Genomic DNA, 56,409 nt, shown 5'->3' with positions numbered 1-56,409 from the left:
AACCATTCTCGGAGTATTTCCTTCCCACGGAAAATATAACTCTTGAGAGTGTTCATTTTCAAGTTCAAATTTTCCGAAATGTCCTTATAGGACATGTTCTCGAAGTAATGTAGGGAAATCGGTTTTCTGTACAATTCAGGGAGTTTGTCCACTAGGGAGCGGATCTTTTCATTCGTTTCTTTTTCCATAAGGTTCGATTCCTGAGTCGAGCTGGAATCCGGACTGGATTCCGCGGAAACGCCTTCGAGCGAAGCCTCTATTTCCGGGTGATCCTTGCGGTATCTGCGAATGATTTCGTTTCTCGCTATGGAAAAGACCCAAGTTGAGAATTTTGCCCTTCCCTTGAACGTCGACAGACCTTCAAAGGCCTTTAAGAAAACATCCTGAGTAAAGTCCTCCGCCTCAGTCTCGTTACGGAACGCTTTTCTGGCCTGGGAATACACCAAGGTCTCGTATCGAAGGACTAGCTCTTCGAACGAATCGTAATCTCCGGCTAGGACTTTTTGAATGCAAGCCCAGTCCGCAGGATCGCAAACGATAGGCTCTGGGTGTTTCATGAAAGATCGATTCAGCTCTTACGAACCGGTAACGGAAACCGGCGGGCGCTCATGTCTGCTGCTCAAGATTTCGGCGACCATTTATAATAACAAAGTAACCCGAGGCCCGCTCCCAAAGGAACCAATCCTCCGATCATTGCGAGGGATTTTCCTAAGACGAGAATGAACGAAACGGAAAGGGCGATCCCGACGAAGGTCAGAACCAATCCGAGGAAAAAAGAATAAAGCCTGAGATCGAACGGTTCCTTTTTATACAGTCCGGCTTTAATGATCGCCATGCGTTGGCGGTACCACCAAAAGAATAGGAAAAAAAGGAGAACACAGCCGAATATGATTCCTACGATCGGAATGGAATATAGGACGATCTTATATTCGCCTCCTCCTTGGGAGGATTGCAAGGCCCGAAGGATTTGCTCCAGACTTTTAAAAAGAGTTTCCTTTTCTTCCGGTGTCATCTGCTCAGTACGGCGACTTGGATTCTATTTTCCTCTTCTTTTTTAAAGAAAGGAATTTTGGTTTCGATTCCCGGTCGGTCCGCCAAGGTAGCGTACCACTCTTCTTCTTTCCAACTCTCTTTCAGGTAACTGGTGCGTCTCGCGCGATCGAATATAGATTTAAATCTGCTCATAAGAATTCTCCGAATAGTATGACTGTCGTTTCTATTTTTCACATTTTAGAGAATCCAATGGATTCCCCGGATTTAGTTATGTCGTATTAGTTATCGTCCGGTATCGATTCGGACTAAAGACCAAAACAATCTCGGAACTACATTTTTTAGAGACGATTTGCTTAGAAGAAAAATTGAAGAAGGAGGAAAAAAAAATCCGGCCCGAACGATTCCCGTCTGCTTCCGAAAAGAAAACGATCCTATTTTTTCGGATCCAAGAACGGAGGAACTGAGAGATTCGGGTTTCGTAAGAGAGGTTCTCTCTCAAAATTGCTATGCTCTCTCAAGAAGCTTACCAAAATCCGAGCCGTCGCCCCCCATAATAGTCCTTCCTGTAAATCGAAGTAATAGATATCCAACGGGGGGCCTTCCGGGTTCCTTTTCATGCGGAGACCGTAGAACGGAACCTCATTTAAGCGGTCTAAATCCAAACGGATGATTTTTTCGACTTCTTCCCGGTTGTAGAAGAATTCGAAGTTCCCGTTGTAAAGGGATAAAAAGGGCGTAATATGGAATCCGGTGTGAGTGTAGATTCCTTTATAATTTCCGATCACTTCCAGATCTTGGGAAGGGGCTCCCATTTCTTCGGTCCATTCCCGCAGAGCGGTGGAAAGAAGATCCTTGTCTTCCGGTTCTTTTACTCCTCCAGGAAATGCAATTTGCCCGGGGTGGGCTGAAAGTTTGGAATTTCTCTTTTGTAATAGAAAACCGTAACCGTTTCCGTTGCGGAATAGAGGCATGATCACCGAGGAGATCGCGACGTTTTGCGGAGGGGTGGAATCTTCTCCATCTCGGTTGAGCGGTAGTCTTTGTCGTAGTTCTTCTAAGTCTAACTTAATCAAATTTCTTTTTGATCGGAATCAGGTTCGTAAGAGTAGTTTCGTACGGTTTTGATTGAAGTGCATTCAAAATCGACGGACCATAATTCTGAACTTTCCATTCCGAAAAAATACCCAATTCCCGTAACTCGTCGATCCCTTTCGGATTTTTCTTGGCGATCTCCGCGATATTCTTATTGGAAGGCATCAGATTGTGGCCCATTCTCCGAATGGACATAATGGTTTCCCTCCATTGTCTCAGCCTTTTGAATCTATCCGCATCCTCTCCAGCGAGGTCTTCGGTTGCGCGTTTAAACAGATCGTTTTTGGGGATCGGCGGGCCGCCCGGGTTATTGTATATAGATAGCAAATGATCCGCGTCTTTCTTGCCGACGGACTCGATCAATTTGGCTGAATCCCGTCGGGCCTTTACTAGCTCTAGGACCTTGTCGTTATTCCAAATCCGGAACGGAGCTTTGTTGAATCGTCGGGCTTTTTCATCTCGGAATACGAGAGTATCGTATAAGGCTCGCCGTTCGTCGGAACTCAATTCCAGGACGTTCGGGAATTTTTCCAGGGTGATGGAAAAACCTTCGAAAGGTTCCGATTCCTCTTCCGCCAGTTTTTTGAATTCGGACAGGGCCTCGTCCAATAATTTTCGTTTGGTCAACTCTTCCTTCATCTTTTCCCAGATCGATTCCAAATAAACGGTATCCAGAGCGGCGTATTGGAGTTGGCTCTTGTCCAAGGGACGTTTTTCCCAATTCGATTTTTGTTCCTTTTTCGATAATTTTACTTTGTGATAATGTTCGACTAAGTAGAGAAGAGAGTTCTGTTCCAAGTCTAATAATCGGGAGCTGAACATGGTATCGGCGATATTTTCGAATTTGAAAGAAAAGTCCCGTTTCAGCGCCTTGATATCGTCGGATGCGGAATGGAATATTTTTAAAATCGCAGGGTTTTCAAAGAGGGGACCGAGTCCGGATACGTCGTCCAAACGGATAGGGTCGAAAATGTAGTTTTTTCCTCTCGAAGAGATTTGGATCAGGCAGACTTTTGAATAATACGTGTAATAACCCGAGGATTCCGTGTCTACGGAAAGGCAATCCGATTGAGATAGAGTGATCAATGCCAACTGAAGACTTCGGACATTATCGATTACGATATAATCGGATTGTATTTGCATCTAAACCGTGACCTGGAAGATTAGCATAGGAAGGGGGACCATGAGCTCGATTCCCAATAAGTCCAATCTACGGACCCTAGTCCGAGATGACAAACCAAAAGAAGAATGCGCTATTTTCGGGATTTTTAATTCCCCGGAAGCCGCTAACTTCGCCTATCTGGGCCTTTATTCCATGCAGCACAGAGGCCAAGAATCCAGCGGAATCGTTACCTCCGACGGAGAGCATCTTTATCGATACGCCGGAATGGGGCTTGTGGCGAACATTTTTACCGAAGGAAAGATTCGGGAGCTCGTGGGAAATTCCGCTATCGGCCACAATCGATATTCCACTACGGGTGCCAGCTTTTTGAGGAATGCCCAACCTCTGCGTGTGGAGTCGCATCTAGGTCCTATCGCTTTGGCTCATAATGGAAATTTGGTAAATTCCTGGGAAGTTCGTTCCCAGCTCGAAAAGGAAGGCTCCATCTTCCAAACTACGATTGATTCGGAAGTCATTGTGCACCTAATGGCTAGATCCGGAGAAACGGATCTTCTATCCGCTCTTTCTTCCGCCTTGAAAAAGGTCAGAGGAGCGTATTCGTTAGTGGTGCTTACCAAGACGCAATTGATTGCAGTACGGGACCCCAACGGTTTTCGGCCCCTCGTAATGGGAAGGAGAGATGACGGTTCCTACGTGTTCGCTTCCGAAACCTGCGCGTTCGATATTACGGATACGATATATGAAAGGGACGTAGAACCGGGAGAAATGATCGTAGTAGATCGCTCAGGTCCCCGATCTTTTTATCCGTTTCCACAGGCAAGACCGGCTCTGTGTATATTCGAATATATTTATTTTGCTCGTCCGGATTCCAATATTTTCGGGGAATCCGTTTACAAAGTGCGAAAGGCTCTAGGAAGTCAATTGGCCAAGGAATTACCGGTCGACGCAGACGTAGTCATTCCGGTACCGGATTCCGCTAATATCGCTGCATTAGGCTATTCCGAGGCTTCGGGCATTCCCTTCCAATCCGGATTGATACGCTCGCATTATATAGGCAGAACCTTCATCGAACCCGATCAAAAGATCCGCGATTTCGGCGCCAAGATCAAATACAACGTAGTCAAGAACGTTGTGGAAGGAAAGCGAGTCGTAATCGTGGACGATTCCATTATGAGAGGAACCACAAGCAGAAAGATCATAAAAATGATCCGCAATGCCGGCGCGACGGAGATTCATTTACGCGTTTCCGCGCCGCCTACGATTTCGCCCTGCTATTACGGAATAGACATACCGACTCATAAGGAATTGATCGCCGCGACTCATACGATAGAAGAGATCCGGAAATACCTGAGAGTGGACTCCATCGCGTATTTATCTGTGGACTCCATGCATAAGGCGGTCCAAGAACATAGAGGCGGCGGCTTTTGCAACGCCTGCTTTACGGCGGATTATCCGGTGGAATTCCAGAGTGAAATCGGAAATCAGAAAAGTTTGTTCCGAGAATACGAGGTCGAAGAAAGGGTTTAGCGAAAGCCGAATTTTTTTCCCGAATCGTCGTCGTCCTTTCTGAGAAAAGAACTTAGTAGTTCCTTTTCCGAGGAACTTAGGTGCTTGTTTTCTTCCAGCATGGAAAGTATTTCGAGCGCTGCATCCTGGTCCAAGGTAAGCAGATAGTCCAACACGGATTGGTGGGCAAGCTTCTTGTGGGTTTTGCCGAGAATCCGTAACACTTCTTCTCCGGAATGGATTAGAATTTCCTTTCTTTCTACGAGAGCCGCCATGGTAGAGAGAATGATGGAAATTTCGGGGTCATCCGAGAATATCTCCATCAAACGAGGATACATTTCCGGAAAATGAATGGGGAATTCATAAATCGAATCCTGCAAACCTGAGTAGAGTTCTTTTTCCTCCGATACGGTTATGCCGGTTTGTTTCCGAAGTTCCAATAGAGAACGACCGGAGAGCAGATACAGAAATCGGGACGCGAATTCCGGATCTTTCCTTCCCCGTACGCAGTACATGATAAAATCGACTACCCTGGATTCCGGCAATTTCCTCCAATAACGAACCATTTTGGAGTCCAGAAAATTGGCCGCTCTACCTCCGGCTTTTCGTAGCATCATAAAGAGATCGAATTCCTCCTTTACGATTCTATAAAGTAAAGGATTGCTCATCTCTCGGACGGTTTCCTGCACTTGTTCAGGAGATGAGATCAATAAGAAATACGAAACGAGTTCGAATCCGATTTCGGATTCTTCGGAGAATTCTTCCAACAATTCGGCAGGAGCTTGGTGGAAGGCCGAAGCTCCGACACTGAGAGTATTTTGTCCGTAGAGGAGCTGTTCCAATTTATGGACCGCTTTGCAGTCCTCTTTTTCCAGCCGTTTGTCTTTTCTCAAATCCGTACGACAATTGCCCGGACAAGCTTTGGATATCGGAACTCCGACCTTGCAGGAATCGTTGGTTTGAGTCGATACGGTCACGATAGGACGATTTCCGAAAAATGAATTAAGGAACGATGTCTCCGCAATCCCGCATGTCCGGAGCGTAAGGATTTCGGATCTTGCTTCCGGAAGCCACCCAGGTTTTTTTGACCATAGGACAATAGAAGCGATTTCGACCGTTTTCCAAACCTCTTCCTTTCATGGTGGAAGCAAGTAGATCGCTGAATTTGGAATATGCGATCAGAGAACCTTCCAGGTCGGGAGCTTCTACTTCTTTTAACGCTTTTTTGAGCTCGGCGGCGGTTTCGGACAAACCCCCGTTGGCGGAAGCCAGCGAGTCCAAGGCTTTTTCCAATTCCTGCGTATCCGGAGCTCGGTTTTCGGTTTTCAGTAAACCGTCGATCACTTCCTGGTTTTTTTGTAATACGGTTTCGAAAAGAGGCTTTTCCGCATCGGTAACCGGTTTTAATTCTTTCTTTCCACAATCGAGAAATAACAAAGCGAGAGTAAATGTCGTAAGAATGCCGAGTTTCATAAATCCCTCCGAATTCGATCTATGTTTCGTTTTTTTGATCATTCTTTCAAAAAACAAATCTTTATTCTTGGAATTCGTTGGAATTCCGAACAAAAATCAAAAAGGAAAAAAAGGATTCAATCCGGACGATCCGTTTCAAATTAGGGTAAACTACCCGAATTCATCCTTCCGAGAATGTTAAGAGATTTGAACATGTACTATAAAAAACACGTATTTGTTTGCGATAATATCCGGGAAGAAGGAGAAAGGCCTTCCTGTGGCAGGGCGGGTTCCCCTCTTCTACTCGCATACATGAAAAAGCGACTCAAGGAACTCGGTTTGAAGGATCGGATCCGCATCCAGCGGTCCGGCTGTCTGGATCGATGCGAGCTGGGTCCGGTCCAAGTCAGTTATCCGGAAGGAATTTGGTTTTCGATCAAGACGGAAGAGGACGCGGAGATTTTTTTACGCAATTATATAGAGAAAGAAAATGCGGACTCGATCCGCCATCTTCTTTTGGAAGATGAAAATTAAGGAAGGAAAGGTTTATGTCAAAGAAATGGGAAATTCCGAAAACGTATTCAGCTTACGAACTAAAGGAATATAGCGAACAACCCGGAAGGGCAAAAATCGTAGAAAAAGAAACGAAACCCTTAAAGAAGGGAGACGTACTGATCAGGATCCATTCGGCTTCCATCAATCCTTCCGATCTGATGTTCATGCGCGGGCTCTACGGGATTAAAAAGAAATTACCCGTGGTTCCGGGTTTCGAAGGAAGCGGGGTCGTAGTCGCGAGCGGGGGCGGATGGCGCGCAAATTCCCTACTTGGAAAGGCCGTTGCTTGTACCGCTCCGGGGAAAGGAGACGGAACATATTCGGAATATATGATTACGGACGGTTTCTCCTGCATTCCCCTTACGAAAGAAACCACATTGGAACAAGGGGCTTGCCTATTCGTGAATCCGATCACTGCCCTAGCCATGATGGAGCGGATCGTCGGGGAGAAGCACAAGGCATTCGTCCAGACGGCGGCGGCATCCGCATTGGGAAAAATGATCCTTAGGCTTTCGATCAAAAAAGGAATTCCCGGAATACATATCGTAAGAAGAAAAGAGCAGTCGGATTTGCTGAAATCTCTAGGCGCCCAACACGTCCTGGATTCCTCCTCTCCGAATTTCGAACGAGAGCTGCGAGTTCTTTCGGGCAAACTGGAAGCTACCATTATGCTGGACGCGGTGGCGGGAGAATTGACAGGGAAGGTTTTGGCCGCGATGCCGTACGGAAGTAAATGCGTCGTTTATGGTGCTTTGTCCGAAGAGCCGATTTCCTATCATGCGGGGATGGGGATTTTCCAGGATAAGAAAATCGAGGGTTTCTGGTTGTCTTCTTGGTTGCCTGCCCAGAGCCCATGGAGACTCTGGAGAATTACTTCCGAAGTTCGATCTCTGCTTGGACAGGAATTCCAAACGGAAATCGCTTCTCGAATCCCTTTGAAAGAAGCGGATCGAGCCATAAAGGAATATGCAGAGAATATGACTAGAGGAAAGGTGTTGATCCAAACCGGATGGAATCCGTAAAGCAGACATTTCCGCGTAAAAATCCGGTTACCGCTCGATTTGGAGCAGGAATTTTCCTGCTCCTTTCGTTGTTTGCGGTATCCTGTTTTGCCTTAAGACAAAACGTGAAACGACTCGAATCCTGTAAATTTCGGGTCGCCGACGTTAAGGCGGAGAAGGTGGAATTTATCTCTTTTCCCCCGATCCCGAAAATGCTTTTACGTGTGGATTTGGAGATCGAAAATCCGAACGATACGGAAGTCACGGTCTACGGCTTCGATTTGTCTGTGACCTCGCCTTCCGGGGAAAACGGAGAGAACGAGTTGGCTCGGATCATTTCCAAACAGGAAACGGTCGTTCCCGCGTTTTCGAAGAAAAATGTCTCTTTGAGTTTGGAAACTCTTTTCGAAAAAAGGATGAACCAAAATCTTCTCTTAGTTGCCGCCGTATTGACTAGAGATATTCTTTCCGGAAAAGATCCGAATTTACGGATCAAGGGTTTTATTACCTATAAGTCCATTCTCGGAGACGTGGATCTTCCGGTAGACGAAAGGGTAAAATTGCAGTCCAAAAACAAGAGTTAGTCCGTTTGAGCAAGAAGCTGCCGATTCTATTCCTATCCTTGGTTTGGTTGGGAACTTGTGCTACACCCGACGACGATTTTTATTCGTTCGAGCAGGCGTCTTCTCTGTTGCTGGCCGCATACGGGGCTAAGGATTTACAATGTAGTTCCAGCAGAGGAATTACCCATCTTGTTCCGGGACGTTCCCGGAAAAGGGATGTCAACAACTGCGTTTTGTCGGTGGCCGCTGAAGACTGTACTTTTTGGATTCAGGCAGGGGACCCTGTGCCTTTTACTTGTAAGGCTATCGAATATAGACTTAAATAGGGTTTATGGGGTGGCTGACGAAACACTTCGAGTTGTTAATTTTTGCGGCGATTTCTCTGTCCGGAATCTTCTATCTCTATCTTCTATTCACGAGAGGAAAAAAACCGTCCCATAAGTCCTTGGTTCAGTACAATATGGATCCTAACGAATACAAGGGTCCAGAATCGAATGTTGCGTCTAAGAAGAAGGAACCCAAAGTGAACGTTTTGGAAGTCTTCGATTATAACGGCATCAAGATCATGCATGAAAACGGTCTTTATACCGTAAATCATGCGGGAGAAATCCAGGTCTACGGATCTTGGGCGGCCCTTCCCCCGCGCTATCAAGCTATGGTCAAGGAAATGGACAAATCTTCCATCGGCCAAAAAAAGCAGGGAAATTATTATATGGAAATCCTAAACGGCACCTACTACGTCGTTTTTCCCGACGGGAAAAAACACAAATATCCCAAATTTGAGGACATCCCGGAAAAGATCCGTAAAGCTCTCGGATATTAAAAACGTACGATTATTTAACCACGATCGCTTTCGGAAACGTAGGGCAGGAAGATACGCATTGTCCGCAGCCAGTACAGGAAGCCGTGAAGGTCGGTTTGTTCCCCTTGAATTTCAGCGCGCCCGGAACCGGACAAGCGGCAGCGCAAGCCTCACAAGTCTTTTCCTGCGTGCGAGAGTTGATACAATGCTGGAACCAACCTTTGGCTTTGCCGAATTTCGGGGTTTCGTTTTTCTTATACGGTAAAAGTGCTCCTTCCGGGCAGGCGGCTATGCAAGGAAAATCCTTACAAAGCATGCACGCATTCAGATTTACGTCCATGTGCGGGAGATGCTTTCCTAATTCATCATTCGGAACCGGAAATAAAACTGAGTACGGACAAGCATACATACAGTCACCGCACCCGGTGCATTTGGAAAGAAAACGCTTACCGTTTGCATCCGCGCCGGGAGGAAACTGTAGGTTACGGAAAGCTTTGAATTTTTTCGGTTTTGGGAAATTCGTTTGAGATAGGAAGGAATCTTCCTTTCGATTCGTTTCGCGTTTTTTCTTCGGCGCTTTCGGAAGCGATTCTTCCGGCGGGTCGATCGGATCCGTTTTTTTTTCTCCTGAAACTTGTTTCCAGGTCTCGGCGATTTCGTCCGCGCTCTCCTCCATAACGGCAAACGCCTTCGAGAAACTTTTCCGGAAAAAGTCTCTCCGGTTCATTCTTCCCGAATCCTCTCTATATGCGCTCCTAACGATCGGAGTCTAGTGTCGATCTCTTGGAAACCGCGATCCACTTGAACGATATTGTGGATATAGCTGGTTCCTTCCGCGCACAGGGCTGCGATGACCATCGCCATTCCCGCTCGGATATCGGGACTTGCGACCTTTTGTCCGTACAATCTAGAATGTCCGATTACGATCGCCCTGTGCGGATCGCAGAGAATGATTTGAGCTCCCATTGCGATGATATTATCCACGAAAAATAACCTGGATTCGAACATCTTTTCATGGATTAGGACGGTTCCTTTGCATTGCGTGGCGGTCACGAGAGCCACCGAAGTCATGTCTGCCGGAAATCCGGGCCAAGGAGAATCGTCTATCTTGGGTGTCGCACCGTGATAGTCGGGTATGATTTCCATCTGCTGATCGGACGGGACCAGAATTCCACCGTCCTGGGGACGAACTTCGATTCCCAACCGGGAATAAACCATTCGAATCATACGTATGTCTTCCAGATCGACATCGCGGATAAAGACTTCTCCTCCGGTCACGGCGGCAAGGCTGATAAAACTTCCGACTTCCAGATAGTCGGATCCGATTCTGTGTTTTTTTTCCGGAGATTTTAGCGAAGAAACTCCTTCGATGGTGAGAATATTCGAGCCGATCCCGGATATCTTTGCACCTGAGGAATTCAGAAAACGACAAAGCTGTTGTACGTGCGGTTCGCTTGCGGCGTGCCGTATGATCGTAGTGCCTTCCGCCAGAGTAGCGGCCATGACGGCATTTTCCGTTGCGGTCACGGAAGCTTCGTCCAACAAAATATCCGTTCCTCTCAGCCGGTCCGCTTTGATCTCGTAACCGTCGGGAAATACTTCTATCGTCGCTCCCAAGGATTGCAGGGCGAGAAGGTGAGTATCCATTCTTCTCCTGCCGATCTTATCTCCTCCGGGTCGGGGTAAAAATACCCTTCCTGTGCTGGCCAGAATCGGTCCGGCCAAAGTGACTGCGCCTCTCAGTTTCGAACATAACTCGTAGGGCAAATCGGATTTTATTTGTCCTCGGTTTCGAAATAGGAAAGTACCTTCGCCTTTATCCTCCACTTCCAATCCCAGATGACGTAATACTTCCAGAAGCATCAATACGTCGGTGATCAAAGGGATATTTTCGACGATAATTTCTCCCGGAGTCATGCAAATCGCGCCTAACACGGGAAGCGCTTCGTTCTTATTTCCTTGAGGGGTTATCGTACCGTTCAAGGGATTTTTGCCTGAAATTTTGAAATAGGAGGAACTCATTCGATCACCGACTTTTCAGATAGGCTCGCCGTAAGCCTGGATCAGGCAAGCATTTCCGTAAATTCGATCTCTCGGGGGCTTAGGGATACGAAAAGAAATCCATTCGTAATTCGGAAAGGAACGATCGGATCGAGGCAACGGTCGAAATCGATTGACGTCCTGCTATTTTCTTCCGATGAACGTTGGTACCCATGAATTCCTTTTTGAACAAATTCCGTGAATTTCAAAAAACCGTTTGGTTCGATTGGTTTTGCTACCTTTGGACTTCCGTTCTGGCTTTTTTGGCTTTTGCTCCGTTTTATTTGAGCCATTTCGTTTGGGTCGCTCCCTTCGGTCTTTTTTGGATCGCTCATAAATATTCCGGACAATACAAACGTCTGTTTTTTCACGGAATCCTGTTCGGAGTCTTCTTTTACTCGATCGCCTTTCATTGGATTTTTCATATGGCGCAGGTGTTCGGAAATTTTCCGGCACCGATTTCGGCATTGATTCTGGTTCTAGCCGGTGTGCTGTTCGGATTTAAATTTCCGATCTTCCTGCTTACATATTCTTTCCTGAGTAAAAAAATAGGCAGGCATAGCGTTTGGGTCGCCGGATTTTGCGGCTTGGTCGCGGATATGCTGGCCCCCCAACTGTTTCCTTGGTACTGGGGAAACTTGGCGGCGGGAAATATACTCCTTGCCCAGACGGTCGAAATCGCGGGCGTATACGGATTGAGTTTTTTGGTCTTCGTCGTTTCTTATACGATTTTCGAGACCAATCTCTTTCATCTGCCTGAAATCCTACGTTCTCCGGAAAAGAGGTTTCAATTCGCTAAATTTTGGTCGTTGCCATTCGCGCTTTTCCTATTATTTTGGGTTGCAGGTACTTCCCTCTATTTCAAGTGGAAGGGAGTAAAACCCGTCAAAACCTTGGAAGTGTTGGTAGTTCAACCCGATGCTCCCATGAGTATCCGCGACGAACGGGGGCGTTCCCCCTTGCAGGTGATCGAGGAACTAATGGATCGGATGGATCGCCTAGTGAGCGATGCGGTCCGGAAAGAGGGAAAAAATCCCGATTTGATCGTTTTGCCCGAGGCCGGCGTCCCGTATTTTTCCGCCAACAAAACCCCGATTACCGAGTTGAACAGAATGTATTGGTATAGATTCGAGGCCTTGATGATCATCTTTGCCAATCGATACAAAGCGAACGTTTTCTTTAACGAAATCGACGCGAAGTACAAAAAGGCGAGTTCGGGAAAGGAATATCTCAGATATTATAACAATAACGTAATCTACGATCCAAACGGAATTCGGACGAACGCTTATCAAAAACAATATCTGGTTCTTTTCGGCGAAACAATGCCTTTCGAATTCATGTACGAAATCAGCCCCCAAACGGGAAGGTTCGAACCGGGAGAGTCTTTTAAACTCCTACCTTATTTTTCCGTAGTCGGGGAAATTTCCAAACAACCGAATCCTTTATATTGGAAGGATACGGAAGAACTGAACGCGGATGCAGTCAGGAATTATTATGCCGGAACCAGGACTACATTAAAGGAATCCGGCTCCATGCTTCCTTTGATCTGTTACGAAGTGATCGTTCCGGAATTCGTACGCAAGTTCCGAAATTCTGGAAATCCAGAATTCATCGCGAATCTCACGAACGATAAATGGTACGGAACCACAACCGAAAGCGATCAGCATTTCGAATTGGGTAGGCTGAGATCCATAGAATGGAGAAGATGGTTGGTCCGTTCCACGAATTCTGGAATTTCCGGTTTTGTGGATCACTTGGGTCGCTTTGTCCCGGGCAAATCCACCGGTTTGATGAAGGCGGAAACTACTTGGGAAAAAATCGAAGTCTTCGATTCTCCTCCCGGATTTTATGTGATCTACGGAAATCTGATTCCTTGGTTGATGATGGTTCTGACTGCTTCCTATTATTTAACGATCCTTCTATCCAATCATAGGAAGAAAGAGGCTAAATAAAAGTTCGAACTTTCGGAAGCCGTTTACGGATTGATGAGATAGTACGAGAAAATTCCCGTAAAACGATTCTCCTTCGGTAATTGTCCGAAATTTTTCGGAGGAGAATCGCAATTCAATTCCGCCTCCGCTAAAAAGTACAATTGGTAAGGTTTGGCGAAGAATAATCTCACAAAAAACCGGAGCACGGAAGACAGGTTCGACAATACGTTGATTTTTCCGATTCCGGCCTTTCGCCGAATGGAAAGAGTACAACCCCCTTGTTCGTCCAGGTAGAGTTTTTCTTTCGTAGGCAATTCGTAGTTGGAAAAGGAATCCTTTTCCGATTCCAAAACTTCCGATTTATGCACCTTAGCGGAAAATAATAACCGACTATTTGCGTCGGTGGAACTTACTGTCCGGATTTCCTGTCCAGGAAAGGTTTCGTTTCCGATAAACCCTCCCGTATACAGTCGATCCCCGGAAAGGTTCTGAGTTCGAAAGAGTTCCCAACGTCGACTGTACTTGTATACCTCGTAATTCGTCAGTAGATGTTCCATTCCTCCCCGTCCATCCAAAGGGATCTTCTGTCCGTTACTGATCAAATATCCCCAGGTAGGAACGAAAGAAAAAGCGATGTCCGCCTGCACGAATCTGTCCTTTTCGGGTAAGGAGATTTTTCCTCCCGAAAGGGAGACGGCTTTGTCCCATCCTGCCTTGAAAGAAAGAAAGAGTTTCGTCTCCCCGATTTCCATTCTGATTTCCGGGCCTTCCTGGTTTTTTTGAACGGAATTGTTTGCAATTTCCAATTCCAACGCTCCCGGTTCCGCTTTCAGTTCGTTGCGGGAAAATTCCTGGGTGAGAAATCGGGTGCCATTTTCCTTATCATACAAGACCAAGCTTACCCCCGAGTTTCGAGTTCCGGGACCTAGGTTACTGACCAAGAAAGTCGCGAAGATAAAAATACGATCGTCCGTGAACGAATAATTCCAGGCCTGAAAGTACCCTTCTTGAGGATATGGATGGAAAGATATTTCGTTTTTGGTCGCTTTTCTTGCGCGAAAGGATTCCGATTCCGCGCTTACATTTGGAAAGAAAGATGCGATCACGAGAGCGGATAAAATAACGCCCGTTTTGACATATCGAACGGAAGATCCGGCAGAGAAGGAAAACATGGGCCCTTATTCCTATCCCCATCTTTTCTTCCGGCAAGTATTTCTCGCCGGATCGATTGAAAAATACTAGGATTCCAGGCATTCTGAGTTTAGGCGCCAAGGCAATCGATCGATTCCAATTCGGAGTCGGTAACTTCCGTACAGGAATCCTCGTAAATGTCGCTGAGACATCGTATGCTGAAAACCGGATGATCCGGAACGGCCCGTTCTCTCATGTCGTCCTGTTCCTGGCGGATGCCGTCTATGTGGATCCAGGAATCCGATTCGCTTTTTCCTTTGGAAAATATCCTTGCAAATACCAAGTATTCGTAAGATCCGAATTTTTTAAAAAAGATCTCCGTTTTTTCGGGGACGGTTTCTACGAGTCTTTTCCGGAAAGAAGCCGGATCGATATGCTCCGCTTGTCGGATAGAATCGTAATATCGATTCAACGTCCTCACGATCCTAAAAAAACCGAGCTTATCCTTGTTCAACTTTCTCCACTCCGAATCTTCCGTAAGTTCTCCTATTCTCTTTGTCTGCACCTAAGTTCCTCCGGTCTCTCTTGTCGAAAATCCTCAGGACCAATCGCAAAAAAATCCGGGGAAACTCCGTTCAGGACAACATGGAAAGGGAAGGCGGGAGGCACTGCACTATGGACGATGTACTGGAAATTTCATCGCGATCCTTTTGGATTATTTTTTTACCTTTTTTCTAGAATTCGGAAAAAAAATCGGGGATTCTCCTTTTGAAACAACTACGGTATTAGAGGAAAAAAGGAACCGTTGCTATCCGTGGATAAAATCTATCGAAGGGAAAGGAATAAGATCCTTGCATGGATACGATCCCGAATTTCGGATCCTGAAGAGGCAGAAGATCTTTTGCAGGAATCTTTCTTGGTTGCAGTAACCGAATTGGATTCCAGTGGGTCCATCGAATACCTTTTGGCTTACGTGTATGCAGTATTGCGCAACAAGGTGGGAGATTGGTATCGAAAGAAAAAGACGGGACGTTACCTAGGGACAAGGCTCGAAAACGAATTTCTATCCGAAAATTCCCTTTCCTACGAGGGGATCGGTCCGGAAAGACAATTTTACAGAAATTTGATGCTTGAAGAACTTTCTCTCGCAATCGAAGAACTTCCGGCGGATCAGAAAACCGCTTTCGTCGCAAATGTGATCGAAGGAAAGACATTCCGAGAGATCTCGGAAGAGACTGGAATTCCGGAAGGTACTTTGTCGGCCAGAAAGTCTTCTGCGAGGAATTTTCTCGAAAAAAGGTTGAAGGAACTGAAGTCCTTATTCCTCGAAGAATATTGATTAGGAACGAATTATGAAGGAAACTCATAGACATAGGCACAGAGTGGGAAGGATTTTTGCTGGGATTCTCTTTATCCCCCTGTTTTTTTTCGGAGCGGCTGCGATCGTTTGGCAATTGTGGAATTGGCTTTTGCCTGAATTATTTGGTTGGAAACAAATAACGTATTTACAAGCACTCGGAATTTTCGTACTTTCGCATCTTCTCTTCAAAGGCGGACACGGATTTGGTGGAGGCAGACATAGAAGACATTGGAAATACAGGATGAAGAGAAAAATGCGCAAATCGATGGGAGAGAATCCGAAACGGGAAGGTTGAAACTGCGAAAAAGGTCGCAGGTCCGGTCGGAAAAAACCGTACGGAGATTTCCACAGGCGTATAGGGATTGCCAAAAAAGGGAAACCTAAAAAATGTACCCATACCGCCATGGACACGGAACTATTGAGTCTGTTCTGGATCGAAAAGATCAAGCTCAGCCAATATACAATCCAAACCGTCAAGAACCTGAACGACATTCAGCTTGACCACCCGGACTCTCTGGGTGAAACCGTCCGTCGCTACCTGAATTCCATGGTGGCGTCGGATTTTCTCTTCCGACTTTCTTTACCGATTTCCATCGGGATTAGTTCCATTTTACCGATTCCTCGACAGCAAGAATCTGAAATCGAAAAAGACTTGGTCCGGGTTCGGGATTTGTTCGGATCTCCCCCGCTGCCTACAGGCTTAAAAGACGTAGTCGTGACTTCGGCGGAGGAATTGTATTTTGAGGAATGCAATTCGAGTCTCCAATCGGTTTTCGAAAGATGGAAACGGATCCTGTGCAAATTGGAAAAGAACATCCAAAACGTTTCCCAAAAAGATTCCCTGAGATATCGATATTTTTCCGTTTTGGGAATCGTCTCCCTTCCGGTGGCCATCAATTATTTCGGCACTCAAAACCTACATTATCTACGTAACGGAATCCTGAAAATTAAAGAGAATCCTTCTTTCCCCAAGTCGTAAGTCCTTGGAAAATGGACACACCGCGCTTTAACTTTAATTCATCGAATTCAATATAAGGAGAACCCAATGGCTAAGATCAAGGTGAAAACTCCATTAGTGGAGCTGGACGGGGACGAAATGACCCGCATCATCTGGAAGGAAATCAAGGATCGTTTCATTCATCCCTATCTGGACATAGAACTGGACTATTACGATCTCGGAGTGGAATACCGGGACAAGACGGACGATAAGGTTACGGTCGATTCCGCCAATGCGATTCTAAAATATGGAGTCGGCGTCAAGTGCGCAACCATAACTCCCAATCAGGATCGAGTAAAAGAGTACAATCTAAAGAAAGAATGGAAATCCCCGAACGGAACGATTCGGTCCATTTTGGACGGAACCGTATTCCGCAAACCGATCATCGTAAACAATATCCCTTCCGCGCTCCGGTCCTGGAAAAAACCTATCGTAGTCGGCCGTCATGCCTTCGGAGACTTGTACAAAGATACAGAGCTTTACATTCCGGAAGCCGGAAAAGTGGAGATCGTATTTACTACTAAAGACGGAAAGGAAAAAGAAAGGGTCTTGATCAACGATTTCGACGGTCCCGGAGTGATCATGGGCCAGTTCAACCTTGACAAATCGATCGAAAGTTTCGCCCAGGCCTGCTTCAATTACGCGATTTCCGAAAAGATCAATATCTGGTTCGCGACCAAAGATACGATTTCGAAAAAATACCACGCTCGTTTCAGAGCGATTTTCGACCAAGTCTCGCAAAAGAGAGCGGATGAACTCAAAAAAGTCGGAATCGAATATTCCTATTTCTTGATCGATGACGCTGTGGCGCAGATCGTCAAAAACGAAGGTGGAATGCTTTGGGCCCTGATGAATTACGACGGAGACGTGATGTCCGACATGGTCGCTTCCGGCTTCGGTTCTCTCGGTCTGATGACTTCCGTATTGGTTTCTCCCGATGGTAAATTCGAATACGAAGCCGCTCACGGTACCGTGACCCGCCACTACCGTAAGTACCAAAAAGGGGAAAGTACTTCCACGAATTCCGTAGCTTCCATCTTCGCATGGACGGGAGCGCTGGAAAAGAGAGGCGAATTGGACGGAACGCCCGAAGTCGTCAAATTCGCGCAAAAATTGGAAAAGGCCGTCATCGATACGATCCAGGACGGAGAAATGACCAAGGATTTGACCTTATTGACGACGAGCTCGAATCCGAAGGAATTGGACACCTTCCAGTTTATGGAGGCGATCCAAAAACGCCTTTAAGGACATGGATCGATCTTCCGTAAAAAACGGAAAACCGGAGAGGAGGGGCTCGCATCGGCTCCTCCTTTTTTCGATATTCCTTGCCGGGTCTTTGTTTGCCCAAAAAATTCCCTTACCCAAAGAGCCCGTATCACCTACCGAACCGGTATTCGATGTTCGGGGGGAATCCAACAAGGTGGGTGCCAGCGTGGGGCAGAGCGGCGCTTCGGAAGGGCCCAAGATCAGGGGTTTCTTCTGTGACGGGAGAACCATCGTCGGAACTTGGAAATCCGCTCCGAAGGAATTTTCCTTTAAGCATAAAAGAGAAAACGTTTTATATTCAAAAATCTTAAAATATGAAGACGTTTCCAGAATTCTGATCAAAAGCTGGAAACTGAATCAGGGAAAACCGAATCCGCAAGGTACTCCGTTTCGAGCCGAACCTTGGGAAGTGCATTACAAGACGAAAAACAACGAAACTTTCGAAAGGATCGGGGATCTGAAAAAGGATTTTTCCGAAATCAAAATCGAGAACGAACTCGGAGAAGCTAGTCTCTATTTTTATTGGATGGATCTACAATACGAGGACAAGAGTTGGTATTCCAAATTACCGAAAGTCGAAGGGGAAATCCGAAAGGAATGTTTTCCGGACGTTTTGGTAGGATTGGAATTTCTTCCTTAATCGGCGGATACAAAATCGACGATTTCGTCCGCATCGAAAGGTTTTACAAGAATCTTTACGTTAGAAGGGATTTTGTCGGTTTCGGAGTCTAGTTCATTCGAAGCGGTAATGATCGCTAATTTTAAACCGGAAAATTTCGATTCCTGCATCACTCGAGCGCAAAGGCAATCGCCGTTCATTCCGGGCATATACATGTCGGTTAAGAGCGCTTCGTATTTTTCGGGTTCTTCCAGCAGAATTCTTAGCGCGTGTTCGCCCGAAATCGCCGTTTGAACTTTCAATCCTTTGGATTCTAATAACCTCTTGGAAAGCACAAGATTCAGTTCCGAGTCGTCCACCATCAGCACGGATTTTAACCGAGAAGCATCCTTAGTATGCCGGTCTTCCGTCCCTGGAATCTCGCTCTTTAAATCTTTGATAATGAGCTGTAACGTTTCTTTTAAAGGAGTTAAATCCGGTTTTTTTTCCAGGAACCCGTCGGCACCCGCGTCGTGAGCCTTAATACGATTGGAGTCGTTGTATTCCGAAGTGATGAAAAGTATTTTTGCGTCGGAGGATGCGAACGGCTTTCCATTGATCCTGTCCTTACGGATTGAATTGCAAAGATCGAATCCGGTTCCTTCGCGGAAATAAAGCCCTACGGTGATTACTTCGAATTTTTCCATAAACGCCAAACGAGCCGCTTCCTGCAGATCGGAGGCTTCGGAGATCTGAAATCCTTGGTCCTTAAATTCGGAAATGATCCACTTACGAGCTACCTTGCCCGAATCCACAGCCAATACCTTAAGCGGTCTCCGTGCGGGATCCGAGTTCGGAAGGGTCTTTTCCCCTAATTGAGATCCGTCTGTAGCGGTCTTTTTTCCCATATATAAAATCGACGATAAAATTCAACATTCCGGACAAAAAAAGAACATGGATAATTACGTAAAGTTGATGTCGGATTCATGATGAAACGGCAAAAAATTTCCTATTATTTTATAATTTCCTTATAGGAGCGTATGGCAGAAAGGATTCCAAGGTGGATTTCTTCGGAGCTGAGAAAGGATTTACCTTCTAAATCTGTCCAAGTCCCGTTTCCCGGCTCTTTGTTCTCCAAATTGAGATAGAAGATAGGTTGTCCTTTTCTTCCCCAGGGATCCTTTGCAGGGAGCAACGTAATCGCTCCTAATCCTGAAAACACGATCCTGTATTCCTCCGATTTGTGGTGAAAAGAGAATTCCTTGGGCCAATCATTTTCGGAAGTCTCTTTCTCTTTCCAAAGAAAATAGGATGAGAGTTCCCGTACCGCATCCGAAGTAAGGTTTTGTTTCTCGGTCATGAGATCGGACGCGGTCCGTTTTTCCGGAATTTTAGCCGCGTTCCACAACTCGTCCAATTCTTCCAGTGGTGTCTCCGCAAAGATTTTACCATGTTTTGCCAATTCGGACTGTATGAAATCGATTCTACGTTTGAATTTTCGGTTGGTTCTTGTAAGCGCAGACTCCGCCGAAATCCCGAGTTTTCTGGCAAGATTTACGATACTGAAAATAAAATCCCCCAATTCCTCTTCTATCCGGACTTGGTTGGCGGAAACGTCGGGCGTAGCCTTAACTTCGGTTAGGAATTCCTCCAGTTCTTCCTTAAGTTTCTCTTCTACTCCGCGCATGTCCTTCCAATCGAAGCCGACTTTCGCGGCTTTCTTTTGGTATTTTTCGGCCTTCAACAAGGAAGGGAACGACTCAGGAACCTCTTTGAGAATGGACGAAGACTCCGTTTCTTTTTTCCCTCTGGTTTGTTTTTCTTTTTGTTTCAGAAGTTCCCAGTTTGCGACCACTTCATTCGAGGATCCGAATCCCGAGCTTTCCGGATCGAAAACATGCGGGTGTCTCAGCACTAATTTTTCGGCCACGTCTTTGGCGATGTCTTCCAACGTGTATGCGCCTCTTTCGGAAGCGATTTGCGCGTGCAGAACGATCTGAAATAACAGGTCGCCTAGTTCCTCTTTGGAATGTTCGTCGTCCTCTTTTAATAGGGCATCAACGACTTCTTGGGACTCTTCGAGAATGTAGGGAATCAAGGTCTGATGCGTCTGTTCCTTGTCCCAGGGACAGCCTTCCGGCCCTCTGAGTTTAGCGGTTATATCTCGAAGATAAGACAGAGAATCGGTATAGTCTTTGGGGTTCGGAGCCTGCATAGAGGATAGGCTCGGCGGGCCGATAAGAATTCCTACCTTTTTTCCCGAAACAAAAACGATCTTGAATTGATTGACGAGGCCGTTTGTGAATTCACTCTATGGAAACTATCATGATTCCATCTAGAAATATAGTTCTCGTCTCGCTATTGGTTTTGGCTGTTGTAAGTCGATTTCTTCCTCATCCCCCGAATTTCAGTCCGGTACTTGCCGTGTCCCTTTTTGGAGGAGTGTACTTTGCAAATCGCTGGGTCTCCCTTCTTTTACCTCTAGCGATCATGGCTCTGAGCGATGCTTTCCTCGGCTTTCATGCTTTAGTTCCCGTGGTTTATGGAATGTTCGTATTATTCGCCCTAACAGGTCGATGGTTGAAAAATCGCCTTTCCGTAGGAACATTGGCGATCACGGGACTATTAGGTTCGACCGCCTTTTTTATCGTGACCAACTTTTTCGTTTGGCTTACATCAGGGATGTACTCTCTGGATGCGGAAGGACTGGCGACTTGCTATATCGCGGCTATTCCTTTTTTCCAGAACTCTTTGTTAGGAGACGCGATTTACATTCCTACTCTATTCGGTTCTTTTTATCTAATGGAGAAGTCTGGATTCGTTCCGGAACAACAAGTCGCTTAAACGAGTTCGGGCTTGTGAAGAGGAAAGTCGTCCTTTGCGACGACTTTGTCGAGTTTTAGAGGATCAACGAAGCTCCCAGATAAAATCCGTAAAATTTATCGTGAACATCCTTTTGCAGGCCCGTATTCGTGGAGGTTTGGTCCAAAGTCTTGGACACTTGGTTTAGGTACAGAGTATCTCCCGGAGTTCCGCCGAACACGGAGGCATTGTAATTGTATCCGCTGACCCGGGAAACCATTTCCGTATATTGAAATCCGACGGTAAATTTTAACCATCTCGTCCTCAACAGGGAAATACCCACATCCACTTCGTATCCTACCCTAGAGAGTAGATTGTCTTTTACCGTGTTCGTAGATCCGGTGTTCAGCAGATACGGATTTCCGCCTAGACCTAGAATCGTGCCGGCGCTAGTTCTATCATAATGTCCTAATGTTCTGAAATAATCGAAGCGAAGGTGAGCGAGAAGATTCGCGGTCAGGTTTTTGAAAATCCGGAATCCGGCTTGGGGACCGATTCCTCCGGCTTTCTCGCTCATGGAACCGAATCCGTAATTTCCGGGAATATTTCCGTACTCTTTGGAATAGATATCGATGTTTCTGACCCCTAGGGAAGGTCCGATTCTGGCCCCGGTCCCCGTAGGAAAATACCAAGCTAGATTGAAGGAATAATCCACTCGTTTGTACTCGGGAGAATGAAACTGGATAGCGGAGAGGTTCGAAGAGGAGTGGACTCCGTCGAAGGTAGTATAAGAAGGTTTGGTCCTGAAATCCAGATAACTCAATTCCATTCCGAAATTCTTGTTTTTGCTTAGATAAGACAATCGTACCGGATACGCTGTTCTGGAATTTCCCTGCGGATTAGAATACGCGGTGAAATTATTGTTCAATAGATTCGGATTGACTCCCAAAGAATTTGCACTATTTGCAGCGGTTTGGTACAAGCCTGAATAGCTCAGCAACGCACTTGTCGTATTGGCGCCTATGTTCCGATCCCTGGCCAGCGTCTCCGAAGCCCAAGTCGATTGCATGGCGATCGATTGCAGTTCAAAGACTCCCGCCGTATAAGGTTTACTCAATTCCCGATCCTGAATCGCGTTTCTCGCTTCGACCGCTTGCCTTCTTTTATCTACGGCCGCTTGAGCCAATTTTCTGCGTTCGTCCTGGTTTTGGGAACGTCCCGCTTTGTATTCCAGATCGTCCGCTTCCCGCTCCAAAGCGTCCGGATCCGGAATTTTGTCTGCGGAACCCTGTGCTCGCAAGGAGGAGAAGGAGATCATCGATAGGAAGAAGAGCAAAACGAGACTTGTTCTTAGGATTGATTTCAAAAGATCACCTCTTCGGTTTTCGTAATTCGGAAGCCTAAGCCTCCAAATAGAAACTCCAATCCTTTTTTGGGTTGGGAAATTAAAAAAGAAAGGATATATGTACATAAAGAAAAAGTGTTGGGGCGGAAACGAAGTCATGAATCCTTCCTCGAATCAAATCAAAATTCTTGCCGGCGTATTTTCTTTGGTGACTGCCGGTTTATTGGCCGTCCTAAAGTTATGGGTCGGCGTTTCTCAAGGCTCCTTGGCACTTTTAGCTTCCGCTTTGGATTCAGGTCTCGATTTTCTAACTTCTTCCGTAAATTTATACGCGTTGCATCAGGCGGCCAGACCGGCGGACTCGGAACATCGCTACGGTTACGGCAAGGCGGAAGCGATCGCAGGGTTGTTTCAGAGTTTATTGGTCGCCGTCTCCGGCGGTTGGATCCTATTTCATGCGGCTCGGCATTTTTTGAAACCGAAGGCGGAAATTCCCGAGATTTCTTCCCTGTACGTCATGTTGGTTTCTCTTGTTCTGACCACCTTTTTGGTCTTATACCAAAGATCCGTGATCCGCAAAACAGGATCTCTTTTGGTCTCGGCGGATCATTTGCATTACGTTTCGGATTTGTTGGGAAACCTGCTGGTTCTGCTTTCGGTGGCTTTGGCAATGCAAACCGGCTGGGATTGGGTGGATCCTTTGGCGGGTGCGGTAGTGTCTCTCTATCTCTTAAAGGGTGCTTGGGAAATTTTTAAAAAAAGTACGGATATCCTAATGGACCGGGATCTCTCCCACGAATACAGGGATTCCATTTTGCGAGTGGTAAAAGGAAGATCCCCCCAGGTGCTCGGCTATCACGATCTCAGAACACGTTCCGCGGGAGAAAGGCGGTTCTTGGAATTTCATTTGGAAATGCCCAAGAATCTTACGTTGGAAGAAAGTCATAAGATTTTGGATTCTATTCTGGACGAACTCAAAGAAGAATTTCCGTATACGGAAGTTTTGATTCATCCGGATCCGGTGGAAGTGAATCGGAACGGCCGTACGCTCCTGGACCGGGAGGCGCCCCGTTTCTATTAATCAGATTGCCTTCTCTGATAGGAGAGGCAATCTGGCCCGGAAATGAGACCTGCCATTTGCGTTTTTTGCGGATCGAGACCCGGAACGGATCCGAAGTACCAGCAGGCAGCTAGATTCATAGGTCATTCGATCGCCGCCCAGGGAATCGATTTGGTTTATGGAGGAGCAACGTCCGGATTGATGGGGACTGTTGCAGACGCCGTTATGGAGAAAGGCGGGCGGGTAACCGGGGTTTTACCTGAATTTCTTTCCGGGAAGGAAATCGCACATAAGAATATTACCGAATTGATTCTAGTTCCGACCATGCACGAGAGAAAGTTGCTCATGTACGAAAAATCTCTGGCTTTCATTGCCTTACCTGGGGGCATCGGAACTTTGGAAGAACTCGTCGAGGTGAGTTCTTGGAACCAACTGGGAGTGTTCTCCAAACCTCTCGGCCTTCTGGATGTGAACGGTTTTTTCCAACCTTTGTTGAACCAATTGAATCATATGGTAGGGGAAGGATTCTTGGATTCACAAACCAGGGACGGGATCGAAATCCATCCCGACCCTGATCTTCTGCTGGAACGAATCCTGAAACGGATCAGATTAATTTAAGAATCGCCTTCCTTCGATTCTAAGAATTGCTTAAAAACTTGGTGCAGCATCGGACTTTCGGATTGCTCGGCCAATGCGAGAGGAGAGTTCCCTTCTTGGTCTTTGGAATAGGGGGAAGCTCCATTCTTTACCAGCAAATCGGCGATCTCGGCCTTTCCGGAGCGAACGGCAAGTAGGAGCGGTGTCCGGCCGACCGAGTCCCTGATTTCCGCTTGGTATCCGTTGCTCAAGATCTTTTCGACGATATCCAGCTTTCCTTCCTCCGCCGCTTTAAAAAAGAGCAGGGTCGTAGCAGTATCTATGGTTTTTAAAGTGTGATGGAACTTCATCCGATCTGCTTCTTCTTTTGCGGATTTTCCACCCAAATTTCTAACGAGAGGATCTGCTCCCCATTTTAGCAATCGGTCCAAGCATTCCACCGAATCATAAAGAGCGGAAAGCAAAAGTGGAGTATTCCCGTCCTGATCTTTGTTTTCCAAAAGGGATTTGACTTCTTGGTTTTCCGAGAACAGGTCCAGAATTTCAAAATCATTATGTAAAGCGGTGAGATGAAGAATCGTTCTTCCTTCGGAGTTTTTCTTTTTCGGATCCGCTCCTTTGTTTAATAGAAATTCCGCGATTTCGTAATTTCCCAAATCGATCGCGAGCAATAGCGGGGAGTATCCTTCTCCATTCCGATCCTCAAAATCCGGGGCAGAATCCGGTACTTCAAATAACAATTCTACCAACGCTAACTTTCCGGAGCTAACTGCCTTCGTTAAAGGAGTGTTCCCGTCCTGATCGCGAAGAGAAGGATCCGCTCCGTATTTCAAAACTAACTCGGCCAATTCGGGAAGTTCGGATTCCAGGGCGATCAAAAGCGCGGTTTCTCCCCGGGAACTCGTTTCGTTCGGATCCGCTCCGTATTCCAAAAGTAATTTTGCGGCTTCCTTATCCCCTTCTTTGATGGCCCAATAAAGCAGACCACACCCGTAGGAATCCCTTAATTCCGGAAACTCTTCGGAATACCCGTCCCGAGTCGTCGCTTCCTCCAATAGGGCGCGCAAGGTTCCGTTATTTCCGGTCTTTACGGCACGAAAGAGATCGTTCCAATCCACGCCCATTTCTCCAGGAGGTAATACAATCCTAACGTTGTAACGAAGGAAAGCGGTATTCCGATTCCGACTAAAGAAACCGACAATCTCGGATTCAATCCCCATTCCGCCGCCAGCAGACTTCCGGTGATCATCGGGGCCATTCCCGCTTCCAAGATCAGCACCTTAAAGTCGCGAAGGCGGACAGAGCCAACGTTTTGTCCAAAATCGGAACCCATCATAAAATAATAACCGCCGAATACGAGCCAAACCAAAAGAGGACCCAAGATCAGTTTATAAACCAAACCCCATGCCAACGGCGCCCGTACTGCTCCCGAGAAATTTTCGGCATCCGGAACGTCCGAATTAAGTTTTCGCATTCCGATAAGTTGGTATCCGACGGAAAAAAGAGCCAAAGGAGTCAGTGTATCTCCGATTTTGGAAATCGCCTGTTCGAATTCCGGAGGAAACGAAAAAGGTCTACTTAGCAGAGCGATGATCATTCCCCAAAAAGGCGGAAAGGAAAGGATTCGTTTTAAAAGATCCGTAAAACTTTTTCCGGAATTCGCTGCCAGCGCCGCCTTGGTTCCCAAGTAAGTTCCCGGGATCGAAAGCGTCAAAAACGTCCCCAATTGATCGATTACCACCGCAGTCGGAACCGAATCTCTTCCGTAAAAAACTTCGATGAGCGGAATACCTAGGAAAGAAGTGTTTCCCAATCCGGCAGAAAGGCAAAGGCATGCTGTGGTGGAAAAATCCCAGCGCAAACGTTTTTCCAAAAAAGAAAAGAGAAGAAAGGAAGTTCCGAAAAGGAACCAGGGCATCGCAGCAAGAACTAAAAAATGATCGTCCAACGCGGCACGCCGGAGCGGGACAAATTCCAAACAGGGAAGGGAAATCGTGATGAGGAAGGAGTTCAGAACGCGATGGGAATCCGGTGGAAACTTCCCCCAGCGGCGGGCCATCATTCCGGCCGTAAAACAGATCGTTATGACGATAAAATTGGACATGGACCGTCCCTTATTACAGTCTCTTACGGTCCGGTCAAGGAAGGATTTGAAACGTTTTCTCCCCGATCTCCTTTTCTCCGAGACGGATGCGCAGAGTGTATTTGCCTTTTATCGTTATCGGCGGGAAATTCCAGGAAACGGAAGTGACTCCTGCCGGGATCTTGTCCAAAAACTCCAGGATCGGTTTTTTTTCTCCTGAACGGAATAACTTAGCTTCGAATTCGTAAGGACCGCTTTTATAAATAGGCATGGATAAGTAGAAATCTTTTTGAACAGGTACCTTATTCAGACATTCCGAATTGGAGTCCGTTTGAGGGCGAGTGCTACTGATGCAAAGTAGACCTAAATCCGTGATCGGAAACCCGGGAAATCTTTGATCATCCGGATACCAGTAGGCGTTTTCTTCGGTTAGAAATTCCGCTTCCCCCGATTCGGTTTTGAATAAGGTCGCAAAGGATTTTTTTCTCCGGTTTTCTTCGGGAGCATAAACCTCGAAATGCAAATGAGGACCGCTTGTATAACCGGTATTTCCCGAAAAGCCGATCCTAGTTCCTGCGATCACTTTTTGCCCTACGGAGACGGAAACTCCCGATTTTTTTAGATGACCGTAAATGGCGACGGTTCCATCGGAGTGGGCGATGATGACTCGATTTGCCTTATCGATGAGAATCGGATCTATTCTGCCTTCTTCGAACTTTTCTTCCGTTTCCACCACGGTTCCGTCTCTTGCCGCTAGAATAGGAGTTCCCTCCGGCATTTGGAAATCTATGGATTGAGCTGCGTCCCCTCTATGTTCGTTTCCGGAATTGTAACCTACGGATACCCAAGTTTTTCCTTCGTACGGAAGCCTGTAAACATAGGTATCGTCGTGAATCGCATGCAATTTTCCATAATAGGAAACCATGCTGACGTGCGGAGAAAATCCGAGAGTCGGATCGATTTTAATTAGGTCTGTCGCTTTTTTGTGCTCCGGACCTTGTAGAACGACGGACAGGGGAGTCTTCGGATTCGTAACGGTGTTTTCACCCGAAACCGTAAGATAGACCGTGAAATAGGCTTCGGGTGGGAGCCATTTTGCCCGGAGAAAAATGGAACCGTCAGAATTGCCGGGCTCGATGCTGTAGCATACTTGTTTGGAATCGCAGGATTCTACGGGATCTCCGGCTACGGAATAGACGAATGTCAGAAAGAGTAGAAGCAAAATTCCGTTTCGCATAGTCTCAGGAAGATTTAGACTATCGAATCTCCCGTATTGACACAGAATGTGTAGTCAAAATATTTCCCAAGACAAGAGAATCGTTTCTTTCTTTGTCTGCTGTGGAGAAGGTGATCGTGGAAGAATAGGGTAGCCCGCTGCCGGAATTGAACCGGCGACCTTTTCATTACGAGGGAAATGCTCTACCCCTGAGCTAAGCGGGCGGTTTTCAGCGGATCGATTTTTTTTACTAGGATCCGCTTTTTATGGAGACTCCCGATCTTTTCGGGACCCTCGAAATTCTTTTACCATCATGGCCGTAATACTGTCAAGAGGTTTCACCTGCTCTTTCAGTTCCGGAGTCTCGTGTTGAGAGGAAAAGCTATGGCAGGAGTTTCGCACTCCCTTGTCTTTCATCCACCAATGACGACCGATTTCTCTTCTACTTTTCGCATCCAAAGTTCCCGCATACATCCGGTATTCGTCCAATTCCGGAGGGAAATTCCTCTCCTTCAGAAAAAAGGCGTACGCGGAACTGAAACTTTGAGCCGCATTCTGCAATAATTCGTTTATATGAAGACACCCGGCTGTTCGATCTTCTGGAAATTTCCTCATAATCTTACCATAGGACATTTCCTCTCCGATCAGATAGGAATAGGTTTTGATCGCGTTCGGACAGGTTTCGTACGGGACTCTGTCTTCCTCCACATCGATATCGATGATCTTCATATTTGAAAGGTTGATCAACATATAGAGACTCATGTCGTGGTAAGAATCCCTCTGGCTGACTTCAATCAGACAAGAAGGTGGGGATTCTTCCGGAAACCAATAGTACCTGCTCTCGTATCTTCTTTGGAAACCGCAATCCTTGAATCGGATTTTTTGTTTAAGCTGAGAAAGTGCCATGTTTTCCCCCTGTTCAGTTTTTTTCAGGCAAGCAAAGTCAGAAAGGATTTTACTCCGTTTTGATTTGCTTTTTTAGGAATCTTCCTTATCATTTTGCGGGGTTAACGATCCGGTCCGATATGAGTTCCTATTTCGAAGGAAAGGTTTTTTTGGTAACTGGCGCAAGCTCCGGGATCGGCAAATCCTTAGCGGAGGAATTGTCCGACCGCGGCGCGACAGTCGGGGTCATCGCGAGACGAAAAGAAATCCTTCGAGATTTGAAGAACTCCGTTTTGCACCCGGAAAGAATGATCGTACTTCCTGCCGACGTGACTTCCGAATCCGAATTGAAAAAAGCGATCGAGGACTTTCGCAAAAAAGTCCATAGCGTGGACGGATTCATTCATAATGCCGGAGTCACTATGAGGGCTTTGGCTGCGGAAACGGATCTCAAGGTTTTTCGGGACATTATGAACACCAATTATTATCCTTTGGTGTATCTCTATCGATCTCTGGAAAAAGATCTGAGACAAACCAACGGACACGTGGTTGCGGTCTCCTCCATCCAAGGAAAATTCGCTACCCAGTATCGTTCCGGATATGCGGCGAGTAAACACGCAGTTCAGGCGTTTATGGATAGTATTCGGTTGGAAAATTCCGAATCAGGAATTCATGTTCTGACCGTTTCTCCCGGATTCGTAAAAACGGAGATTTCGATTAAGGCTTTTTCCGCGGACGGTTCTCCTCACGGAATTCTGGATGAGGGACAGAAAAGAGGATTGGAACCTAGATTCGTTTCTCGTCAGATCCTGAAAGCGATCGAGTCCCGAAAACGGGATCTTTATCCGGCTGGGTTTAAGGAGAAATTCGGTTTGTTCTTGAGCCGATTTTCTCCGGAGATTTTGGATAAAATTTTATTAAAGAGCAGAGTGACTTGAGTAAAATCCTAATACAGGAATATTTCTTCTCTAACGTTTCGCGTCGATGATGAGCCGAAGCCCGGCCTTCCTATCGGAAGAGAGATTCGGAACTCCACCATAATCTCGAAAGTGCACTTTGGCTTCCTCCTTGTCGGAGCTATAGGAGCCTCCGCGGATCACTCTTAGGTGTTTTCCGAATCGGATCGAGGAAAGTCTATGTCCTTTATAAGGAAGATAAGGGGAGCTGGTCCACTCCGGAGCGTTTCCGCACATCCCGATGATTCCGTAAGGGCTTTGTCCTTTTGCAGGGAGATTATAAACGGAGACGGTTGCCTTTTTGCCGCTTTCTCTCGTGTTACATAACTCGGAATCGTATTCGGAACCGAACGGATACTCGCGCGGACTTGAAACGAATTCATAGCTTTCGTCCTTCATCAAGCGCCAAGTCAGTCCGGTGCCTCTAGCGGCTTTCTCCCACTGGAATTCGGTGGGTATCCGTTTTCCGGACCATTTTGCGTAGAGTTCCGCTTCTCGATAGGTCAGGTTGACCACAGGGTGGTATTCTTTTCCACTGGGAAAAGTCCCGTTTTCCCAATGCGACGGAGGAGGAGTTCCGGTTTCCTTTATGAATTTATAATATTCCTTGTTGGTAACCTCGTATTTATCCATATAATAGGAAGGGAGTTCCTCCAAACTGTCTCTTCCCGGAATTTCAAAATTCGGATTGAAACTGTCTTCCGAAGGTTCGTCTCCCTGGCCGAAAAGGAAATAACCCATTTGTTCATAGAGTATCTTTCCGTTGGATTCGTAACCGGAGTTGACTAGTACCATCTCTTTTCCGTCTTTCGGGTGCAAAATGGATTTCGGAAGACGATTCCGAACGAGATCCGTCGAATCAAAGACCACAGGATCCTGATAAAATTTTTCTTTTCCGAAATGCCCGACAAGGATTCCGGCGGATAGGAGACGATCCGGTAGGTTCGGGCTCAGGGAAAAGGATCCTCTTAATTCCACAGTGCTCGGGAAGGATTTTCTCCCTCTTTTTTCATGTTCGATTTCTACGGTCTCGATGGAAAAGGATCCGACTTCTTCCATTTTCGGTTTTCGAAGGAGGGGAAATTTTTTGCCCACATCCAACACTGCGCGGATTTCCTCCTCGTCACGATCTGCGAAGTAGGAATTCCGTTCGATTCGGATCTTTACTTTTCCCTTATTTCTATAGACACCCAAGACTTCTCCGGTCCAGAGAATGGTTTTACGCGTATCTGGATCCGAGTTTTCATTTTCCTGGGAATTTCCGACGCACGGAAGTAAGAGAATGCAGAATAGAAGTACAAGTAGAAAACGTTTCCGAATCATATTCTTTTCGTCGAGCGCGCGTTTGTCCGCGGAATTTTAGGGAAATTCCGTTTATCTATTCCATCGGCAAATTTTTCCCGCTGGCAAACCGATTTTTAAGTTTTTGCTTTCGGGAAGAGAGAGTTTCCCGCTTTTCGTAAGGAATGGATAAGCTCTTCGAACACGATCGGTTTGGAAACATAATCGTTCATTCCCGCCCGTAAACAGATCTCCCTATCTCCTTGCATGGCTGCGGCAGTCATCGCTATGATATAGGGTTGGTCTTCCTGGGACCAAGTATTCCGTATGATTTGGGTCGCCTGGATTCCGTCCATTTCGGGCATGTGAACGTCCATTAGAATCACATGGAATTTTCTTTCTCTTAGGAGATTGATGACTTCCTTACCGTTTACGGCCATGGCAGGTTCATAGCCCAGTCGTTGCAGAATCCGTTTCGCTAAGGCTTGATTGATTTCGTTGTCTTCCGCCACCAACACTTGGAACGGAAACGTATTCTGCAGGAGCTCCTTTTGCTTTTCCAGATAGGAGGAAGTCTGGTTCGCCTTCCCTTTTTCCCCTCCTCCAACGAGAATGTCCGTCACGATTTCCTCGAGTTCCCGTTTCTTGATCGGTTTACTCAATTGACCTACAAAAAGACGGAGGACTTCTTCTCTCTCCTTTGCATCCAGCGCGGAAGAAGAGAGAAGGATCATCGGAAACAGAAAATTCCGTTTTCGCAAATCCTGAGCGATCTCTATGCCGGTCGTATCGGGAAGGTCGTAATCCAAAATCGCCAATTCAGGTTGGCTTCCCATTTCGAGTAACGATAGAACCTCTTTCTTCGAGCTGGCAGAAAAAGTCATCAAACCCAAAGACTGCAATTGATGGGCGAGGATTTTCAGATTCGTAGAATTGTCGTCGAGAATGATCACTTTCCGGTTTTCCAGACTCGGATGGCTCGGCTCGGAGATCTTCTTACTGTCGGATACAATGCCGTCCACCTGGATCTCGAAGGAAAAGATCGTTCCTTTTCCCACTTCGCTTTCGAGCCAAATTTTGCCTCCCATCATCTCGATCAAGCGATAGGAGATGGACAATCCCAATCCGGTACCTCCGTATTTTCTGGTGGAACTCGTATCCACCTGGTAAAACGGATTGAACAATTCCTTCTGTTTGTCTTTCGGAATTCCTATACCGGAATCGCGAACGGAGAATAAGATCGTACAAAGATTTCCGTCCCGCTTGCAGAGTTCCGCCGATAAGAATATTTCCCCTTTTTCGGTGAACTTCAGGGCATTTCCGAATAGGTTGATCAGAACCTGTCTGAGTCTTAATTTGTCCCCCATAACCTTTTCCGGCACGTTGGGATCCAGATAGCTGATCAGGTCCAACCCTTTTTCCGCCGCGTTGGAGCGGAATAGATCCAGAGTTTCCTCCACGACGGTCTGCATCGAGAATTCGCCGATCTCCAGGCTGAGAGTTCCGGATTCTATTTTAGAATAATCTAATATGTCGTTTATGATTCCTAAAAGGCTTTCCCCGCTTTTTTGTATAATCTCTACGTATTCTCTTTGTTCATTCGGAATTCCGGAATCCAGAAGTAACTCGGTCATTCCAATGACTCCGTTCATAGGCGTACGGATCTCATGGCTCATCATCGCAAGGAATTCCGACTTGGCTTGATTGGCTCTTTCCGATTCGTCCTTCGCTTTTTTAAGATCATCCTCGTAATTTTTCCGGACAGTTATATCCGTAAACAACGCACAGATAGCATACGGTTTCTTTTCTATGTCCATCAATGGGAGATTGATGCAATGAAACGTACGGATCGTGTCTTTGATGGGCAAATCGAGTTCGTATTCGATGGGAGAAAGCTTAGACAGAGACATTTCCGACATTCTCTCTATATAAGCGGACTTTTCCCTTCCGAACAATTTGCTCAGATTCAGAAGGTTTTCATATGTAGGATCCAGGAATTTTTTCGCAAAAACCTGGTTATGATACAGGATTCTCCCTTGCGTGTCCAGCATGGTGAACGCCGACGGAAGCCCATCCAGAATCGAAAGGAGTCTGGACTCGCTTTGTATCAACCGATCGGTAATCTGTTTTTTCCCACCTATATCTTTTCGGATTAAATGTACGCTTGCCGCTATAACGAGTATGCTTCCGAATAGCATGGAAGATAGCGTTATATAACTGTTTACGATGTAGGAATGCCAAGTTTCATTCCGAATTTTTAATAAACGAAGTTCTTCTTCGTTCATTTTCGAAAGAGTTTCCTCCAATTTTTTGATCACCGTGTTATTCAGGCGGGGATCCTGGGCTTTCAAATTCCCGATTTCCTTAGCTATCGCATCGATTCTTACGGTTTGCGATTCATTGTCGCTTACCAATTTCGCGAGTCGGTTCAGTTCCGATTCCAGATCGGTCAGTTGGGTCTTCAGTTGAATCGGCGTACCCGCTTCGGAAAAAAATCGGACTTCGCGGATCGATTCCTTTACTCGATCGATTTTTCTGAGTACGTCGTAAGTATGGTGTATCCAATCTGCTGCGTTTTCTCTTTCCGTTAAAATCCAGAAAGAAAAAAGGAAGCCTCCGAGCATGAGGATGGCCACGAGAGAGAAGGCGAGTCGAACTTTCCCTTCCAACGGCATTTGGTTCTTTTTTTCGAGGAGTATCAAAACTATTCAACCGCACTCATTTTTCGGAAAAAAGGCCTAAAAGGGGAGATTGACTTTTTTACACCCGGCTCCGAACTGTCTCAACCTTTTTTTCGATTCCGTTTCCATCGGGTCTTGACTGGGAACGGAATTCGGACATTTTGGTATTCCCGAAGGATCGTTTTTTTAGTACAATCCTAAAAGATCCGGAAAACGGTTGTACGAACGAACCTCTCGCTATAAAATGAATTCCGTAATTCACGAAATCTACTTATCCGTTTCAGGAGAAGGAATCTCGACGGGACTGCCTACAATATTCGTTCGATTTGCGGGTTGTTCTCTCCGTTGCGGAATGGACGGCTCCAGAAAATTATGGTGCGATACTCCCTACGCACTTTCCCCGAATGCGGGAGAGAAGATGGACATCGAATCCGTTCTTTCCGAAATTCGGAAGCTTTCCGCCGATCCGGTACAGGTGCTTTTTACCGGAGGAGAACCGCTGGAAGGAGGCAATCGGAATTTCTCACGGGTTTTGGCTGCAAGATTGAAGGAAGAGAGAAGACGTCATGGTCGTTTTCTTAGGGTTAGAATCGAGACGAACGGTGCCGAGCCGATTTCCGATCTGGAGGATATGATCTTTACCTTAGATTATAAACTTCCCGGTTCGGGAATGGAAGAAAAAATGCTCCATGAGAATTTACATTTTTTGAATGAAAGAAGAGACCCGTTGGATGAACTTAAATTCGTGATCCGGGATGAGAGGGATTTCGTGCGTTGTTTGGAAATCGTGGAACGTTTCGAATTGCAGGGGAACCTTTTGGCGTCTCCCGTTTTCGGAGAATTGTCTCCGGAGACTTTGGTGGATTGGATTCAGAAAAGCGGTGCGTCAAAACTGAGGTTATCCCTACAGACTCATAAATACATTTGGGGGGATAAGAGAGGGGTTTGAACTTGGAATCGACATTACAGCTAAGTTTGGACTTCGATTCGGAATCTCCCTCCGCATACAGAGGAGATTTTTGTTATCTACGAAACGAGCCGGAATTCGGGATCGCTAAAATAGAAGGAGCCGAGGGGGGAAAGGTTAAGATTTTTTTTCCGAAAGCGAATGTAAGGAAAACGATCTCGGAAAATTCCCCGCATCTGAAAATCATCGGTTCCTATCCGACACCTTTTTTACAATCTCCCGGAAATCCGGAGACTTTGGATCTTTGTCGAACCGCCTTCGAACTGAAACTTACACATGCGTACGACAAACTATCGGCGCTTTCCAATTCCCGTACTAGATTGCTTCCGCATCAGATTGAATCCACGTATGTAGTGGTCAATTCTCTGAAGCCGAGATTTATCTTAGCCGACGAAGTCGGACTAGGAAAAACCATAGAAGCCGCTCTGGTCATGAAGGAGCTTATATTCAGGCGAGGTTATAAGAAGGTCTTGATCGTGGCTCCTTCTCCTTTGTTGGTCCAATGGCAACAGGAGTTGAAGAATAAATTCAACGAGGACTTCGAGATCGTGAAGAGAAGGAATTTTCTCGCCTCTGGAGAGAAGAATTGGAAGAACTTCAAACACGTAATCACTTCCGTCGATTTTATCAAGAATCCTAAATACGCCGAAGAGATCCTAAAAACAAAATGGGATATCGTGATTTTTGACGAAGCCCATCGACTCAGGCGGGATTATCACAAGGTGACCCGGGCGTATCTTTTTGCCGAAAAGATCGCCAAAAAATGCGAATGCCTTCTTTTGCTCACGGCAACTCCGTTCCGCGGTAAGCTGGAGGAACTTTTTTATCTAGTCCATCTGATCGATTCCAATCTTCTCGGTCCGTACAATACTTTCGTAAACGATTATGTGATCGGCGGCAAAACGGACTTGAAGGAAAAAATTTCCAAGGTTCTGTTGAGACGCAGAAAGGTGGAAGTCGGGGGATTTACGAAACGATTCGCTAAAACAGTAAAGATCGAACTTTCTCCTATCGAAAGGCAATTCTACGACGAGACGACGGAATACGTAAGAAGGGAATACAATTTGGCGATGCGGACCCAAAATCGGGCGGTAGGTTTCGTGATGATCGTATTCCAGAAATTATTGGATTCTTCGGTCTTTGCGTTGTTGTCCGCTCTTTCCAAAAGAAAGTTCATGCTGGAAAATCGACTCCATCACTTGAAATCCATCGAAAAGAGATTAGAGGATTGGGATTTCGACGAAACGGAAGGTGTGGAAGATTTCGTATCCGACCTGGAGGAATCCGCGCCTGCGGATCTAGCCAACCTTCGCCGGGAGTTGCTTTCTTTGAATCGGTTGATTCTGTTGGGCAAAAAAATCAAGGAAGATCGCAAGTCCCAAAAACTGAAGGAAACGATCGCGAAGTTAAAGAAGGAAGGTCATCCTAAATTCATAATATTCACGCAATTCCGCAGTACACAGGATTTTTTAGCCGCAAGTCTTTCCGATTATAAAGTCACTTTGTTTCACGGATCTCTAAGTGCGGACGCAAAAGAGGATGCGATCACGGAATTCCGAAAGTCCTCCGAAATACTGATCTGTACCGAAGCTGGGGGAGAAGGTCGGAATCTGCAGTTTGCGAACGTTCTCTTCAACTACGATCTTCCTTGGAGTCCTCTCAAAATCGAGCAACGTATCGGAAGGATTCATCGCTTCGGACAGAAGGACAACGTATTCATTTTTAATTTTGCTTCCAAGGAAACCGTGGCGGAGAGGGTGCTGGAAGTACTCTCCAATAAGATCCGTCTCTTCGAAGAGTCTATCGGAAATTCCGACGAACTTTTAGGCGCTATCGAAGACGAACTGGACTTTCATTCCAGTTTTATGAAATTCGTAACCGGAAATAAGAAGTTGGGGGAGATAGAGGAGGAGATAGATCAAAGGATTCGAATCGCAAAGAAAGGGTTCGAAAAGCTAGGATCCTTAGTTACTCCGAAGCTCATCGATTTCAATTTAGAGGATTATTATAAAACTACATTGCAGGAGAGGGCATATACGAATTCCCATCTCGAGGATTTCTTTGTGCGCTATACCGAATCCTTCGGAAAAGAAATAGGCCTGGCGATACGGAGCGATGCCCCGCACTTGTATACTTTGGAGGGGCCGAAATATAAAGGGAAGAAGGCGACGTTCGATTCCGAGCGGGCCTTGTCCGACGATAGTCTCGAGTTTTTAGCGTTCGGGCATCCCCTGATCGACGAGGCGGTTCTAAGCTTCTTAAAGGATAAGAAGGGGTGGAGATCCGGTTTTTATCGTTCTGCCGGTGATGTCGTATATTTCGTTTTTATGGTGGAGTTTCGTTTTTCCCTGGACCGCAAGGAAATTTTTACCGTAGCGGTGGATCGTAAGACTGGAAAAGTCTCCGTTTCGGAAGATCTACCCGATTCCGTACGGCAATCTTTGATATCCGGACCGGAAGATTTTCCTTTTTCCGATTTCGAAGTCCAATTTGTCGCCGCCTGCGAGGCTTTGGACGAAGCACTACAGGATCGCAAAAGGGAGCTGCATGAACAGACCAAAGATCTGTTTCTTAAAGAGGAATATAAGATCCGGACCAGCAACCAAAATACCCTAAGACAGTTGGAAGAAAAACTGATGAGGCAGGAAGCCGCGTTCAAATGGGAAGGTAAGCCGGAGAAAAAATCCGCCATGAATCGGACTAAAAACGAAATCCAGAAAGTGAAAGAAGACTTCGAAATCGAACTTAGAAAAGTGAAAATAGGAAAAGAGATCCAACACAGATTCGAATTGTTTCAGGTCTACTTTCCGTTATCCAAATCGAGTTTTCCTGCTGGACATCCCTAACCGACCCGGGCTTTTGTAAATGTACTGAGTCGAAATCGTCGACATCGGGAGATTCGGAACGTGAAATTATCCCTGGATTGGATGAACGAATATGTACCTTTGAGCGAGGTACCGTTGGAAGAGATTCTCAAAAAAATTGCCGCTTCGATCTGCGAGATCGACGGAGTGGAGGATTTCTTTGCGCACTTGGAAAAGGTCGTTTTGGTGCGCATCGATTCTTTGGAAAAACATCCCCAAGCGGATAAGTTACAAGTCGCTCAGGTAAATGACGGGAAAAATAAAATCCAGATCGTTTCGGGTGCGCCTAACCTGCGTGTGGGGGATTTGGTTCCGCTCGCCGTTCCCGGAGCCGTACTGGATGGAAAGGAAATCAGGGATTCTGAGCTCAGAGGAGTCCGGAGTTCCGGCATGCTCTGCTCCGAAAAGGAGCTAGGTCTTTCCGACGAGGATTCGGGAGTTTTTGTAGTAACGGATCCGCAAGCCAAACCGGGAGATGTTTTGCGGGATTTCCTGGGTTTTCGAGATAAAATTCTAGATGTGGATAATAAGTCTATCACGCATCGACCGGACCTTTGGAGTCATTTCGGTTTCGCTCGCGAGCTCGCTGCCCAACTCGGACTTCCGATTCGCTTCCATCCTCTCGAACAGAATTGGGAATTCGACAACAGCGTTCCTCAGCCAAAGGTTTCGGATACCGAATTTGCCCATTCTTACTTTTCCGTAGGAATCGAAGGCGTCAAAATTTCCCCTTCGAATCGAACCGTTCGTTCTCGTCTGAAGAAGTGCGGGGTTCGCGTAATCAATAACATCGTGGACGTATCGAACTATCTGCTGTTGGAAACGGGGCAGCCGACGCATTTTTTCGATCGTGAAAAATTGGGAGCGATGGGAGCAGTTTCTCTCGAAGTCGATCCGGCAAAGAAAGGAGAATCTTTTTCGCTTCTGGACGGCACTTCTCCCGAGTTGGATCCGGAGATTCTAATTATCCGGAATTCCGGTAAGGGAGTCGCGATTGCGGGAGTCATGGGCGGAGCGGAAACCGCAGTCTCGGATGCGACGAAAAGCGTCGTTTTGGAATCCGCCGTTTTTCCCAGGGAATCGGTCCGTAAATCCATCCGTAAAACCGGAATCCGATCCGAATCGTCCGTTCGTTATGAGAAGGGCTTGGAAGCCACGACTGCGCTTCCCGTCCTCAAGAGAGCATTACAACTTTTGAAAGAGAACGGCTGCCCCGAAGTAAAGGCGAGTCATCCCGTGGGATACATTCATACTGCGGATAAGAAAGTCGTCATAGAATTGAGTCTCGATTTTTTAAATAGAAAATTAGGAACCGATATAAACCGAGCGACTGCGGAAAAAGTGCTGAGTAGCCTCTCTTTCGTTTCGGATTGGAAGGGAGATCTCGCGACGGTAACGGTTCCGAAATACAGACAGAATTATGACATCACCATTCCGGAAGACCTGGTGGAAGAGATAGGTAGATCTCTCGGGTATGCGAGCATACCGGTCCGACCGTTGGAAGCGGAAGTCAAGCCTCCGGCACAGAATAAGGCCCGCGAGTTGGAAAGATTATTAAAAAAGCAATTTTCGCAAGTATTAGGATATAACGAAGTCTTTAATTACTCCTACGCGTCCGAGTCAGATAATCTCGTGGAAGGAAAACTCGAGGAATTCGTTAAAATCAAGAACGCGATGCCCGAAGAGCAGGCTTTTCTGCGGACTTCCATTTTCCCTTCCCTGATGAAAAACGTACGTCTGAATGCGGATCGATTCGAACGGGTGAGAATTTTCGAATTCGGGCGGACTTACAGAAAGGCCGAGGAGCCGGGAAACGAATCCAAATCCTTCGCTTGGGCGGTTTGCGACGGAAGAAAATGGAACGAAAAGGATATCGCCCTTTTAGAAGAGGATTTTTTTCAGGTTCGTTCCGGCGTCGAGCAGGTTCTTCGCAATCTGAACATCAGATCCTTTGTTTGGAAGTCCGAGAATCGATCCTATTTTCATCCTAAGGCGAGCCTTTCCCTTTATTCGGAGGGAGCAAAGATCGGAGAATTGGGCTATGCCCATCCCACTCTTGCAGACCGGATGGACCTAAAGAAACGAACCTTACTCGGCAAATTCGATTTTGCCGCTTTGTTGACGGTTTGGGAATCCTTGAGAAAGGCGAATCACTTTAAGATCCCGTCCCATTTCCCTCAGACAGAGATCGATTTGTCCATCGTGATGAATTCGGAAGAGTCTAGCGCCAACTTTGCGGAACTTGTCCGAAACAAATCGATTCCGGAGCTGGAAGACCTGAGAGTGACCGTCGTTTTTCGCGGCGGAAATCTGCCTGCGAATAAAAAATCCGTTTCTTATCGGTTCCGCCTTGTAAGTCAGGATAAAAATTTAACGCAGGAAAGGATTAAGGAAATCACGGATACTTTCATCGGAATTGCCCAATCCGCAGGATATCCTCTACGTTAAGACCGGTATGAAGATTCACGAGTCTGCGTACGTTCATCCTGCCGCCACTTTGATCGGGCTTGTGGAATTAGGAGCCAATTCTTCCATTTGGCCGGGAGCCGTACTGCGTGCGGATATGAATTCGATTCGACTAGGGGAAGCGGTCAATATCCAAGACAACTCCACCTTGCACACCGATTCCACTCGCGGAATCTTTATCGACGACTATACTTTGGTAGGTCATAATACCATGCTTCACGGCTGTAAAATCGGGAAAGGTTGTCTCATCGGCATCGGTTCCGTGATTCTGGACGGCGCGGAGATCGGTTCTGGCGCCATGGTCCTTGCAGGATGTATCGTACGCGGCGGAAAAAAAATACCGCCGAGGTCCATGGTTCTTCCCAAAAACGGGGATCTCGCTATTTATCCGAACAAGGCCAAGCCTGCGGTGACGATCGCGGGTTGCCTGGAATATGTGGAGCTTTCCAAACGCATTCTTGCGAATAAGTTCGGTCCCTTTTCCCCGGAAGAGGAAGCCGAATTTTTGAAAGAGGCGGAACGGATCGTTTCCGATTTTGGAATTTGAGTTCCTTTCTTTCATATAACCTTCTCGAAAATCGTTTCCTCGATTGACATTAATCAAGCGGTTTGTCCGATCGAATCTGCCGCTTAGGCTTTTCATTCCGTTATGCGGGTTTATTTTCGAATCGATTCTAAACCTTTCTATCTAGGAGAGTCTTGTGAAGGAAAGCACGGTCGGAAGAATAAGAACCATCTGGCAAACCTTTGATATGGCCTTGAATATTCCGGCGATCGACAAACAGCATCTTTGGTTGATCGCGATGATTGTGGAGTTGGAACAGGACCTTGAGAACGAAGATCCCGTAAAAATGGAGGATAATTTTACGAGGACCTTAACCAGGGCTCTGGATTATACGATCGAACATTTTTCCCTCGAGGAAAAGATTCTGGAAATAGTGAAGTATCCCAAGTTGGGTCAACACAGAGTGCAACACACCAGATTTGTAGCCGTTTTAAGGAGGCGGGCTAGGGAAAGGGTTACCGGCGATTATAAAAAGGCCGCTTTGAATCTTTTGAGGAACCTAAGGACTTGGCTTTTCCAACATATTCTTTCGGAAGATCGGGGCTACATGGACATCTTAACCGCTCATTACGAGGAAATCAAGGATTGGTTGGAGTTACAGCTTGGAAACTCCATGCATAGGGACGAGATAGAAGATTTGTACACAAGGGTGAATAACCCCAACGGGAAATTTCATCAAACGGAATTCCAGACGATCGGAGAGGACAACCTGAAAATCATCTCCGAGCTCTGGTTCAGATACAAACTCAAGACGGGGATAGCGATCGTGGATATGCAGCATCTTTGGCTATTGCAGTTGCTGGTAAACACGGAAAAGTTGCATCGCCAAAGATTAAAGCAGGAGATCCGTAGCGAGATACTTACGGTGAAGCTCAAAGAAGCGCTTTCTGCGACTATAGATTACATTAAGGAACATTTCGGTACCGAGGAAGCTATCATGAGGAAATTCAATTTCCATGATACGAATTCCCATATGAAACAACACCGTGATTTCAACGCGTTGATCGGGGATTTGGTTTTGAGAAGTAAGGACGACGATACGGACGCGATTTCCAAACTTTTACAGGATCTTAAGGAATGGCTGATCAGCCATATCGCGGTCGAGGACAAAAAACTATTCTATTTTTTCCGATCGAGACTGGGGGAAGTGAACGACTTCGTTCGCCAACTGAATCAGCAAGGAAAAATCCATATATGGAAGGATGCGGTAAGCATTTATAAGCTGCTGGTCGAATACCAGGAAGCGCCCTCTCTTCACGTCTAATCCGCGAAGATTACGGTTTCTCGTTTCCGCGGATCCGCATCAGGGTGCCGAGTAATTTCGATCCCTTGGTCTTAAATTCCGTTTCCGGTGTGGAAGCGGAGATGACGTAAGCGGATCCTTCTTTTAGGAATACGATTTGGTAAGTGTGAATTTCCGTTTCCCGGCCCGAGCTTTCCAGAAGAAACTTCGCTTCCAGAAGGGCCGCTTTATGATTTCCTAATGAGATCTTTTGGGGAACACTAAGCATCTGATAGTTCCTGTACACATTGGAATACAATGCTCCCATGGAGGCGACGTAGTCGTCCAGTGTCGCTTTCGAATACTTTACCGGTATCGGCTCCGAGATGAAATTGATGCTGGTTCGGATCCCGGATTTCGAATTCTCTTCGGAATCGATCAGATAGAATAGAACTTTCAAATCCTGTTTTTTTTGATCCGATCTGGATTTTTGTTTCGCCCGGTATTCATACTGTTCGGAAGCGTCTTCACCGTAGGTCCATCCTTCGTAATCGAAAATCAAACCTAATTCGGAGATCTCTATCGTTTTACCGACTTCAGGAATTCGAGGCTTGCATTGCAGAACCAAAGACAACACGAACAAAGCGGTCGAAAGTTTTCTCGGATCGAATTCCATCTTAAATCGGCGCAATAAAATACGGGCCGATAAACTGAATTCGAAATTTTTCGCTAAAGCAAGTATTTAATAGATTCGTTTTTCCGGTATTTTTGTGGATCCGCGGAAAGATCAACGGATTAGACAATAAAAAAGCCGGAGTTTTTCACACCGGCCTTTTGAGCGTTCGGAAACCGAATGTCTTACTTAGTAAGGGAAACCGAGATAAATTTTGGAACGAGTAAAGATATCGGCTACGCTGAATCCGAACAGGAGCAACAAAAACAGGAAGCCGGAGCCGAAAATGACTCGGTTCATCAGGTTGTCGTATTTGAGGTGCATGAAATATGCGAGCACCAGGGAAGCTTTGATAGTAGCAACCAGCATTGCTATGATCGTGTTTGCGGCTCCAAAATCGATTCCAGCCACCCAAACGGTCAAGATTGTGCCGATGATCAAAGCGGCGAACACCAGTGCATACGTTTGCACGGAAATCAGATGGTGTTCTCCATGAGCTTCCTCGGAAGAATGAGCCTTCGGTGCGGCTACAGGATTTAATTTCGTTTTACCGGTATCTACGGCTTGTTGAAGCGCTTTTCCGATCGCAGTATTTTTGTTTTTATCCAAAAAGGCTTTGAGTTTGTCTTCCTCTACGATCTGGGCCGCGAAATTCACGAGCGCACCTGCAACAGTTGCGTTTACGATCGCGCCTGCGCCGATCACGAATCCCGTAAAAGGAATTAAAAATCCGATGCTAACAATAATGTAAAGAGCGTAGTTGAGAAACAGTTCCATCTAGTATCCTTATCCTTCCTGAACGGATCTAAGGTCTTTTGCAGTCCTATGGGGACTGGAGCCAGTCTCCGGGGCCGGGAAAGAATCACAAGTACATTTCAGCCACCAAACTTGATACGGGCTTTTGCGGCTAGGTCGGATGCGGTTTTGCGTGGATCCGAGACTTCGTCTCTTTTGATCCGGAACCAAAGAAGTACTTTCGGCATGGGTTTTCCTTTGGGACCGTAAAATGGGGAGAGCGGGAAAATTCGCCAAGTCGGTTCTTCCCGGCTCCATTCCTCCAGCTTTCGGTAAGAATCTTCTTGGGGGATTCCTTTATGGGAAACGAATAGCAATAGGTCTCGGACGTCGGAAAGAGGAAATTTTCGGCAGAGTTCCCAAAGGATGCGCCCCATAGTCCAACGGAAATTGATTTCCGAAACCCTGCGAAGTTCCTCTTGTCCTTCGATCGTTCTGTAAACAAAGGAGTCTATGGATCCATATCCGGTATAATCCGGAGCGAAATCGGATAGGTTCCGAAGTACGGGATCCATTTTCTCCGAGTACCAGAAGCTTTCTTCCTCCGAAGCTAACCACGTCCCGGAATATTTTCCTTTTTGATTCGAAAGCAATAACGTGGACGCGACCTGTCGGAAAGATCCTTTTTCCGCGGAAAAAAGAAGACTGAAATCCTGCGTTCGATCCATCCAAGGTTCTAGCACGGATCCAACGTCCCGAATTTTGAAAAAATCCTTTTGGGACGCCTTGCCTAAATCGGAGGGAAGAAGGAACTCCTGTCTTCCGGAAAAACCGAATTCCAATTTTCTCACATATAGAGGAAAAGGAGGGTTCTGAAGACGCAGGATTTCTCCGTGCGATTTCCATTCCGAATCGTTTTTAAAAATCCAAACCGGAAATTCCTGCATGTGGAATTTCTTTTTCCATTCCGTTTGTTTGATCTTAGAGGAGAGACGAGCGGATCTTTCGAATGCCGTTGGATCTAGTTTGAATCCGATTTTTTCGGAATAGTCTGAAATCTGCCCCCATTCTTCCAGAGAAAGAGGTTCTTGGACCAAGGATTCGGGTTTTCCTTTTTGGATCCTGACAGGAGTCGGAAGAGAACTTCCGACCCGATTTTTCCAATATTCATACCACCTCTCCTCGGGGAGGGAATGAGAGAGGATCTCTCCGAATTCCTTTTCCGGACCGGTTAGAACGAGAAAGCAGGACTCGAGGATCGCGTTTTGGGCTTCGAGTCCGGATGGAAAAATCTCTCCGGCGGAAAGCTCTTCCTCAAAGTATGCATTCGGGCGAAAGATTCGAGTCATAATCCGGTTCGGAAACGGGAAAAATTCCAATTGAAGATCAAGAATGAGGTGTACTCTTTTCGATATATAGATGGAAGGCAATCTCTATGAAAACCCGAGCCCTGATTATTTTCTCCCTTTTATTTGCCGCGCTCCGACTACAAGCCGCGCCCAAGTTATTGACCATGGAGGAACGGGAAGTAGAGCGTCAGATCGAAGCGATCCGCAAAGCAGGTTTTTCCGACATAGAAATCGATAATTTACACGCCTCCATTTCGGAAAACATCTTTAAAATCAATAAGATACTTCAGATGGACACCACTAAGAAGGCTCTGAGATACATCGGGGACGAACCGCAGGAGATGATCCAATTTCTGAAGACAGATCGGGATAATAAACCTTACCTGGAAATAGATATGGGATCCGGCGAATCTTTCTGGGATTTTCCCAAGACCTATCTATATAACGCGCGAATTTTCATCTACCCCGGCGCAACTCCCGATAAATTGGAAAAGATCATCATGCAGTTCAAGAGGACGAATTCCAACGGGGAAATTTTCGTCCGTGAAATGCGTCGGGTGATCAATTCGGATCCGAAAGGACCCCAAGTAAGTGGGGAAGGAAAACGTACACCGAATAACAATAAGGAAATCCGCCTGGAGTATTACTCCAGTTATGACACGGATTTTATCTGGCCGGACACTCCTACTCAGCCCCTCCAGCCCGGGGTAGAGACGAAGCTTCACGACGAGACGAATCCGCTTCCTTACAATAAACAGAAATTGATCATTCTGACCTACAAAAAATATCTTCGAAAAGTGGATAAGAACGTACGTCACAAACTATCGGATCTTGAATTGAATCAGAAACGTCTGATCTCCAAAATGCTCGAGTTCCAATAATCGTCTTCGCTTTCTTCCGAAGTTCGATTTCCGACTAGAAACTCCGCTCGTTCGGGGCGAAAAAGAATTTGATGGATAGAATCCCGTCCGAAGCAGTGACGGTACTTGCTGTCTTGAAACGATAGGAGCCGGAGAATCGAAGCAGAAGAAATAAAATATTCGTGTTTCCCGCTTGCCTTTTCTAAAGAGGGCAAGTATCACTTTCCCCATGGCTCTCCACTCCGTATTCGGTAAACTTCAATTTAAATTGGGAGAAGGTGACGTATGCGTTCTTTCCTCCCCTTACGAATTCGAACCCGCTCTTTCGAGTTTAGGAGGACCCGTAGATCGCGCCTTGCGCTCCGGAAAGAAATACAGACTGATTTTGGCCTTTGTCCAGACCGAGGTGGAAATCCGAAACATCGCTTCCATGGTGCCCACCTGTCTTGCCGAAGACGGACTTCTCTGGTTGGCATATCCTAAAAAGACCTCCCGCAAATACAACGTTTCCATTCACAGGGATGCCGGTTGGGACCCGTTGGGAAAAGTGGGTTACGAAGGCGTTCGAATGATCGCCATCGATGACGATTGGTCCGCGCTCCGATTTCGGCACGTTTCCCTCATTAAGAACATGGAAAGAGATCCTAGTCTGACCATCAGTGAAGACGGTCTAAAACGGGCAACAATCCGGAAAAAAACCGTCGTAAAGAAAAAAGTTGCGAGTAAGAAGAAGACGACTGCGAAGAAAAAACCTTCCCCTAAGAAAAAGGCCAAAAAGAGATAGGTTTTCGTTTTTCGAAAGTTTCTCTTCCAAGAAAAGAGGGGATCATCCCCCACTGTCCCGGCGTACGATCAGATCGCTGATCACTTTCTCCTCGGTAAGGTATTTTCTGTTTAGATAGGAGATCGCGTAATTCAGAAATTTGGGGACTTCCAACCCAGCTTCCAATAGGTCGAGTTTCGTTTGGGTCAATTCGTCCATAGTGGCCAAAGCGAGACGTCTTTGGCTCTGGTGGGATTCGAATTCGTCCTCGGTTTGAAATTCGACGCTTGCCATAAAAGAAAGATAACATCTTTCCGAGTTTCTGGCAAGCAGGTACTCTAGAGTCCGACCAAATGGAGATCAGGCTTTCTTATGCCGCTTTTCGTATTCGTCGGACTGTTTGATTCCTCTCTCCTCATCCACAAGTAAATTCACCAAAAGGGAAATCAGGAAAAAAACGCAAACCGCTAAAAAAGCGTTCCGCAACGACAATAGAGTTTGTAAAACGCTAACCGCCACCAAGCCGAAAGCGGCAGCCACCTTACCCGAAAGGCCCCAAAGTCCGTAGAATTCACCGGATTTCGATTCGGGGGAAAAAATCCCGATGATCGCCCGACTGGCGGATTGAGTGGAACCTAACCCGCTTCCGGCGAGCACGGTAATTCCTACGAAAGTCCATTGGACCGAAATATCAAAACCTATGGAATGGATCAGACTTACGAGCTCCTTTACCCAATAAATCAGCAGAAGACATACGATCCATACCACCAGCGTCATATTAAAAGTTTTTAATGCTCCTATCTTATCCTGCAGAAAGCCGAACATAACCGCACCGAGGGCGGCAAAAAGCTGGATGAAAAGGAACATGGCGATTCTATGTTCCTTTTCCATCTTGATCTCCTGCGTTCCGTAAATGAATGCGAAACTGATCACTACTCCTAATGCAGCCATGGCAAAGAACAGAGATACCAGATAAACCGCCATATCGCGGAAATGTTGTATGTCCTTCAGCGTGCTTTGTACTCGATCGATGCCTATTTTCAAATAGCTGATTCCTTCGGGTTTCGGGTTACCTACGGAATATTCCTTTAGGAGAAGAAAAGTGGGAACTCCTGCCAGCAAGAAAAAGAAGGCCGTATACGGGCCGACTAACCTCATGTTATCGTAATTGGCAGGGACCGGTTCTCCCAAAGTATCCACTAGGGCGACAGCTGCGATTCCTCCGAAATACCCTACTCCCCAGGCATAACCGGAAATCTTTCCTAATTGCTCTTTCGGGCCTAGAAAAGGAAGAAAGCTGGACGCGAAATTTTCCCCGGAGGCAAAAAAGAAATTGGAAAGGATGATCAAGAGAAAGGCGAGACCGAATTGTCCAGGAGAAACAACGAACCAGAGAGCTGCAGTAGTTATTACGCAGAAAATATAACTCCAGAATAGGAACGTCTTTTTTTTTGCAGAATAGTCCGTGACCGCTCCGAAGATCGGTCCTGTAATTACTACGATCAGGTAGGAAAAAGCGAGCGCTAGGCCCCAGAGAAAATTTCCCGTTTCATAGGGATTTTGAGAATTTGCAGAAGAGGGAACGATTAACTGGCTGAAAACCACTCCGTAAGTAACGCTGATAATAACGGTCGTGTAACTTGAATTGGCAAAATCGAACATGCACCACCCAAGAATCTCCCGCAGAGGCGCGCGCTTTGTAACCTGCATATAGTATCGATTTCCCCTATAGAAATTTCAAAGGACATTACGAATCGAAAAGCCTATGTCAACGAGAAATATTCGGTAAAAAATTCTCTTGCACTCGTTTCTTTCTTTCGTACTTTTGAGGGATGTTTTCCGTTTCGGAGTCCAATAAATAGACGGACCATGAATTCCTCGGATTTTAATCAGATCGATTTGAATTCCTTGATGCGACCGCGGAAAGTCTGCGTTTGCAATCAAGTTTCCGAGGAAGAGATATTGAATTCCATCCGAAGAGGAAACGACACACTGGGAAAATTAATGCAAGATACCCGTTGTTGTACCGGATGCGGAACTTGTCGCGGTGCCGTGAGTAAGTTGCTTGCCCAAACCTTAGCCGCACGCACAGAATGAATCTGCCGCGAGTTTCCATTAATATGGCCATGACCTTGGACGGAAAGGTCGTTCGACCGGACGGGAAATGGTACGGACTTTCCTCCCGAATGGATAAAAGAAGGATGGATGAAATCCGCGCGGAAGCCGACGCCCTGATCCTCGGAAAGAACAGCCTTTTGAACGACGATCCGGTCACTCATATTCGTTATGTGCCTGACGCGATCGAACCCAGACCGATCCTACTCGTTCGAAACGGATCCCTGCCTACCGATCGCAAGGTCTTCGTTCATTCCAAGAAAAAACCCCTTTTGTTTTGTACCGAAAAAAACGAGAAAGAAGTCCGCGCAGATTTATCCGATCTTGCGGAAATTCGAACGGCTGGAAAAGAAGACATAGCGATCGAGAAAATATTAAGCGAATTATACGACCTAGGACATCGAAACGTGTTGTTGGAAGGGGGACCGAGATTGAATGATTCCTTTTTGCGGACGAACCTTGTCCATAGGCTGTACCTGACGATCGTACCTTTTTTAATCGGACAATCCGATCTCACCTCGATCACGGACGGAAAATCGGCTTTTCCGAATTTCGATTCTGCCCGCTGGAGATTGGCATCCTGCGAATCGAAAGAGGACGAAATTTTCCTAATCTACGAAAAGTATTCCTTATGAACGGACAAGATCTTTTCCCGTCGCGCCTCGAATCCTTTTTTTCGCGCCGGAATTTATTCAGAATATCGATCTTAGTTTTGACCGTATTTTTGATCTATTACCAGACCTTTCCGGAAAAAACCATTCTGTTTTCCGCGAACCATCTCAAGTATTTACCGGAAAATTTGGAATCGGTGGAATTGGAACCGGACTGGGTTAGAATCGAAGAGCTTCCTCCCGGGAGTTTGGATTATCTGGTCGAAGTAGAGGATGCGCGCTTTTATAGGCACGGAGGGTATTCGCTTTCCGATATACAGTCCTCCGTCTTGCAAGCAGTCCTGCTGTTCCGCAAGTTGAGAGGAGCCAGCACCATAGACCAGCAATTGGCTCGGACATTGTTCTTATCGCGAGACAAGACTTTTTCCAGAAAGTTACGGGAAATCAGGATCGCACAGGCGTTGGACGGAGAACTCGGAAAAAAGGGGATTCTGGAATATTACCTAAATCTGGTTTACTGGGGAAGAGGAATCAACGGTATTCAAAAATCCTCCCGGTATTATTTCGGAAAAGCTCCCGGAAATTTGGAATTGAAAGAATTCAAAGCCTTGGTGCAAATATTAAAAAAACCGGATACATACTCCCGAGAAGAAGTGCGTTCTTTGGCAGAACTACTTTAGTTCGGTAATCTTTCGATTTTCTCCACCAGGGCCCAAATCTTCTCTTCGCTCAGATCTTTTCCGAAGGCCGGCATGACTTGATTTTTTCCGTCTCGTACGGTTCTGAAAATTCCCGCCCTCATTTTATCTCCGCCGAAGAAAAATCCCATTTTCATGCCGAAGCTTCCGAATTTTCGAGGGGCCGGATTCGTTTCCGATGGGGGACTTCCGGTCAGACCGTGACAAGCGGCACATTTTTGACGCCAATATAGATCGGCAAAAACCTTCAATTCTTCGGTGGTTCGAGGGGGAGCGCCTTCCTTCCCAGGATTGGAACTGCAATCACTCAGAAAAATCGCGTAGAATAAAAGGGTAAAAAGAGAAATACGGAATTTCATATTCTTAGGCTCGTCTGCACTTTCAGGACGGAAAACTTTTTTTCGTCACTGCCGGCAATTTCGAACTTTTCTGATAAAAGTTGCTGGACGTACTGCATGAGTTTCCCATACTGACTTTAGATTCTCGGTGATTATAGAGAGAGGGTCACACCCGTTCCCATCCCGAACACGGAAGTTAAGCCTCTCATCGCTGATGGTACTGCATGGTTCGCTGTGTGGGAGAGTAGGACGTCGCCGGGTTTATGCAATTATCCTTTTTCAATACCCGGTCCTTGATCGGGTTTTTTATTTCCTGAGTGTTCCTTCCATTCTACTCCTAAGCGTTCTCCGAATCTTTTTCCGAAAACTTACGATTCTTTGAGTTCGTTGAAAACCGAATTAGAATTCGAGAATTTACTAATATGTCGCTAGGTGGAAAAAGGGCCTCTCTTTCCATAACATACAATCAATAAAAATGTTATTTTACCTTCGTTTTTCTATAATTTTTTCTTTCTCTGCTTGACGATTCGAGGAGCCGGAAGTAGAATTCGGTCCGCTTGTAAAAGCGGGGATACCCGGGAAGCAAAGAACATGAAGATGGGATTCGGTTTTCGTTCGAACGGGTTTCGAAAATGTACTATGGCGGTTGATTCCTGACTGTGCTTGGCCGGGAGGAATTCCCCTCCCGGCCCACCTTTTTACCGATTTCACTTAGGTCTTGTCCAAGCCTCCTGCCGATTCCAGATCAAAATATTTAGGTAGAAATAAATTTCCGGATCGCAAAATCCGGACCCTAGGCGATGTTTGTCTTCCAAATTTCCTTGGAGGATCTCATCCGAATGAAAACTGTTTCGATTCGCACGCTCAGGTTCCTTGGCCTGGCACTATCCTTATTTTTAATAACCGCTTGGGGCTCGCTGAGCGCCGAGTCCAAATGTCATGGACTTTCTAAAGGTCAGTGCGAAGCCGATTCGGATTGTACTTGGGTCTCCGGATACCAGAAGAAAGACGGAAAGAATGTCGAAGCCTACTGCCGTGCAAAGCCGGGTAAGGGTGAAGATTCCGCCGAACATCATAAGAAGAAAGAAGACGGTGATACCGTAAAGAAATCGGATTCAAAAAAGGATCATGACGAAGAAGTAGAATCCAAAAAAGGGAAGAAATCTAAGAAAGAAAAAGAGGAAGATGACGACGACGAGGATTCTAAAAAATCCAAGAAGGATAAGAAATCCAAAAAGGAAAAAGAGTCCGACAAAGAGGATAAAAAATCCAAAAAATCCAAGCACAAAAAAGAGGATTAATTTCGGATCCCTTCCTTTAACCCCTTTTCATTTAACAAAAAGCCGGAGAATTTGCTCCGGCTTTTTGATCTCTTCCTCTTCGTTTATGCGAAGAACGAATTTATCTTCAATTTTACTCGTAACTTTCCATAGGAAGGCAGGAGCATACCAGATTTCTGTCTCCGTAAACGTTATCGATCCTTCCGACATAGGGCCAAAATTTGTGTTCCCTGGTCCAGCTTGCCGGATAGGCCGCTTTTTCCCTTGAGTAAGGATGCTTCCAATGATCCGAAATTACCATGGCCGCGGTATGAGGAGAGTTTTTCAAAGGATTGTCTTTGGGATCGGATTTTCCGTTTTCAATCTCCTTGATTTCTTCGTGGATCGTAATCATCGCTTCGCAAAAACGATCCAATTCTTCCTTAGATTCCGATTCCGTCGGTTCTATCATGAACGTTCCCGGTACGGGAAAGGACATGGTAGGAGCGTGGAATCCGAAGTCCATCAGACGTTTGGCGGCGTCTTCGACTTCGATTCCGGAAGTCTTTTTGAACGGACGAAGATCCAGGATGCATTCGTGGGCCACGAATCCGTTTTTACCTTTATACAGTACCGGATAATGGTTTTCCAGGCGCTTCGCGATGTAATTCGCATTTAGGAGAGCCATCTTGGTCGATTGCTCCAATCCTTTAGCTCCTAAAAGCGCGATGTAGACCCAAGAGATTAGGACGATACTCGCACTTCCCCATGGCGCCGCAGAAACCGCTCCGTGGAAATTTCCCGTTCCGTTATCTACCAAAGGATGGCCGGGCAAGAAGGGCACAAGATGTTCTGCAACCCCGATCGGACCCACTCCTGGTCCGCCGCCCCCGTGGGGAATGCAAAAAGTCTTATGAAGATTCAAGTGGCAAACGTCCGCACCGATGTCGGCGGGTCTCGTGATTCCGACTTGAGCGTTCATATTTGCCCCGTCCATATAGACCTGTCCTCCGTGGGAATGAACGATAGAACAGATTTCCTTAATAGGCTCTTCGTACACTCCATGCGTAGAAGGGTACGTGACCATCAACGCGGCCAAGTCTTTGGAATGTTCTTGGGCCTTGGTTTTTAAATCTTGAATATCTACATTTCCTTCGGAATCGCAGGCCACCACGACCACTTTAAAGCCTGCCATCGCGGCCGAAGCGGGATTGGTACCGTGGGCAGAAATCGGGATGAGGCAAATATTTCTTTCCCCTTCGCCCCTCGAAATATGATAATTCCGAATCGCGAGAAGTCCCGCATACTCCCCCTGCGAACCCGCGTTCGGTTGCAGAGAAATTCCCGGAAATCCGGTGATTTGGGAGAGCCAGGACTCCAATTGGCGGAATATCGTTTTATAACCTTCGGTTTGATCTGCGGGCGCAAACGGATGAAGAGCGGAGAATTCGGACCATGTCACCGGGAGCATTTCCACCGTGGCATTCAGCTTCATCGTACAGGATCCGAGAGGAATCATGGAAGTAGTTAGGGAGAGGTCTCTAGATTCCAATTTTCGAATATACCGGAGCATTTTCGTTTCAGTATGATGCGAGTGGAATATCGGGTGAGTCAGATATTCTGATTTCCGCAGAAACTCGTTCGGGATCGATTCCTCCGTCGCAGTCAGGTCGGGAGCGGATACGCCAAACGCAGAAAGCAGATCCTCAAGATCTTTTCTTTCCACCGTTTCATCCAGTGCGATCCCGATTTTTCCGTTTTGGAAATCCCTCAGATTGATTCCTTTTTCCCTGGCAGAGAGTAGAACTGAGGCGGCTTTAGGACCGCATTCGATCGTCAATGTATCGAAATAAGTCGGATTGCAGATCTTCCATCCTTGGGTTTTCAGGTTCTTGGCAAGTACTTCCGTTAAGCGATGGATCCGTAGAGCGATTTCTTTGATACCCTTAGGTCCGTGGTAAACGGCATACATGGAGGAGAGAACGGCTAAAAGGACTTGGGCGGTGCAGATATTGGAAGTCGCCTTATCTCTTCGTATGTGCTGTTCCCGGGTCTGCAGGGAGAGGCGAAGCCCAGGATTTCCCTGGCTATCCTTAGAGACTCCGACCAATCGTCCCGGCATATTTCTTTTGAATTCGTCTTTGGTAGCGAAGTATCCCGCGTGAGGACCTCCGAATCCGAAGGGAAGCCCGAATCTTTGGTTCGTGCCGACGGCGACATCCGCACCGAATTCTCCTGGCGGTTTCAATAAAGAGAGGGAGAGTAGGTCCGCGGCGCAGATCGTATGAGCGCCCACATTATGTGCGAGTTCGAAGAAACGTTCGTAATCGTGTATGCTTCCGTCCGTACCTGGATATTGTACGATGACTCCGAAGTAATCTTCGTTCAGTTCCGCCGACAAATGGTTTCCTACTTTCACTTCGATTCCTAACGGAAGTGCACGGGTCCGAACCACGTCTATGGTTTGAGGATGGCAGAGTTCCGAGACGAAAAGCAATTTGGCAGTTTCGTTTTTTCGCAATCCGAAGGCAAGGAAAGCGGCCTCAGCAGCGGCAGTCGCTTCGTCTAAGAGGGAGGCGTTTGCGATTTCCAAGCCGGTCAGATCCATAATCATGGTCTGAAAATTGAGTAAAGCCTCCAGGCGACCTTGAGAAATTTCCGCCTGATAAGGAGTGTAGGCGGTATACCAGCCCGGATTTTCCAAAATGTTTCTTTGGATTACGTAGGGGAGAACGCTTCCTTGGTAACCGGCGCCGATATAGGAACGAAAAATCCTGTTTTTAGAGGCGATCTTACGTAATTCGTTCAAAGTCTTGCGCTCGGAAAAGGCTTCCGGCAATCGGAGCTCTTCGGACAATCGGATTCCTTCCGGAACGGATTTAGCGACCAGTTCGTCCAGGCTGGAGAGTCCGAGAGTGGATAGCATCTCCTTGATTTGCGTCGGGTCCGAGCCTACATGTCTTCTTAGAAAGGTATCCAATGGAGCGAGTCGATCTCCCTGTTTCGATGTTTCCGTTTGGTTCCAGGTCGCTGCGTTCATTCTTTTTTCCTAATCTAATTTGCTGACATATTCTCTATATGCTTCCGGGGCCAGAAGTTTTTCCAACTCCGCCGGATTGATTCCATTGATACGGATCATCCAGGCTCCGAAAGGATCCGAATTCACCTGGGCCGGGTTTGTGGCGAGTGCCGAATTCGTTTGGGAGACTTCTCCGGAGATCGGAGCGTACAGATCCTCCGCCGCCTTGACGGATTCGATCGTCCCGAAAGAGTCGAATTGCTTGATCGTTTTTCCCGGTTTAGGAAGGTCCACATATACGATATCTCCCAGTGCCGCTTGTGCATAGTCCGAGATTCCGATAAGAGCCGTATCTCCTTCCACCTTTACCCATTCGTGTTTTTCGGTAAATTTGTATCCTGGTGGTGGGTTGGTGATTGCCATTGAATTATCCTTAAATTAGTTTTTCCGAATGCTTCCCGGAACGAAAGGCTGGGTATATACTACCGCCTGTTTATTCTGTCCTCGGATTTCGATCAGAATTTTGTGTCCGTGCTGGATTTTATCCGAGTCGATCCACGCCAGTCCTAATCCTTTTTTCAACGAAGGCGAAAAGGTCCCGGAAGTGGTGATTCCGATTTCCGTTCCGTCTTCATCGAATACCTTCATATTCTCCCTAGGAACTCCGGCTTCCTTTAGTTCGAATGCGGTAATCTTGCGAGGAGCCCCTTTCTTTTTCTCTTCGATGATCGATTCGTATTCCGGGAACCGAATCTCTTTTTCTTTAACAATCCAACCGATTCCGGATTGCACCGGAGAACGCGACTCGTTCAGTTCGTGACCGTATAAGGGATATTTCGCCTCTATGCGTAATGTGTCTCTTGCACCCAACCCGACCGGGATCAGACCTTCCGCTCTCCCGCATTCCAGAAGTTCCTTCCAAAGTTTTTTACCCATCGGGATTGAACTGTAAATCTCAAAACCGTCCTCTCCGGTATAACCAGTTCTGGACAAAATAATCTCTTCTCCCTGGAAGGACGTTAAGAGGAATTTATAATATCCGATCGAAGAAAGATCTCGTTTTAAGTAGGAAGATAAAATCTTGTCCGCTTTCGGGCCTTGAATCGCGATTTGGTGCCATTTTTCGCTCTGATTTTGCAATTTGATCCCGGGAGTCGTCAACTTGGAGGATAAATATCCATACACCGCATCCACATTCGATGCATTGGCACAGATCATATATTTATGTTCGTCGAATTTGTATAAAGTAATGTCGTCGACCAGTCCGCCTTGTTCGTTGATGACCGCATTGTACTGAACTTGTCCGTTTTGAAGGGACGACACCGAATTGCAGGTGACGGATTCCAGATATTGCAGGAGTTCCTGCGGTTCTCCTTCCAAAAAAATTTCGCCCATATGCGAAACATCGAATAGGCCGGCGGCTTCTCTCGTAGCAAGGTGTTCCGCAATGATTCCTGAATATTGGACCGGCATATCCCAGCCTCCGAAAGGAATCATCTTGGCGCCGAGAACTCGGTGCTCTTCGTGCAGCGGGGTTGTTTTCCATTGGGACATAAGCGTTTGATGCCATCATTTCACCTAGTTGCGGATGCGAAAAACTAATTTTGGGAGAAAAATCGCCGCTTTCGAAAATCCGATTCGCGATGAGTGAACGGATTCTTGTACATTACGGACTGACGGAATTTGGGCGGTTGTAAGGTCTTCTTTAGTTTTGTTGGAAGCGTACAAAGACTGCGGGTGGAAATTACAATGGCGGAGTCATCGGGCAGGAAAAACAGGATATGTTTCAGGGGCATAGATTCCTGCTGGAGGATCACTTGCTTTTTCAATCCTCCGGGGAGCGTACAACAATTTATGTCTTCCCCCACGACAGGTAACGCTACCACTGATGGAACGAATGGAAATCCAAGAACTGGGAATGAGACTACTCCAGCTTCTACTACAGTCCAATACAATATTGCGGGTCATCTAATGCGAACGCGCGGGTATCTAGTTTTTAAAGCGAGACCAAGAGACTGAATTGTAAGAAATTCTATTTGCAGTAGCCATTCGCTCTATTCTTTATCTATGATTTTTTCTTAAATTGATTCGTATCGGCAAATTTGTTAATGCAGAGCGATTCTTTTTAGTTATATATAATTGTTTTATAAGCCATCCTGTTATCCTTTTTCCCAGCGAAATTCCTTGCAGAACTTTCTCTATCGGGTATGCAAGGCTGTTTCGATTCCAACTGAAAAACAAGTTTCCCGGAGGGGGAATGAACATCGTTCAAAATAATAAGAAAAAAATAGGTTTAGCAATCGTCGTTCTGGTCCAGTCGATTTTCTTTCTGGTTTCATGCGGAAGTACGGCGCAATTTAAGATCGCTTACAAAAAACCGGTGGGAAATTCCGCGGCAAAAGGCCTGATTGCAGGCGCTTCTAAGGTGGACTTGACGCCTCCTCCCGGAATGCCTCTGGCGGGATATTCTATGCTTGCCGAAACGGAACAGGGATTTCGCACTCGGATTTTCGCTAGGGTTTTTTATATTAAAAAAGATGCAAGTAATCCTATCGTTTTGATCCAGAGCGATCTTTTGTCCGGTTCCCT

At 46.4% G+C, this 56,409-nt stretch carries 56 protein-coding genes, 1 tRNA gene, 1 rRNA gene and 2 pseudogenes (2 of these 60 cut by a window edge); 30 read left to right on the top strand and 30 right to left on the bottom strand.

Annotated features, from left to right (window positions below; all coding sequences use genetic code 11):
* The 5 genes from EHO60_RS04430 to EHO60_RS04415 all read right to left on the bottom strand — a co-directional run.
* Positions 1-557, bottom strand: the 5' portion of a protein-coding gene (locus EHO60_RS04430; protein WP_135766961.1) for an RNA polymerase sigma factor. 31 nt of this gene lie to the left of the window's left edge; only the first 557 of its 588 coding nucleotides appear in the window; the start codon lies at positions 555-557; its stop codon lies off the left edge, out of view.
* Between the two features lie 62 nt (positions 558-619).
* Positions 620-1,012 carry a hypothetical protein gene (locus EHO60_RS04425; RefSeq protein WP_135766960.1) on the bottom strand — a complete coding sequence of 131 codons (393 nt, stop codon included), beginning with the start codon at positions 1,010-1,012 and terminating at the stop codon, positions 620-622.
* Positions 1,009-1,185 (bottom strand): LIMLP_16695 family PerRB-regulated protein, encoded by a 177-nt coding sequence (locus EHO60_RS17090; RefSeq protein WP_167880154.1) that lies wholly within the window; start codon positions 1,183-1,185, stop codon positions 1,009-1,011. The genes EHO60_RS04425 and EHO60_RS17090 overlap by 4 nt, the downstream gene beginning before the upstream one ends.
* 239 nt (positions 1,186-1,424) lie before the next feature.
* Positions 1,425-2,063: an NUDIX hydrolase gene (locus EHO60_RS04420; protein WP_425460280.1), complete on the bottom strand. Its 639-nt coding sequence runs from the start codon at positions 2,061-2,063 to the stop codon at positions 1,425-1,427.
* On the bottom strand, positions 2,059-3,228 hold the full coding sequence (locus tag EHO60_RS04415; RefSeq protein ID WP_135766958.1) for a ribonuclease D: 1,170 nt from the start codon (positions 3,226-3,228) through the stop codon (positions 2,059-2,061). Before EHO60_RS04415 ends, EHO60_RS04420 begins: the two co-directional genes overlap by 5 nt.
* Before the next feature lie 40 nt (positions 3,229-3,268).
* On the opposite strand from EHO60_RS04415, the gene purF reads away from it, so the two are divergent.
* Entirely contained in the window at positions 3,269-4,735 is a 1,467-nt protein-coding gene (purF, locus tag EHO60_RS04410) for an amidophosphoribosyltransferase (RefSeq protein WP_135766957.1), read from the top strand.
* On the opposite strand, the gene EHO60_RS04405 is transcribed toward purF, so the two are convergent.
* Positions 4,732-5,691: a hypothetical protein gene (locus tag EHO60_RS04405; protein ID WP_210409316.1), complete on the bottom strand. Its 960-nt coding sequence runs from the start codon at positions 5,689-5,691 to the stop codon at positions 4,732-4,734. The genes purF and EHO60_RS04405 overlap by 4 nt on opposite strands.
* Before the next feature lie 25 nt (positions 5,692-5,716).
* The gene (locus EHO60_RS04400) at positions 5,717-6,187 is read right to left on the bottom strand and encodes an LIC13259/LIC11441 family protein (protein WP_135766955.1); all 471 of its coding nucleotides are present in this window, start codon (positions 6,185-6,187) and stop codon (positions 5,717-5,719) included.
* 192 nt (positions 6,188-6,379) lie between these two features.
* Here EHO60_RS04400 and EHO60_RS04395 point away from each other — a divergent pair, with 192 nt between their 5' ends.
* The 5 genes from EHO60_RS04395 to EHO60_RS04375 are packed head-to-tail and all read left to right on the top strand — an operon-like array spanning position 6,380 to position 9,108.
* On the top strand, positions 6,380-6,700 hold the full coding sequence (locus EHO60_RS04395; RefSeq protein ID WP_135767946.1) for a (2Fe-2S) ferredoxin domain-containing protein: 321 nt from the start codon (positions 6,380-6,382) through the stop codon (positions 6,698-6,700).
* Between the two features lie 14 nt (positions 6,701-6,714).
* Positions 6,715-7,743 carry a zinc-binding dehydrogenase gene (locus EHO60_RS04390; RefSeq protein WP_135766954.1) on the top strand — a complete coding sequence of 343 codons (1,029 nt, stop codon included), beginning with the start codon at positions 6,715-6,717 and terminating at the stop codon, positions 7,741-7,743.
* Positions 7,731-8,306, top strand: a complete 576-nt coding sequence (locus EHO60_RS04385) for an LEA/WHy family protein (RefSeq protein WP_135766953.1) — start codon at positions 7,731-7,733, stop codon at positions 8,304-8,306. Before EHO60_RS04390 ends, EHO60_RS04385 begins: the two co-directional genes overlap by 13 nt.
* Before the next feature lie 5 nt (positions 8,307-8,311).
* Positions 8,312-8,611, top strand: a complete 300-nt coding sequence (locus tag EHO60_RS04380; RefSeq protein ID WP_135766952.1) for an LIC13255 family lipoprotein — start codon at positions 8,312-8,314, stop codon at positions 8,609-8,611.
* 5 nt (positions 8,612-8,616) lie between these two features.
* Positions 8,617-9,108, top strand: a complete 492-nt coding sequence (locus EHO60_RS04375; protein ID WP_135766951.1) for a hypothetical protein — start codon at positions 8,617-8,619, stop codon at positions 9,106-9,108.
* A gap of 10 nt (positions 9,109-9,118) precedes the next feature.
* On the opposite strand, the gene EHO60_RS04370 is transcribed toward EHO60_RS04375, so the two are convergent.
* Both EHO60_RS04370 and murA read right to left on the bottom strand, forming a co-directional pair.
* Complete coding sequence (locus EHO60_RS04370; RefSeq protein WP_135766950.1) at positions 9,119-9,814, bottom strand: 4Fe-4S dicluster domain-containing protein; 696 nt, start codon at positions 9,812-9,814, stop codon at positions 9,119-9,121.
* Entirely contained in the window at positions 9,811-11,109 is a 1,299-nt protein-coding gene (murA, locus tag EHO60_RS04365; protein ID WP_135766949.1) for a UDP-N-acetylglucosamine 1-carboxyvinyltransferase, read from the bottom strand. Before murA ends, EHO60_RS04370 begins: the two co-directional genes overlap by 4 nt.
* Positions 11,110-11,300: 191 nt before the next feature.
* Between murA and EHO60_RS04360 the strand changes: the two genes are divergently transcribed.
* Positions 11,301-13,079, top strand: coding sequence for an apolipoprotein N-acyltransferase (locus EHO60_RS04360; protein WP_135766948.1), 1,779 nt, complete (start codon positions 11,301-11,303; stop codon positions 13,077-13,079).
* 23 nt (positions 13,080-13,102) lie between these two features.
* Here the strand turns inward: EHO60_RS04360 and EHO60_RS04355 are convergent, their stop codons facing one another.
* Entirely contained in the window at positions 13,103-14,230 is a 1,128-nt protein-coding gene (locus EHO60_RS04355; RefSeq protein WP_135766947.1) for a hypothetical protein, read from the bottom strand.
* Between the two features lie 89 nt (positions 14,231-14,319).
* Positions 14,320-14,754 carry an LIC_13246 family protein gene (locus tag EHO60_RS04350; RefSeq protein ID WP_135766946.1) on the bottom strand — a complete coding sequence of 145 codons (435 nt, stop codon included), beginning with the start codon at positions 14,752-14,754 and terminating at the stop codon, positions 14,320-14,322.
* A gap of 249 nt (positions 14,755-15,003) precedes the next feature.
* Here EHO60_RS04350 and EHO60_RS04345 point away from each other — a divergent pair, with 249 nt between their 5' ends.
* The 5 genes from EHO60_RS04345 (at position 15,004) to EHO60_RS04325 (ending at position 18,452) form a co-directional block, all read left to right on the top strand.
* The gene (locus EHO60_RS04345; protein ID WP_246028134.1) at positions 15,004-15,528 is read left to right on the top strand and encodes an RNA polymerase sigma factor; all 525 of its coding nucleotides are present in this window, start codon (positions 15,004-15,006) and stop codon (positions 15,526-15,528) included.
* Between the two features lie 13 nt (positions 15,529-15,541).
* The gene (locus tag EHO60_RS04340; RefSeq protein WP_135766944.1) at positions 15,542-15,844 is read left to right on the top strand and encodes a hypothetical protein; all 303 of its coding nucleotides are present in this window, start codon (positions 15,542-15,544) and stop codon (positions 15,842-15,844) included.
* A 108-nt stretch (positions 15,845-15,952) separates the two neighbouring features.
* Complete coding sequence (locus EHO60_RS04335) at positions 15,953-16,528, top strand: hypothetical protein (RefSeq protein WP_135766943.1); 576 nt, start codon at positions 15,953-15,955, stop codon at positions 16,526-16,528.
* A 66-nt stretch (positions 16,529-16,594) separates the two neighbouring features.
* Positions 16,595-17,791, top strand: coding sequence for an NADP-dependent isocitrate dehydrogenase (locus EHO60_RS04330; RefSeq protein ID WP_135766942.1), 1,197 nt, complete (start codon positions 16,595-16,597; stop codon positions 17,789-17,791).
* A 4-nt stretch (positions 17,792-17,795) separates the two neighbouring features.
* Positions 17,796-18,452 (top strand): hypothetical protein, encoded by a 657-nt coding sequence (locus tag EHO60_RS04325; RefSeq protein ID WP_135766941.1) that lies wholly within the window; start codon positions 17,796-17,798, stop codon positions 18,450-18,452.
* On the opposite strand, the gene EHO60_RS04320 is transcribed toward EHO60_RS04325, so the two are convergent.
* The gene (locus tag EHO60_RS04320; protein WP_135766940.1) at positions 18,449-19,318 is read right to left on the bottom strand and encodes a response regulator; all 870 of its coding nucleotides are present in this window, start codon (positions 19,316-19,318) and stop codon (positions 18,449-18,451) included. The genes EHO60_RS04325 and EHO60_RS04320 overlap by 4 nt on opposite strands.
* A gap of 104 nt (positions 19,319-19,422) precedes the next feature.
* Complete coding sequence (gene mazG / locus EHO60_RS04315) at positions 19,423-20,625, bottom strand: nucleoside triphosphate pyrophosphohydrolase (protein ID WP_135766939.1); 1,203 nt, start codon at positions 20,623-20,625, stop codon at positions 19,423-19,425.
* A gap of 110 nt (positions 20,626-20,735) precedes the next feature.
* Here mazG and EHO60_RS04310 point away from each other — a divergent pair, with 110 nt between their 5' ends.
* A complete protein-coding gene (locus tag EHO60_RS04310; RefSeq protein WP_135766938.1) occupies positions 20,736-21,254 on the top strand; it encodes a DUF6580 family putative transport protein in 519 nt (172 codons plus the stop codon).
* A gap of 55 nt (positions 21,255-21,309) precedes the next feature.
* On the opposite strand, the gene EHO60_RS04305 is transcribed toward EHO60_RS04310, so the two are convergent.
* Positions 21,310-22,578 carry an LA_2444/LA_4059 family outer membrane protein gene (locus EHO60_RS04305; protein WP_246028132.1) on the bottom strand — a complete coding sequence of 423 codons (1,269 nt, stop codon included), beginning with the start codon at positions 22,576-22,578 and terminating at the stop codon, positions 21,310-21,312.
* A gap of 136 nt (positions 22,579-22,714) precedes the next feature.
* Here EHO60_RS04305 and EHO60_RS04300 point away from each other — a divergent pair, with 136 nt between their 5' ends.
* Positions 22,715-23,638 carry a cation diffusion facilitator family transporter gene (locus EHO60_RS04300; protein WP_135766937.1) on the top strand — a complete coding sequence of 308 codons (924 nt, stop codon included), beginning with the start codon at positions 22,715-22,717 and terminating at the stop codon, positions 23,636-23,638.
* Positions 23,639-23,680: 42 nt separating this feature from the next.
* On the top strand, positions 23,681-24,235 hold the full coding sequence (locus EHO60_RS04295; RefSeq protein WP_135766936.1) for an LOG family protein: 555 nt from the start codon (positions 23,681-23,683) through the stop codon (positions 24,233-24,235).
* Here the strand turns inward: EHO60_RS04295 and EHO60_RS04290 are convergent.
* The 5 genes from EHO60_RS04290 to EHO60_RS04270 form a co-directional block, all read right to left on the bottom strand.
* Positions 24,232-25,338: an ankyrin repeat domain-containing protein gene (locus tag EHO60_RS04290; protein WP_246028131.1), complete on the bottom strand. Its 1,107-nt coding sequence runs from the start codon at positions 25,336-25,338 to the stop codon at positions 24,232-24,234. The genes EHO60_RS04295 and EHO60_RS04290 overlap by 4 nt on opposite strands.
* Entirely contained in the window at positions 25,302-26,318 is a 1,017-nt protein-coding gene (locus EHO60_RS04285; RefSeq protein WP_135766935.1) for an AEC family transporter, read from the bottom strand. The genes EHO60_RS04290 and EHO60_RS04285 overlap by 37 nt, the downstream gene beginning before the upstream one ends.
* 34 nt (positions 26,319-26,352) lie before the next feature.
* Positions 26,353-27,534: a M23 family metallopeptidase gene (locus EHO60_RS04280; RefSeq protein WP_135766934.1), complete on the bottom strand. Its 1,182-nt coding sequence runs from the start codon at positions 27,532-27,534 to the stop codon at positions 26,353-26,355.
* Positions 27,535-27,665: 131 nt separating this feature from the next.
* A tRNA-Thr gene (locus tag EHO60_RS04275) sits at positions 27,666-27,737 on the bottom strand.
* A gap of 40 nt (positions 27,738-27,777) precedes the next feature.
* The gene (locus EHO60_RS04270) at positions 27,778-28,419 is read right to left on the bottom strand and encodes a DUF2889 domain-containing protein (RefSeq protein WP_135766933.1); all 642 of its coding nucleotides are present in this window, start codon (positions 28,417-28,419) and stop codon (positions 27,778-27,780) included.
* A gap of 119 nt (positions 28,420-28,538) precedes the next feature.
* On the opposite strand from EHO60_RS04270, the gene EHO60_RS04265 reads away from it, so the two are divergent.
* A complete protein-coding gene (locus EHO60_RS04265; protein ID WP_135767943.1) occupies positions 28,539-29,336 on the top strand; it encodes an SDR family oxidoreductase in 798 nt (265 codons plus the stop codon).
* Between the two features lie 30 nt (positions 29,337-29,366).
* Here EHO60_RS04265 and EHO60_RS04260 read toward each other — a convergent pair whose 3' ends face one another.
* Positions 29,367-30,677 carry a formylglycine-generating enzyme family protein gene (locus EHO60_RS04260; RefSeq protein WP_135766932.1) on the bottom strand — a complete coding sequence of 437 codons (1,311 nt, stop codon included), beginning with the start codon at positions 30,675-30,677 and terminating at the stop codon, positions 29,367-29,369.
* 95 nt (positions 30,678-30,772) lie between these two features.
* A complete protein-coding gene (locus EHO60_RS04255) occupies positions 30,773-33,310 on the bottom strand; it encodes a response regulator (RefSeq protein ID WP_135766931.1) in 2,538 nt (845 codons plus the stop codon).
* Positions 33,311-33,560: 250 nt separating this feature from the next.
* On the opposite strand from EHO60_RS04255, the gene EHO60_RS04250 reads away from it, so the two are divergent.
* The 6 genes and pseudogenes from EHO60_RS04250 to EHO60_RS04230 all read left to right on the top strand — a co-directional run bounded on the left by EHO60_RS04250 (position 33,561) and on the right by EHO60_RS04230 (position 41,442).
* Positions 33,561-34,265, top strand: coding sequence for a 7-carboxy-7-deazaguanine synthase QueE (locus tag EHO60_RS04250; protein ID WP_135766930.1), 705 nt, complete (start codon positions 33,561-33,563; stop codon positions 34,263-34,265).
* 371 nt (positions 34,266-34,636) lie between these two features.
* Positions 34,637-35,923: pseudogene (locus EHO60_RS17370) on the top strand (DEAD/DEAH box helicase); the annotation flags it as partial.
* 510 nt (positions 35,924-36,433) lie between these two features.
* Positions 36,434-37,129 (top strand): annotated as a pseudogene (locus tag EHO60_RS17365) (ATP-dependent helicase); the annotation flags it as partial.
* Between the two features lie 60 nt (positions 37,130-37,189).
* Positions 37,190-39,595 (top strand): phenylalanine--tRNA ligase subunit beta, encoded by a 2,406-nt coding sequence (pheT, locus tag EHO60_RS04240; RefSeq protein ID WP_135766928.1) that lies wholly within the window; start codon positions 37,190-37,192, stop codon positions 39,593-39,595.
* A 7-nt stretch (positions 39,596-39,602) separates the two neighbouring features.
* Positions 39,603-40,160 (top strand): gamma carbonic anhydrase family protein, encoded by a 558-nt coding sequence (locus EHO60_RS04235; protein WP_135767942.1) that lies wholly within the window; start codon positions 39,603-39,605, stop codon positions 40,158-40,160.
* Positions 40,161-40,314: 154 nt separating this feature from the next.
* Positions 40,315-41,442: a bacteriohemerythrin gene (locus tag EHO60_RS04230; RefSeq protein WP_135766927.1), complete on the top strand. Its 1,128-nt coding sequence runs from the start codon at positions 40,315-40,317 to the stop codon at positions 41,440-41,442.
* A 10-nt stretch (positions 41,443-41,452) separates the two neighbouring features.
* Here the strand turns inward: EHO60_RS04230 and EHO60_RS04225 are convergent, their stop codons facing one another.
* The 3 genes from EHO60_RS04225 to EHO60_RS04215 form a co-directional block, all read right to left on the bottom strand.
* On the bottom strand, positions 41,453-42,076 hold the full coding sequence (locus EHO60_RS04225) for an LIC_13215 family putative lipoprotein (protein ID WP_135766926.1): 624 nt from the start codon (positions 42,074-42,076) through the stop codon (positions 41,453-41,455).
* 186 nt (positions 42,077-42,262) lie between these two features.
* On the bottom strand, positions 42,263-42,850 hold the full coding sequence (locus tag EHO60_RS04220; RefSeq protein WP_135766925.1) for a cytochrome C oxidase subunit IV family protein: 588 nt from the start codon (positions 42,848-42,850) through the stop codon (positions 42,263-42,265).
* 98 nt (positions 42,851-42,948) lie between these two features.
* Positions 42,949-44,157 carry a hypothetical protein gene (locus EHO60_RS04215; protein WP_246028130.1) on the bottom strand — a complete coding sequence of 403 codons (1,209 nt, stop codon included), beginning with the start codon at positions 44,155-44,157 and terminating at the stop codon, positions 42,949-42,951.
* A gap of 86 nt (positions 44,158-44,243) precedes the next feature.
* Between EHO60_RS04215 and EHO60_RS04210 the strand changes: the two genes are divergently transcribed.
* On the top strand, positions 44,244-45,038 hold the full coding sequence (locus EHO60_RS04210) for an LIC13212 family protein (protein ID WP_135766923.1): 795 nt from the start codon (positions 44,244-44,246) through the stop codon (positions 45,036-45,038).
* A gap of 208 nt (positions 45,039-45,246) precedes the next feature.
* Positions 45,247-45,801 (top strand): hypothetical protein, encoded by a 555-nt coding sequence (locus EHO60_RS04205; protein WP_135766922.1) that lies wholly within the window; start codon positions 45,247-45,249, stop codon positions 45,799-45,801.
* Between the two features lie 42 nt (positions 45,802-45,843).
* On the opposite strand, the gene EHO60_RS04200 is transcribed toward EHO60_RS04205, so the two are convergent.
* Together EHO60_RS04200 and EHO60_RS04195 are read right to left on the bottom strand one after the other, a co-directional pair.
* Positions 45,844-46,074, bottom strand: coding sequence for a hypothetical protein (locus EHO60_RS04200; RefSeq protein ID WP_135766921.1), 231 nt, complete (start codon positions 46,072-46,074; stop codon positions 45,844-45,846).
* Positions 46,075-46,140: 66 nt separating this feature from the next.
* Positions 46,141-47,490 (bottom strand): MFS transporter, encoded by a 1,350-nt coding sequence (locus tag EHO60_RS04195; protein ID WP_135766920.1) that lies wholly within the window; start codon positions 47,488-47,490, stop codon positions 46,141-46,143.
* A 159-nt stretch (positions 47,491-47,649) separates the two neighbouring features.
* On the opposite strand from EHO60_RS04195, the gene EHO60_RS04190 reads away from it, so the two are divergent.
* Genes EHO60_RS04190 through EHO60_RS04180 form a run of 3 tightly spaced genes read left to right on the top strand, consistent with a single transcriptional unit; the run spans position 47,650 to position 49,186 of the window.
* On the top strand, positions 47,650-47,877 hold the full coding sequence (locus EHO60_RS04190; protein ID WP_135766919.1) for a (2Fe-2S)-binding protein: 228 nt from the start codon (positions 47,650-47,652) through the stop codon (positions 47,875-47,877).
* Positions 47,874-48,530 (top strand): RibD family protein, encoded by a 657-nt coding sequence (locus tag EHO60_RS04185; RefSeq protein ID WP_135766918.1) that lies wholly within the window; start codon positions 47,874-47,876, stop codon positions 48,528-48,530. The genes EHO60_RS04190 and EHO60_RS04185 overlap by 4 nt, the downstream gene beginning before the upstream one ends.
* On the top strand, positions 48,527-49,186 hold the full coding sequence (locus EHO60_RS04180; RefSeq protein WP_135766917.1) for a biosynthetic peptidoglycan transglycosylase: 660 nt from the start codon (positions 48,527-48,529) through the stop codon (positions 49,184-49,186). The genes EHO60_RS04185 and EHO60_RS04180 overlap by 4 nt, the downstream gene beginning before the upstream one ends.
* Here EHO60_RS04180 and EHO60_RS04175 read toward each other — a convergent pair.
* A complete protein-coding gene (locus EHO60_RS04175) occupies positions 49,183-49,563 on the bottom strand; it encodes a c-type cytochrome (protein ID WP_135766916.1) in 381 nt (126 codons plus the stop codon). The genes EHO60_RS04180 and EHO60_RS04175 overlap by 4 nt on opposite strands.
* A 123-nt stretch (positions 49,564-49,686) precedes the next feature.
* On the opposite strand from EHO60_RS04175, the gene rrf reads away from it, so the two are divergent.
* A 5S ribosomal RNA gene (gene rrf / locus EHO60_RS04170) occupies positions 49,687-49,803 on the top strand.
* A 578-nt stretch (positions 49,804-50,381) separates the two neighbouring features.
* Positions 50,382-50,843 (top strand): hypothetical protein, encoded by a 462-nt coding sequence (locus EHO60_RS04165; RefSeq protein ID WP_135766915.1) that lies wholly within the window; start codon positions 50,382-50,384, stop codon positions 50,841-50,843.
* A 112-nt stretch (positions 50,844-50,955) separates the two neighbouring features.
* Here EHO60_RS04165 and gcvP read toward each other — a convergent pair whose 3' ends face one another.
* From gcvP to gcvT, 3 genes are read right to left on the bottom strand one after another with little or no spacing between them, the layout of a single operon-like run.
* Entirely contained in the window at positions 50,956-53,841 is a 2,886-nt protein-coding gene (gcvP, locus tag EHO60_RS04160) for an aminomethyl-transferring glycine dehydrogenase (RefSeq protein ID WP_135766914.1), read from the bottom strand.
* A gap of 9 nt (positions 53,842-53,850) precedes the next feature.
* Positions 53,851-54,243: a glycine cleavage system protein GcvH gene (gcvH, locus tag EHO60_RS04155; protein WP_135766913.1), complete on the bottom strand. Its 393-nt coding sequence runs from the start codon at positions 54,241-54,243 to the stop codon at positions 53,851-53,853.
* Positions 54,244-54,258: 15 nt separating this feature from the next.
* Positions 54,259-55,374 (bottom strand): glycine cleavage system aminomethyltransferase GcvT, encoded by a 1,116-nt coding sequence (gene gcvT, locus EHO60_RS04150; protein WP_135766912.1) that lies wholly within the window; start codon positions 55,372-55,374, stop codon positions 54,259-54,261.
* A gap of 703 nt (positions 55,375-56,077) precedes the next feature.
* Here gcvT and EHO60_RS04145 point away from each other — a divergent pair.
* On the top strand, positions 56,078-56,409 hold the 5' end (the start) of the coding sequence (locus tag EHO60_RS04145) for a neutral/alkaline non-lysosomal ceramidase N-terminal domain-containing protein (protein ID WP_135766911.1). Its footprint extends 1,705 nt past the window's final position; 332 of the gene's 2,037 nt are visible here — the first part of the coding sequence; it begins with the start codon at positions 56,078-56,080; its stop codon lies off the right edge, out of view.

Source organism: Leptospira fletcheri (assembly GCF_004769195.1).
In the GTDB taxonomy this organism is placed as follows: domain Bacteria; phylum Spirochaetota; class Leptospiria; order Leptospirales; family Leptospiraceae; genus Leptospira_B; species Leptospira_B fletcheri.
This window is presented reverse-complemented; position numbering and strand designations above follow the sequence as displayed.

Coding starts and splice junctions, on each gene's coding strand:
- EHO60_RS04300 (WP_135766937.1), top strand. CDS start 22,715: ATGAATCCTTCCTCGAATCAAATCAAAATTCTTGCCGGCGTATTTTCT.
- EHO60_RS04385 (WP_135766953.1), top strand. CDS start 7,731: ATGGAATCCGTAAAGCAGACATTTCCGCGTAAAAATCCGGTTACCGCT.
- EHO60_RS04415 (WP_135766958.1), bottom strand. CDS start 3,228: ATGCAAATACAATCCGATTATATCGTAATCGATAATGTCCGAAGTCTT.
- EHO60_RS04355 (WP_135766947.1), bottom strand. CDS start 14,230: ATGTTTTCCTTCTCTGCCGGATCTTCCGTTCGATATGTCAAAACGGGC.
- EHO60_RS04255 (WP_135766931.1), bottom strand. CDS start 33,310: ATGCCGTTGGAAGGGAAAGTTCGACTCGCCTTCTCTCTCGTGGCCATC.
- gcvH (WP_135766913.1), bottom strand. CDS start 54,243: ATGGCAATCACCAACCCACCACCAGGATACAAATTTACCGAAAAACAC.
- EHO60_RS04235 (WP_135767942.1), top strand. CDS start 39,603: ATGAAGATTCACGAGTCTGCGTACGTTCATCCTGCCGCCACTTTGATC.
- EHO60_RS04190 (WP_135766919.1), top strand. CDS start 47,650: ATGAATTCCTCGGATTTTAATCAGATCGATTTGAATTCCTTGATGCGA.
- purF (WP_135766957.1), top strand. CDS start 3,269: ATGAGCTCGATTCCCAATAAGTCCAATCTACGGACCCTAGTCCGAGAT.
- EHO60_RS04195 (WP_135766920.1), bottom strand. CDS start 47,490: ATGCAGGTTACAAAGCGCGCGCCTCTGCGGGAGATTCTTGGGTGGTGC.
- EHO60_RS04330 (WP_135766942.1), top strand. CDS start 16,595: ATGGCTAAGATCAAGGTGAAAACTCCATTAGTGGAGCTGGACGGGGAC.
- EHO60_RS04180 (WP_135766917.1), top strand. CDS start 48,527: ATGAACGGACAAGATCTTTTCCCGTCGCGCCTCGAATCCTTTTTTTCG.
- EHO60_RS04185 (WP_135766918.1), top strand. CDS start 47,874: ATGAATCTGCCGCGAGTTTCCATTAATATGGCCATGACCTTGGACGGA.
- EHO60_RS04335 (WP_135766943.1), top strand. CDS start 15,953: ATGGACACGGAACTATTGAGTCTGTTCTGGATCGAAAAGATCAAGCTC.
- EHO60_RS04250 (WP_135766930.1), top strand. CDS start 33,561: ATGAATTCCGTAATTCACGAAATCTACTTATCCGTTTCAGGAGAAGGA.
- EHO60_RS04295 (WP_135766936.1), top strand. CDS start 23,681: ATGAGACCTGCCATTTGCGTTTTTTGCGGATCGAGACCCGGAACGGAT.
- EHO60_RS04360 (WP_135766948.1), top strand. CDS start 11,301: ATGAATTCCTTTTTGAACAAATTCCGTGAATTTCAAAAAACCGTTTGG.
- EHO60_RS04265 (WP_135767943.1), top strand. CDS start 28,539: ATGAGTTCCTATTTCGAAGGAAAGGTTTTTTTGGTAACTGGCGCAAGC.
- EHO60_RS04370 (WP_135766950.1), bottom strand. CDS start 9,814: ATGAACCGGAGAGACTTTTTCCGGAAAAGTTTCTCGAAGGCGTTTGCC.
- EHO60_RS04200 (WP_135766921.1), bottom strand. CDS start 46,074: ATGGCAAGCGTCGAATTTCAAACCGAGGACGAATTCGAATCCCACCAG.
- gcvP (WP_135766914.1), bottom strand. CDS start 53,841: ATGAACGCAGCGACCTGGAACCAAACGGAAACATCGAAACAGGGAGAT.
- gcvT (WP_135766912.1), bottom strand. CDS start 55,374: ATGTCCCAATGGAAAACAACCCCGCTGCACGAAGAGCACCGAGTTCTC.
- EHO60_RS04215 (WP_246028130.1), bottom strand. CDS start 44,157: ATGACTCGAATCTTTCGCCCGAATGCATACTTTGAGGAAGAGCTTTCC.
- EHO60_RS04390 (WP_135766954.1), top strand. CDS start 6,715: ATGTCAAAGAAATGGGAAATTCCGAAAACGTATTCAGCTTACGAACTA.
- EHO60_RS04325 (WP_135766941.1), top strand. CDS start 17,796: ATGGATCGATCTTCCGTAAAAAACGGAAAACCGGAGAGGAGGGGCTCG.
- EHO60_RS04285 (WP_135766935.1), bottom strand. CDS start 26,318: ATGTCCAATTTTATCGTCATAACGATCTGTTTTACGGCCGGAATGATG.
- EHO60_RS04260 (WP_135766932.1), bottom strand. CDS start 30,677: ATGATTCGGAAACGTTTTCTACTTGTACTTCTATTCTGCATTCTCTTA.
- EHO60_RS04395 (WP_135767946.1), top strand. CDS start 6,380: ATGTACTATAAAAAACACGTATTTGTTTGCGATAATATCCGGGAAGAA.
- EHO60_RS04225 (WP_135766926.1), bottom strand. CDS start 42,076: ATGGAATTCGATCCGAGAAAACTTTCGACCGCTTTGTTCGTGTTGTCT.
- EHO60_RS04270 (WP_135766933.1), bottom strand. CDS start 28,419: ATGGCACTTTCTCAGCTTAAACAAAAAATCCGATTCAAGGATTGCGGT.
- murA (WP_135766949.1), bottom strand. CDS start 11,109: ATGAGTTCCTCCTATTTCAAAATTTCAGGCAAAAATCCCTTGAACGGT.
- EHO60_RS04205 (WP_135766922.1), top strand. CDS start 45,247: ATGGCTCTCCACTCCGTATTCGGTAAACTTCAATTTAAATTGGGAGAA.
- EHO60_RS04280 (WP_135766934.1), bottom strand. CDS start 27,534: ATGCGAAACGGAATTTTGCTTCTACTCTTTCTGACATTCGTCTATTCC.
- EHO60_RS04175 (WP_135766916.1), bottom strand. CDS start 49,563: ATGAAATTCCGTATTTCTCTTTTTACCCTTTTATTCTACGCGATTTTT.
- EHO60_RS04425 (WP_135766960.1), bottom strand. CDS start 1,012: ATGACACCGGAAGAAAAGGAAACTCTTTTTAAAAGTCTGGAGCAAATC.
- EHO60_RS04375 (WP_135766951.1), top strand. CDS start 8,617: ATGGGGTGGCTGACGAAACACTTCGAGTTGTTAATTTTTGCGGCGATT.
- EHO60_RS04220 (WP_135766925.1), bottom strand. CDS start 42,850: ATGGAACTGTTTCTCAACTACGCTCTTTACATTATTGTTAGCATCGGA.
- EHO60_RS04320 (WP_135766940.1), bottom strand. CDS start 19,318: ATGGGAAAAAAGACCGCTACAGACGGATCTCAATTAGGGGAAAAGACC.
- EHO60_RS04290 (WP_246028131.1), bottom strand. CDS start 25,338: ATGGGCGTGGATTGGAACGATCTCTTTCGTGCCGTAAAGACCGGAAAT.
- EHO60_RS17090 (WP_167880154.1), bottom strand. CDS start 1,185: ATGAGCAGATTTAAATCTATATTCGATCGCGCGAGACGCACCAGTTAC.
- EHO60_RS04310 (WP_135766938.1), top strand. CDS start 20,736: ATGATTCCATCTAGAAATATAGTTCTCGTCTCGCTATTGGTTTTGGCT.
- EHO60_RS04340 (WP_135766944.1), top strand. CDS start 15,542: ATGAAGGAAACTCATAGACATAGGCACAGAGTGGGAAGGATTTTTGCT.
- mazG (WP_135766939.1), bottom strand. CDS start 20,625: ATGCAGGCTCCGAACCCCAAAGACTATACCGATTCTCTGTCTTATCTT.
- EHO60_RS04165 (WP_135766915.1), top strand. CDS start 50,382: ATGAAAACTGTTTCGATTCGCACGCTCAGGTTCCTTGGCCTGGCACTA.
- EHO60_RS04400 (WP_135766955.1), bottom strand. CDS start 6,187: ATGAAACTCGGCATTCTTACGACATTTACTCTCGCTTTGTTATTTCTC.
- EHO60_RS04210 (WP_135766923.1), top strand. CDS start 44,244: ATGAAAACCCGAGCCCTGATTATTTTCTCCCTTTTATTTGCCGCGCTC.